At 31.7% G+C, this 57671-nt stretch carries 55 protein-coding genes and 2 tRNA genes (1 of these 57 running past the window's edge); 31 read left to right on the top strand and 26 right to left on the bottom strand.

The features are described 5' to 3' along the window. From WA340_RS00285 to WA340_RS00265, 5 genes are all read right to left on the bottom strand, one after another. A protein-coding gene (locus WA340_RS00285; RefSeq protein ID WP_027880513.1) for an App1 family protein crosses the window boundary here: on the bottom strand, positions 1 to 323 show its start. 679 nt of this gene lie to the left of the window's left edge; the window shows 323 of its 1002 coding nt (coding positions 1-323); its start codon is at positions 321 to 323; its stop codon lies off the left edge, out of view. A gap of 75 nt (positions 324 to 398) precedes the next feature. Beyond that, entirely contained in the window at positions 399 to 2852 is a 2454-nt protein-coding gene (locus WA340_RS00280) for a sodium-translocating pyrophosphatase (RefSeq protein ID WP_336126809.1), read from the bottom strand. Between the two features lie 145 nt (positions 2853 to 2997). Beyond that, complete coding sequence (locus WA340_RS00275; protein ID WP_027880511.1) at positions 2998 to 3525, bottom strand: inorganic diphosphatase; 528 nt, start codon at positions 3523 to 3525, stop codon at positions 2998 to 3000. Between the two features lie 151 nt (positions 3526 to 3676). Next, positions 3677 to 6178, bottom strand: a complete 2502-nt coding sequence (locus WA340_RS00270) for a DUF5686 and carboxypeptidase-like regulatory domain-containing protein (protein WP_336126806.1) — start codon at positions 6176 to 6178, stop codon at positions 3677 to 3679. A 78-nt stretch (positions 6179 to 6256) separates the two neighbouring features. After that, positions 6257 to 7234: a pyruvate dehydrogenase complex E1 component subunit beta gene (locus WA340_RS00265; protein WP_336126804.1), complete on the bottom strand. Its 978-nt coding sequence runs from the start codon at positions 7232 to 7234 to the stop codon at positions 6257 to 6259. Between the two features lie 241 nt (positions 7235 to 7475). On the opposite strand from WA340_RS00265, the gene WA340_RS00260 reads away from it, so the two are divergent. From WA340_RS00260 to lspA, 12 genes are all read left to right on the top strand, one after another. Next, positions 7476 to 8222, top strand: a complete 747-nt coding sequence (locus WA340_RS00260; RefSeq protein ID WP_336126802.1) for an electron transfer flavoprotein subunit beta/FixA family protein — start codon at positions 7476 to 7478, stop codon at positions 8220 to 8222. Between the two features lie 47 nt (positions 8223 to 8269). Then, complete coding sequence (locus WA340_RS00255; protein WP_336126800.1) at positions 8270 to 9232, top strand: electron transfer flavoprotein subunit alpha/FixB family protein; 963 nt, start codon at positions 8270 to 8272, stop codon at positions 9230 to 9232. Between the two features lie 114 nt (positions 9233 to 9346). Then, positions 9347 to 9964 (top strand): bifunctional nuclease family protein, encoded by a 618-nt coding sequence (locus WA340_RS00250; RefSeq protein ID WP_336126798.1) that lies wholly within the window; start codon positions 9347 to 9349, stop codon positions 9962 to 9964. Between the two features lie 16 nt (positions 9965 to 9980). Further along, the gene (locus WA340_RS00245; protein ID WP_336126796.1) at positions 9981 to 11672 is read left to right on the top strand and encodes a NupC/NupG family nucleoside CNT transporter; all 1692 of its coding nucleotides are present in this window, start codon (positions 9981 to 9983) and stop codon (positions 11670 to 11672) included. Positions 11673 to 11882: 210 nt separating this feature from the next. Then, positions 11883 to 12707, top strand: coding sequence for a thymidylate synthase (locus WA340_RS00240; protein ID WP_336065454.1), 825 nt, complete (start codon positions 11883 to 11885; stop codon positions 12705 to 12707). A gap of 11 nt (positions 12708 to 12718) precedes the next feature. Further along, positions 12719 to 13630 (top strand): dihydrofolate reductase, encoded by a 912-nt coding sequence (locus WA340_RS00235; protein WP_336126794.1) that lies wholly within the window; start codon positions 12719 to 12721, stop codon positions 13628 to 13630. A gap of 20 nt (positions 13631 to 13650) precedes the next feature. Next, complete coding sequence (locus WA340_RS00230) at positions 13651 to 14235, top strand: Crp/Fnr family transcriptional regulator (RefSeq protein ID WP_336126792.1); 585 nt, start codon at positions 13651 to 13653, stop codon at positions 14233 to 14235. Positions 14236 to 14331: 96 nt separating this feature from the next. Further along, positions 14332 to 14685: a nuclear transport factor 2 family protein gene (locus WA340_RS00225; RefSeq protein WP_336126790.1), complete on the top strand. Its 354-nt coding sequence runs from the start codon at positions 14332 to 14334 to the stop codon at positions 14683 to 14685. Between the two features lie 28 nt (positions 14686 to 14713). After that, entirely contained in the window at positions 14714 to 15277 is a 564-nt protein-coding gene (locus WA340_RS00220; protein ID WP_336126789.1) for a YceI family protein, read from the top strand. Between the two features lie 109 nt (positions 15278 to 15386). After that, positions 15387 to 16943 carry an NAD(P)/FAD-dependent oxidoreductase gene (locus WA340_RS00215; RefSeq protein WP_336126787.1) on the top strand — a complete coding sequence of 519 codons (1557 nt, stop codon included), beginning with the start codon at positions 15387 to 15389 and terminating at the stop codon, positions 16941 to 16943. 261 nt (positions 16944 to 17204) lie between these two features. Then, a complete protein-coding gene (gene fabD / locus WA340_RS00210) occupies positions 17205 to 18098 on the top strand; it encodes an ACP S-malonyltransferase (protein ID WP_336126786.1) in 894 nt (297 codons plus the stop codon). Continuing rightward, positions 18098 to 18583 carry a signal peptidase II gene (gene lspA, locus WA340_RS00205; RefSeq protein ID WP_336126784.1) on the top strand — a complete coding sequence of 162 codons (486 nt, stop codon included), beginning with the start codon at positions 18098 to 18100 and terminating at the stop codon, positions 18581 to 18583. The genes fabD and lspA overlap by 1 nt, the downstream gene beginning before the upstream one ends. Before the next feature lie 43 nt (positions 18584 to 18626). Here lspA and WA340_RS00200 read toward each other — a convergent pair whose 3' ends face one another. The 3 genes from WA340_RS00200 to WA340_RS00190 form a co-directional block, all read right to left on the bottom strand. Continuing rightward, positions 18627 to 18818 (bottom strand): hypothetical protein, encoded by a 192-nt coding sequence (locus WA340_RS00200; protein WP_336065479.1) that lies wholly within the window; start codon positions 18816 to 18818, stop codon positions 18627 to 18629. A 162-nt stretch (positions 18819 to 18980) separates the two neighbouring features. Further along, positions 18981 to 20000: a UDP-glucose 4-epimerase GalE gene (gene galE / locus WA340_RS00195; RefSeq protein ID WP_336126782.1), complete on the bottom strand. Its 1020-nt coding sequence runs from the start codon at positions 19998 to 20000 to the stop codon at positions 18981 to 18983. 89 nt (positions 20001 to 20089) lie between these two features. After that, a complete protein-coding gene (locus WA340_RS00190; protein WP_336126950.1) occupies positions 20090 to 21232 on the bottom strand; it encodes a DegT/DnrJ/EryC1/StrS family aminotransferase in 1143 nt (380 codons plus the stop codon). A gap of 107 nt (positions 21233 to 21339) precedes the next feature. On the opposite strand from WA340_RS00190, the gene WA340_RS00185 reads away from it, so the two are divergent. Continuing rightward, positions 21340 to 22572: a 3-deoxy-D-manno-octulosonic acid transferase gene (locus WA340_RS00185; RefSeq protein WP_336126780.1), complete on the top strand. Its 1233-nt coding sequence runs from the start codon at positions 21340 to 21342 to the stop codon at positions 22570 to 22572. A gap of 101 nt (positions 22573 to 22673) precedes the next feature. Then, positions 22674 to 22949, top strand: coding sequence for a hypothetical protein (locus WA340_RS00180; RefSeq protein WP_027880495.1), 276 nt, complete (start codon positions 22674 to 22676; stop codon positions 22947 to 22949). 106 nt (positions 22950 to 23055) lie between these two features. Here WA340_RS00180 and WA340_RS00175 read toward each other — a convergent pair. The 3 genes from WA340_RS00175 to mutS form a co-directional block, all read right to left on the bottom strand. Then, positions 23056 to 23140 (bottom strand) — tRNA-Leu (locus WA340_RS00175). Positions 23141 to 23169: 29 nt separating this feature from the next. Beyond that, positions 23170 to 23241, bottom strand: a tRNA-Gly gene (locus tag WA340_RS00170). Between the two features lie 104 nt (positions 23242 to 23345). Further along, positions 23346 to 25919: a DNA mismatch repair protein MutS gene (mutS, locus tag WA340_RS00165; RefSeq protein ID WP_336126949.1), complete on the bottom strand. Its 2574-nt coding sequence runs from the start codon at positions 25917 to 25919 to the stop codon at positions 23346 to 23348. Positions 25920 to 26102: 183 nt separating this feature from the next. On the opposite strand from mutS, the gene WA340_RS00160 reads away from it, so the two are divergent. Together WA340_RS00160 and WA340_RS00155 are read left to right on the top strand one after the other, a co-directional pair. Continuing rightward, the gene (locus tag WA340_RS00160; protein ID WP_336126779.1) at positions 26103 to 26552 is read left to right on the top strand and encodes a DUF1573 domain-containing protein; all 450 of its coding nucleotides are present in this window, start codon (positions 26103 to 26105) and stop codon (positions 26550 to 26552) included. A gap of 69 nt (positions 26553 to 26621) precedes the next feature. Next, a complete protein-coding gene (locus WA340_RS00155) occupies positions 26622 to 27167 on the top strand; it encodes an RNA methyltransferase (RefSeq protein WP_336126777.1) in 546 nt (181 codons plus the stop codon). 21 nt (positions 27168 to 27188) lie between these two features. Here the strand turns inward: WA340_RS00155 and WA340_RS00150 are convergent, their stop codons facing one another. Both WA340_RS00150 and folK read right to left on the bottom strand, forming a co-directional pair. Continuing rightward, positions 27189 to 27668 (bottom strand): GyrI-like domain-containing protein, encoded by a 480-nt coding sequence (locus WA340_RS00150; protein WP_336126775.1) that lies wholly within the window; start codon positions 27666 to 27668, stop codon positions 27189 to 27191. Continuing rightward, on the bottom strand, positions 27640 to 28791 hold the full coding sequence (gene folK / locus WA340_RS00145) for a 2-amino-4-hydroxy-6-hydroxymethyldihydropteridine diphosphokinase (protein ID WP_336126773.1): 1152 nt from the start codon (positions 28789 to 28791) through the stop codon (positions 27640 to 27642). Before folK ends, WA340_RS00150 begins: the two co-directional genes overlap by 29 nt. Before the next feature lie 71 nt (positions 28792 to 28862). Here folK and WA340_RS00140 point away from each other — a divergent pair, with 71 nt between their 5' ends. The 4 genes from WA340_RS00140 to rpsU all read left to right on the top strand — a co-directional run bounded on the left by WA340_RS00140 (position 28863) and on the right by rpsU (position 33573). Further along, entirely contained in the window at positions 28863 to 29567 is a 705-nt protein-coding gene (locus tag WA340_RS00140) for a queuosine precursor transporter (protein ID WP_336126771.1), read from the top strand. A gap of 94 nt (positions 29568 to 29661) precedes the next feature. Further along, positions 29662 to 32334, top strand: coding sequence for an AsmA family protein (locus WA340_RS00135; protein WP_336126769.1), 2673 nt, complete (start codon positions 29662 to 29664; stop codon positions 32332 to 32334). Between the two features lie 103 nt (positions 32335 to 32437). Next, positions 32438 to 33301, top strand: coding sequence for a sigma-70 family RNA polymerase sigma factor (locus WA340_RS00130; protein ID WP_027880487.1), 864 nt, complete (start codon positions 32438 to 32440; stop codon positions 33299 to 33301). Between the two features lie 77 nt (positions 33302 to 33378). Beyond that, positions 33379 to 33573: a 30S ribosomal protein S21 gene (gene rpsU, locus WA340_RS00125; RefSeq protein WP_027880486.1), complete on the top strand. Its 195-nt coding sequence runs from the start codon at positions 33379 to 33381 to the stop codon at positions 33571 to 33573. A 54-nt stretch (positions 33574 to 33627) separates the two neighbouring features. On the opposite strand, the gene murI is transcribed toward rpsU, so the two are convergent. The 8 genes from murI to WA340_RS00085 all read right to left on the bottom strand — a co-directional run bounded on the left by murI (position 33628) and on the right by WA340_RS00085 (position 41757). Further along, the gene (gene murI, locus WA340_RS00120; protein ID WP_336126767.1) at positions 33628 to 34407 is read right to left on the bottom strand and encodes a glutamate racemase; all 780 of its coding nucleotides are present in this window, start codon (positions 34405 to 34407) and stop codon (positions 33628 to 33630) included. A 69-nt stretch (positions 34408 to 34476) separates the two neighbouring features. Beyond that, complete coding sequence (locus tag WA340_RS00115; protein WP_027880484.1) at positions 34477 to 34986, bottom strand: OmpH family outer membrane protein; 510 nt, start codon at positions 34984 to 34986, stop codon at positions 34477 to 34479. Between the two features lie 72 nt (positions 34987 to 35058). Beyond that, on the bottom strand, positions 35059 to 35901 hold the full coding sequence (locus WA340_RS00110; protein WP_336126766.1) for an OmpH family outer membrane protein: 843 nt from the start codon (positions 35899 to 35901) through the stop codon (positions 35059 to 35061). Positions 35902 to 36113: 212 nt separating this feature from the next. Then, complete coding sequence (locus tag WA340_RS00105; protein ID WP_442920762.1) at positions 36114 to 38729, bottom strand: BamA/OMP85 family outer membrane protein; 2616 nt, start codon at positions 38727 to 38729, stop codon at positions 36114 to 36116. Then, positions 38701 to 39384 carry an isoprenyl transferase gene (locus tag WA340_RS00100; RefSeq protein ID WP_336126948.1) on the bottom strand — a complete coding sequence of 228 codons (684 nt, stop codon included), beginning with the start codon at positions 39382 to 39384 and terminating at the stop codon, positions 38701 to 38703. Before WA340_RS00100 ends, WA340_RS00105 begins: the two co-directional genes overlap by 29 nt. 54 nt (positions 39385 to 39438) lie before the next feature. Then, a complete protein-coding gene (gene porG / locus WA340_RS00095) occupies positions 39439 to 40128 on the bottom strand; it encodes a type IX secretion system protein PorG (protein WP_336126762.1) in 690 nt (229 codons plus the stop codon). A gap of 98 nt (positions 40129 to 40226) precedes the next feature. Next, positions 40227 to 41096, bottom strand: coding sequence for an NAD kinase (locus WA340_RS00090; protein WP_336126760.1), 870 nt, complete (start codon positions 41094 to 41096; stop codon positions 40227 to 40229). A 1-nt stretch (position 41097) separates the two neighbouring features. After that, entirely contained in the window at positions 41098 to 41757 is a 660-nt protein-coding gene (locus WA340_RS00085) for a CBS domain-containing protein (RefSeq protein WP_336126758.1), read from the bottom strand. A 94-nt stretch (positions 41758 to 41851) separates the two neighbouring features. Between WA340_RS00085 and WA340_RS00080 the strand changes: the two genes are divergently transcribed. From WA340_RS00080 to clpX, 6 genes are all read left to right on the top strand, one after another. Beyond that, positions 41852 to 42565, top strand: a complete 714-nt coding sequence (locus WA340_RS00080; RefSeq protein ID WP_336126756.1) for a pyridoxine 5'-phosphate synthase — start codon at positions 41852 to 41854, stop codon at positions 42563 to 42565. Next, positions 42566 to 43327, top strand: a complete 762-nt coding sequence (locus WA340_RS00075) for an alpha/beta fold hydrolase (protein ID WP_336126754.1) — start codon at positions 42566 to 42568, stop codon at positions 43325 to 43327. 22 nt (positions 43328 to 43349) lie between these two features. Further along, positions 43350 to 43703 (top strand): phage holin family protein, encoded by a 354-nt coding sequence (locus tag WA340_RS00070; RefSeq protein ID WP_027880476.1) that lies wholly within the window; start codon positions 43350 to 43352, stop codon positions 43701 to 43703. Between the two features lie 127 nt (positions 43704 to 43830). After that, the gene (gene tig / locus WA340_RS00065; protein WP_336126751.1) at positions 43831 to 45159 is read left to right on the top strand and encodes a trigger factor; all 1329 of its coding nucleotides are present in this window, start codon (positions 43831 to 43833) and stop codon (positions 45157 to 45159) included. A gap of 130 nt (positions 45160 to 45289) precedes the next feature. Continuing rightward, on the top strand, positions 45290 to 45967 hold the full coding sequence (gene clpP, locus WA340_RS00060) for an ATP-dependent Clp endopeptidase proteolytic subunit ClpP (RefSeq protein ID WP_027880474.1): 678 nt from the start codon (positions 45290 to 45292) through the stop codon (positions 45965 to 45967). A gap of 15 nt (positions 45968 to 45982) precedes the next feature. After that, the gene (gene clpX / locus WA340_RS00055; protein WP_027880473.1) at positions 45983 to 47215 is read left to right on the top strand and encodes an ATP-dependent Clp protease ATP-binding subunit ClpX; all 1233 of its coding nucleotides are present in this window, start codon (positions 45983 to 45985) and stop codon (positions 47213 to 47215) included. 229 nt (positions 47216 to 47444) lie between these two features. Here the strand turns inward: clpX and WA340_RS00050 are convergent, their stop codons facing one another. Beyond that, entirely contained in the window at positions 47445 to 48959 is a 1515-nt protein-coding gene (locus WA340_RS00050; RefSeq protein ID WP_336126747.1) for a GH3 auxin-responsive promoter family protein, read from the bottom strand. Between the two features lie 43 nt (positions 48960 to 49002). Here WA340_RS00050 and WA340_RS00045 point away from each other — a divergent pair, with 43 nt between their 5' ends. Beyond that, on the top strand, positions 49003 to 49797 hold the full coding sequence (locus WA340_RS00045; protein WP_336126745.1) for a DUF2797 domain-containing protein: 795 nt from the start codon (positions 49003 to 49005) through the stop codon (positions 49795 to 49797). 56 nt (positions 49798 to 49853) lie between these two features. After that, positions 49854 to 50075, top strand: a complete 222-nt coding sequence (locus WA340_RS00040) for a hypothetical protein (RefSeq protein WP_336126744.1) — start codon at positions 49854 to 49856, stop codon at positions 50073 to 50075. 207 nt (positions 50076 to 50282) lie between these two features. On the opposite strand, the gene WA340_RS00035 is transcribed toward WA340_RS00040, so the two are convergent. The 3 genes from WA340_RS00035 to WA340_RS00025 form a co-directional block, all read right to left on the bottom strand. Further along, complete coding sequence (locus tag WA340_RS00035) at positions 50283 to 50798, bottom strand: gamma carbonic anhydrase family protein (protein ID WP_336126742.1); 516 nt, start codon at positions 50796 to 50798, stop codon at positions 50283 to 50285. A 221-nt stretch (positions 50799 to 51019) separates the two neighbouring features. Continuing rightward, the gene (locus WA340_RS00030) at positions 51020 to 51754 is read right to left on the bottom strand and encodes a LytR/AlgR family response regulator transcription factor (protein ID WP_336126740.1); all 735 of its coding nucleotides are present in this window, start codon (positions 51752 to 51754) and stop codon (positions 51020 to 51022) included. A 38-nt stretch (positions 51755 to 51792) separates the two neighbouring features. Continuing rightward, complete coding sequence (locus WA340_RS00025; protein ID WP_336126739.1) at positions 51793 to 53958, bottom strand: tetratricopeptide repeat-containing sensor histidine kinase; 2166 nt, start codon at positions 53956 to 53958, stop codon at positions 51793 to 51795. Positions 53959 to 54167: 209 nt separating this feature from the next. Here WA340_RS00025 and WA340_RS00020 point away from each other — a divergent pair, with 209 nt between their 5' ends. Beyond that, the gene (locus WA340_RS00020; RefSeq protein WP_336126738.1) at positions 54168 to 55172 is read left to right on the top strand and encodes an SIMPL domain-containing protein; all 1005 of its coding nucleotides are present in this window, start codon (positions 54168 to 54170) and stop codon (positions 55170 to 55172) included. Between the two features lie 56 nt (positions 55173 to 55228). Here the strand turns inward: WA340_RS00020 and WA340_RS00015 are convergent, their stop codons facing one another. Beyond that, positions 55229 to 56245 (bottom strand): PorP/SprF family type IX secretion system membrane protein, encoded by a 1017-nt coding sequence (locus WA340_RS00015; RefSeq protein WP_027880465.1) that lies wholly within the window; start codon positions 56243 to 56245, stop codon positions 55229 to 55231. 259 nt (positions 56246 to 56504) lie between these two features. On the opposite strand from WA340_RS00015, the gene WA340_RS00010 reads away from it, so the two are divergent. Both WA340_RS00010 and WA340_RS00005 read left to right on the top strand, forming a co-directional pair. Beyond that, on the top strand, positions 56505 to 57407 hold the full coding sequence (locus WA340_RS00010) for a NifU family protein (protein ID WP_336126736.1): 903 nt from the start codon (positions 56505 to 56507) through the stop codon (positions 57405 to 57407). A gap of 115 nt (positions 57408 to 57522) precedes the next feature. Continuing rightward, the coding region (locus WA340_RS00005) for a dodecin family protein (RefSeq protein WP_336126947.1) at positions 57523 to 57671 on the top strand (149 nt) is incomplete at its 3' end.

Here is a 57671-nt window from a genome sequence, read left to right as displayed (position 1 = left end):
TAAGAAAGCTCAAAATTTAACCAACCTTCTTCATTAACTAGATGTTTTAAATCTTCATTACTAACATCTATTTTATAGTATCCATCTTTATCGGTTTTTGTATAATAAACCCTGTTGTCTGGTAAGGTTATCTTTAGTTTGGTATTTTTAATTTCGTCGGTTTCAAAACGCTTCCAAGTATTAAGGATAAGATTCCACAAGCTTTTTTCTTCTAAATTAATAGTTTCGTCTTCTAAAGCGCGACCACGTATATAGAAATGGTTTTGTGTACCATAACTTAAAAATGAAATTATTTGTAACGGATCTTTTTTAAACCAGCTCATATTAGATTCAAATATAACACAAAAAAAACCTGCTAAAAACAATAGCAGGTCTTTAATTTTATAATACTTAAAGTATTAAGCTTGAGGTAATTTTTTAATCTCTTCTTTTGTAACTTCTATTTGCTTATTCACTTTTTTGTTATTGCTGTCTTTAGCATTTTCTAAAGCATTAATTTTTGCATTAACTTCTTCTTCTGTTCCTGTAAAAACGTGCTTTTTCACAAAAGATTCTCCGTCACTAACTGTTGTTGATGTTACGTTTGCAGTTACAGTTCCGTCATTATTTTTTTCCATAATAACCTTTACTTTAACTTCTTTTTTATTACTATTATTTACTATAACCTCAACATCTTTATTCATTGCCATACCTTCTTCCGCATCGTGATTCCCTAGGATTGGAGCTATTACTAATCCTACTAGACAGGTTAACTTAATTAAAATATTCATAGATGGTCCTGATGTATCTTTAAATGGGTCTCCGACAGTATCTCCGGTAACTGCTGCTTTATGCGCTTCACTACCTTTATACTCCATTTTTCCATCTATTTCAACACCTGCTTCAAAAGATTTTTTAGCATTATCCCATGCGCCACCAGCATTGTTTTGGAAAATTGCCCACATAACACCAGACACACATACACCAGCCATATAACCTCCTAAAGGTTCGGCTCCAAAAATTAACCCTATAATTATCGGAGTGATAATTGTGATTAATCCTGGTAAAATCATTTCTTTTAATGCTGCTTTAGTAGAAATATCTACACATTTTGCATATTCTGGCGTACCAGTTCCTTCCATAATTCCAGGAATTTCTTTAAACTGACGACGTACTTCTTGCACCATTTCCATTGCTGCTTTACCTACAGATTGCATAGCTAATGCAGAGAAAATGACAGGAATCATACCTCCAACAAATAACATTGCTAACACATCTGCCTTAAAAATGTTAATACCATCAATACCTGTAAAAGTTACATAAGCAGCAAATAATGCTAACGCTGTTAAGGCTGCAGATGCTATTGCAAACCCTTTACCTACTGCTGCAGTTGTATTACCAACTGAATCTAAAATATCTGTACGTTCTCTTACGTGTGGCTCTAGTTCGCTCATTTCTGCTACTCCACCAGCGTTATCTGCAATTGGTCCAAACGCATCTATTGCTAATTGCATTGCTGTTGTTGCCATCATTGCAGAAGCTGCTAATGCAACACCATAAAATCCTGCTAATGCATACGACCCATAAATTGCTGCTGCAAATAAAATTACAGATAAGAAAGTAGATTTCATTCCTACCGCTAAACCTGCAATAATATTTGTTGCCGCTCCTGTAGAACTATTTTTTACGATATCTAAAACTGGTTTTTTACCTAAACTTGTGTAATGTGCTGTTACCATAGAGATTAATGCGCCTACTGCTAATCCAATCATAGCTGCATAAAAGACATGTCTTGACGGAATAGCTTTTACACCTTCCCCAAAGAAGCTCATTTGTATTGTTTCTGGTAACATCCAACGAATTAAGAACCAACTTGCAGCAAGTGTAATACCTATCGATACCCAGTTTCCTACATCTAGTGCTTTTTGAACTTGAGACTCTTTAGCTTCATTTGAAGAAATTCTAACTAAAAACGTCCCTATTATTGAAGCTAAAATACCAACACCAGCTATGACTATTGGTAGTAAGATTGGTCCCATACCATTAAAAGATTCTAATACTGTACCAGCATCTGCCATATCTTTTATGATATAGTTACCTAATACCATTGCAGCTAATACTGTTGCGACGTAGCTACCGAATAAATCTGCTCCCATACCGGCAACATCACCAACATTATCTCCTACGTTATCTGCAATTGTTGCTGGATTACGCGGATCGTCTTCTGGTATACCTGCTTCTACTTTTCCAACTAAATCGGCACCAACATCTGCAGCTTTAGTATAGATACCACCACCAACACGAGCAAAAAGTGCGATAGATTCTGCTCCTAAAGAAAAACCAGCTAAGGTTTCTAAAACGATAGTCATATTTTTATAAAAAGAACCTTCATTACCCATAAATTGTCCTAAGAACAATAAGAATAACAAACTAAGCCCTAAAACTGCTAAACTAGCAACTCCTAATCCCATTACTGTTCCACCACCAAAAGACACTTTTAACGCTTGTGGTAAACTTGTTTTTGCAGCTTCGGCAGTACGTGCGTTAGCGTCTGTAGCAATTCTCATTCCTATATTTCCTGCTAAAGCAGAAAAAACAGCTCCGATAATAAATGCAGGAATAATCATCCAACTAGTTGTTGATACAACTTGAGATATTCCAAATAATGCAATTGAAGCAATGACTACAAATATTGCTAATAATCTGTATTCTGCATTTAGAAATGCTAAAGCTCCTTCTTTTATAGCTTTAGAGATACCTTGCATTTTCTCGTTTCCAGCAGCTTGTTTTTTTACCCAAGCCATTTTAACGAACATAAAAACAAGTCCGAGAATTGCCAATGCTATTGGCAAATAAATCATGTTTGATTCCATATTTATTTTGATTTGTTAGTGTTAATTATCGTAAATGTAACAAAATGGAATCTAATACAAAAACCCTTACAATCAATATGTAAGGGTTTTGAATATTTAAAATGTTTATAAAATCTCCGTTTTAAGCGGGTATAATTTTCTTAGCTTAGATTAAGAAATCGCCGTTTGCTTTATGCTCGCTGTTTTCGTATCTATCTACGCATTTGCTTACAATTTCGTAAGCTTCTTTTGCATCTCCCCAACTTCCTACATCTACTTTCTTTTTTTCTAAATCTTTGTATACTTGGAAAAAGTGAGTAATTTCATCTAAACGGTGAGGATTAATATCTGATATATCATTTTTAGAATTCCAAATTGGATCAGATACTGGTACACAAACTATTTTTTCGTCTGGACCTTTTTCATCTGCCATATGGAATACTCCGATTGGTTTTACCTCTACAACACACATTGGAAACGTAGGCTCATGACCTAAAATTAATACGTCTAATGGGTCACCATCTAAAGCTAATGTTTGTGGTATAAATCCGTAATCTCCTGGATACATCATCGAAGAGAATAGCATACGGTCAAAACGTATTTTTTTTAAATCAAAGTCATATTCATATTTGTTTCTGCTTCCTTTAGGAATTTCTACTAAAGCATCAAATGTTGTTTCTCCTTTTGGGCTCATCTTAATTATTTTATACGCTAATAGCGTTATTTATTTATTAACTATCTAAAAATAAGGGATGCAAAAGTAAGTGATTATTTAGGTTTAGGCAAGAGAAAAGAGTTTGACTTTGGAAAATTGGTATAGTAACTTACATATAGCTTGCACTTTTTTAAAAATAAAAGCCAAAACTACCAGTTACACCAAATTTTCTGGCATCTGGATATAAAACAGGATCTGTGTAGTTACCTCTAAAGTTAAAATCTATTCTAAAGACTTTAAAAATGTTTCCTACACCAAAACTATACTCATAGTAAGGTTTTCTGTTTGGAGCTTCATAAATTAATCCTGAAGCGTTAATATTTCTGTTGTCTTGAGATATATTACCAATAACACCTCTTGCTCCTAGAATAGCTCTTAAATTATATTTTTTTAAGAATGGGATACGCGAAAATAATCTTCCGTTAAAGTTATGTTCTATATGAAGTGTTGCATATTCATCGGTAACAAACTCATAAAAATCAAGGTTTGAAAAAGTGTTATATATTGAAAAATAACTTTGGTTACCTGGTACAACACTTAACAAACCTAAAGGAACTTCTCCAAAAGTCTTACCTGCTTCTACGGTTGTGTACAGTCTACCAAAACCACCAATAGCCCAAGGTTGTGTATATGAAAATTGAACTTTAGTATAATCAAAATCACTATTTAAAATACTTTGATCGCCTATAGAAATCTGCGCAAAAAGCCTTGCAAAATCATCGTTTTTTGTTCTTCGTTCTACACCAAAACCTGTCATTTCTCTTTTTGGAAAATAAGATAAAGAGATTGCGGTTTCATATTGTTTTACTTCAGATTTTGTCGTTGTTTGAGTTGCGTCTGTATAATAATCTAAACTAAATGTGTTTGAAGCAGACTCTAAGGTTCGGTAACTTCCGCTTAAACGAGTTACAAAGTTTCTTAATGGTTCTGCTTCTATTGCTAAAGTACTTAGGTTAATATTGGTTAATTTATCATTTATTCCTGTTCCAACAACGGATGAACTTGCCAAACTTCGTCCTAAAACATCTGTGCTATTAGTTAGACTTGCACCTATTTGTTCTACATCACGACGGTTTCCTCCAGAAATTATCAATCTGCTTTTTTTATCTAATAGCCATTTTCCTGAAATACCATATTTAAACTTATTGTCTCTAAAACCGTACGCTGTAAATCCTTCTATACGCCATAAATCATTTTGCCCAAAATAAGTACGTCCGCCAGCTCTTAATCTAACACCTTCAACTTCATTATAACCAAAGGTTGAAAATATAGGTCCGTAGTCTAAATTTAAATCATCAAACTCTATATAACCAGATGCCAAAATGCTTCCTAAGTTGTAAAGTCTTTTAAATTTTTTAGTCTTTTTTAAAGAATCTAACATGACGTAAACACCTTTTTCGTCTTTACTTAAGGACTCCATACGGTTTTTATCCCAAAAACTATCATCTTGATTATAGATATCTTCATCAAAGCTGTAAACTTTTTGCTTGTAAAACTTAGGATCTTTTTCTTTATCAAACTTGTAATTATCGTAAAGTGTGGTACGTTTTCCGTAAATTCCTCTAGATTTTTCCTTCTTATTAAAGGCAAAATCTGACATAAAATAATCTCTTTTTATTAAAAAGACTGAATCGTTTAACACTTCAAAATCTTGCTCTATATAAATTTCTTTCACCCAATTTATATTGGCGCTTTTAGAGGCTTGCATGTTGATGTTTTTTAATGCAAATGTGGTATCTGCCACCCAAAAATCGCCTTTAAAAGTAAGTTCGTTTTTACGTCTAGGATAATAAATAATATTATAACACCATTTGTTATCAATATATGCACTATCTGAAAGGACATAATTATACGTTTGTATTCCGGTACGAGAGATTGGACTAACAAAACTTTTATCAAAAAACTTTAAATAGTTATCGTATACATCATAGTCTGAATACAAATCGTCTACAAAGTCAATAATTACCTGGTTATTACTAAATCCTGAGTTTTTATTTCCTTTTAAAATTTCTCGTTTTTCATTAATTACATTATCACCGTAAACCTCACTAGCAGCTTCGTTAATAAACATTGGTAAATACGTTTTACCTGTAACTTTAGAAGTATCTACTTGATCAAATACAAACTCCATACCTTTAAACAACTTACTATCTATTAGCGAACTATCTATGGTGTTAAGGTCAAATTCTACCTTTTCGTATTTATCATATTGGTATTGTTTGTACTGTTTAAGTCCATTACTACGTTTATTTGCCCAAATTTTTCTTAGAATATCAATCGCAGGATTATTTTTTTTAGGTTGTTTACCAGAGACAATAACAACTTCATCTAATGCAGCAGCTTCTTCTTTAAGCGTCACCTTTAACTTATAAGTTACTCTTTTTTCAAGTTGAATTTCTTGAGTTTCAAAACCAATAAAAGATATTTTTAATACGTCCCAATTGTTTTCATCTTCAATATAGAATGTGCCTTCTTCATTAGTTATTACTCCTATTGAAGAACCTTTAAAAATTACATTTGCAAAAGGCACCGGATTATTTGATGCGTCAAAAACTTGACCACTAACTTTGGTTTGTGCTAACGCAGAAATGATGCTAAAAAGAAAAAAAAGGGCAGAAAAAAGTTTATTCATTAATTTGGATTTATAAACAAAAAAACTTCATCAACAATCGTGCTAATGAAGTTTTGATATAACGAAAATAATAATTTTTTATTTGTACATCACTTTTTTAACAGCCTTTATCACATCGTTATGGTTTGGTAACCACTCTTCTAACAATACTGGACTGTAAGGTGCTGGTGTATCTGCAGTGTTTATTTTTACAATTGGTGCATCTAAAAAGTCAAATGCTTCGCTTTGTACAAGGTAAGTAATTTCAGTTGCTACGTTACCAAATGGCCAAGCTTCTTCTAAAACTACTAAACGGTTTGTTTTCTTTACAGATTCTAAAATAGCTTTTCTGTCCATTGGTCTAACTGTACGAAGATCTATAATTTCAACAGAGATTCCTTCTTTTTCAAGTTCGTCTGCAGCTTTGTAAGCTTCTTTTATAATTTTTCCAAAAGAAACGATGGTTACATCTGTTCCTTCACGCTTAATATCTGCCACACCTAATGGTATAGTGTATTCTCCTTCTGGCACTTCACCTTTATCACCATACATTTGTTCAGACTCCATAAAAATAACTGGATCGTCATCACGTATTGCAGATTTTAATAAACCTTTTGCATCATATGGGTTAGAAGGCACTACCACTTTTAAACCTGGTGTATTAGCAAACCAGCTTTCAAAAGCTTGACTATGTGTAGCTGCTAATTGTCCTGCAGAAGCTGTTGGACCTCTAAAAACAATTGGACATTTAAATTGTCCACCGGACATTTGTCTAATTTTTGCAGCGTTATTTATAATTTGGTCAATACCAACTAAAGAGAAGTTAAAGGTCATATATTCTACTATCGGTCTATTACCAGTCATGGTAGACCCAATAGCCACACCAGCAAAACCAAGCTCTGCAATTGGTGTATCAATAACACGTTTTGGACCAAACTCGTCCAACATACCTTTAGATGCTTTATAAGCACCATTATATTCTGCTACTTCTTCACCCATAAGGTAGATGCTTTCGTCACGACGCATTTCTTCGCTCATGGCTTCTGCAATAGCTTCTCTAAACTGTATTGTTTTCATTAAAATATCTATTTGAATTGCAAAAATAAGAATTAATAAAAAACTTACAGTAAAAGAATTCTTTAAAATTTATTATGCATGCATAGTAAATTTTAAAAATATTTCCATATCTTCGTAACCACAAGATTTTAGAGCGTTTTTTGCTTTAAAATTTCATAAAAAATTGCTGATTAACCCATGTTACTATAACGATTTAGTAGGTCTAAAGGCATAAATTTAAAAACTAAAAAAATTAAAAAATATGAAAATTTTAGTGTGTATTAGTCACGTACCAGACACTACTTCAAAAATTAATTTTACAGATGGAGACACAAAATTTGACACTAACGGTGTTCAATTTGTAATTAATCCTAATGACGAATTTGGTTTAACCAGAGCTATGTGGTTTAAAGAAAAACAAGGTGCTTCTGTAGACGTTGTTAACGTTGGAGGTCCAGAAACAGAACCTACACTAAGAAAAGCATTAGCTATAGGTGCAGATACTGCTATTAGAGTAAATGCAGAAGCTAAAGACGGCTATCAAGTTGCTAAAGAGTTAGCTAAAGTTGTAAAAGATGGCGGTTACGATTTAGTAATTGCAGGTAGAGAGTCTATTGATTATAACGGTGCAATGGTACCTGGTATGTTAGCAGAAATGGTTGACGCTAACTTTGTTACTAACTGCATTAGTCTTGAGGTAGATGGTACAAACGCTAAAGCTGTTAGAGAGATTGATGGTGGTAAAGAAAGTGTTTCTACTACATTACCTTTAGTAATCGGAGGACAAAAAGGTTTAGTTGAAGAGAGCGACTTACGTATACCAAATATGAGAGGTATTATGATGGCTAGAAAAAAACCTTTAAATGTAGTTGAACCTAGCGGTGCAAATACAGAAACTGGAACTGTAAAATTTGAAAAACCAGCTCCAAAAGGTGATGTAACTTTAGTTGCACCAGATAACTTAGACGAATTAGTTAACCTTTTACACAACGAAGCTAAAGTAATCTAATCTTTAGATTACGAAAATTAGTTTCAGAAATTAAAAATTTAAAAAACATGTCAATTTTAGTATATACAGAATCAGAAAACGGAACTTTTAAAAAAGCTGCTTTTGAGGTTGCATCATACGCTAAAGCGGTTGCAGACCAAATGGGCACAAGCGTTACTGCTGTTGCAGTTAATGTAAATGACACTTCAGAGTTAGGTAAATACGGTGTAGATAAAGTACTTAATGTATCTAACGATGGTTTAGCAAAGTTTAACGCAAAATCTTATGCTTCAGTTTTATCTCAAGCATCAAAGCAAGAAGGCTCAAAAGTTGTTGTGCTTTCTCAAAGTGCAGACAGTAAATATTTAGCACCATTATTATCTGTAGGATTAGACGCAGGATATGCATCTAATGTAGTAGCTGTTCCTACATCTACGTCTCCTTTTACAGTAAAACGTACTGCTTTTACAAATAAAGCATTCAACTTTACAACTATAGATACAGATGTAAAAATTGTTGGTGTATCAAACAACTCTTTTGGTTTAGTTGAAAACAGTGCAAGTGCTTCTTCTGAAGATTTTTCTCCGGAAATCGCTTCGTCTGGAGTTACTGTAGAGTCTGTAGATAAGGTAACAGACAAAGTAACTATTGCAGATGCAGAAATTGTAGTATCTGCTGGTCGTGGCTTAAAGGGTCCAGAAAACTGGGGAATGGTTGAAGAATTAGCAGACGTTTTAGGCGCAGCAACCGCATGCTCTAAACCAGTTTCTGACTTAGGCTGGAGACCTCATAGCGAACACGTTGGACAAACAGGAAAACCTGTTGCTTCTAACCTTTACATTGCTATTGGTATTAGTGGTGCCATCCAACATTTAGCTGGTATTAACGCCTCTAAAGTAAAAGTAGTAATCAACACAGATCCAGAAGCACCTTTCTTTAAAGCTGCAGATTATGGAGTTGTTGGTGACGCTTTTGAAGTCGTACCTCAACTTATAGAAAAATTAAAAGCTTTTAAAGCAGCAAACGCTTAATTTTTTTTAACTTTAAGTCTGATATAACAAGGACTGTTTAAATTTTGCACAAAAATCTAACCCTTACGGTTTGGTAAAGTCCTAATTTAAACAGTTCTTTGTGTTTTTGATTGCATGAGTTTAGTAAGACTAAATATTAAAGGAATTTCGTATAGCCAAACCCAAAATGGCGCCTATGCGCTTATCTTAAACGAGGTAGACGGCGACCGTAAATTACCTATCGTTATTGGTGCTTTTGAAGCACAATCTATAGCTATTGCTTTAGAAAAAGAAATTAAACCGCCTAGACCACTTACCCACGATTTATTTAAAAATTTTGCTGACCGTTTTGATATTGTGGTCAAACAAGTCATTATACACAAGTTGGTAGATGGTGTTTTCTACTCTTCATTAATCTGCGAGCGTGATAAAATTGAAGAAATTATAGACGCAAGAACCAGTGATGCCATTGCATTGGCACTTCGTTTTCAAGCTCCAATTTTTACTTACAAAAACATTTTAGACAAAGCCGGAATCTACTTAAAAGTAGACCCTAAGGACGAAAATGAAGACGAAGATGATGTATTAGTTAATGAAATAATTAACGAAGAATTAGAATTAGAAACCTCTTCTTCTGAAGACGAATTAAAGTCGAAAAGCTTAGAAGAACTTCATAAACTTTTAGATGAAGCTGTTAACAACGAAGACTACGAAAAGGCAGCAAAATTAAGAGACGAAATATCTAAAAGATAACTTACCCTTTTTACAAATGAAAAATTTTTTACTAGTTACAGCGACCATCATACTTGCATTAACCTCTAGTTTTGGACAAGACATTAGCAAAGATTGGTTGTTAAACTCAAGTAATACTTTTGCTTCAGATAGTACTGCAACAAAAATTTTAAAAGACGACATTTTATCACTAAACAAAGGTGCTTTTAAGCTAAATACAACTTCAGGAGATTACCTTTTTCAAAACAATCTTTTGGTATTTTATTATGACCAGCCTTACGAAGTTGTAAAAAAGTTTAAAGTAAAAACCTTAACCGATTCAACATTAGTACTATCTCAAAAAGAGAATATTTACAATTTTGTTGTAAAACCACAAACTGAAGCTCAAACCGCAGTTGCAGAAGCAGATCAAATCATTCCAAATCAAGGATTTTCTTTTACTAGCTTATGGCGTGGTGCTTTGGGCATGATTTCTTTAATCATTATTGCATTTCTATTTAGTAGTAACCGCAAGGCAATTGACTGGAAAATTGTTGGTATCGGACTCGCTTTTCAATTACTAATTGCAATTGGCGTTTTAAAAGTTGATTTTATCAAAAATGCTTTTGAATTTATTGGTGGACTTTTCGTCAGCGTTTTAGATTTTACTAGAGCTGGAAGTAAATTTTTATTTGAAGGTTTAGTAGTAGATATGGATACTTTCGGTTTTATCTTTGCCTTTCAAGTGTTACCAACTATTATTTTCTTTTCAGCATTAACATCTGTTCTTTTTTACCTAGGAATTATTCAAAAGGTAGTTAAAGGAATGGCTTGGTTATTATCAAAAGCCTTAAAAATTTCTGGAGCAGAAAGTCTATCTGTTGCTGGTAACATCTTTTTAGGACAAACCGAAGCACCTCTATTAATTAAGGCATACTTAGAAAAAATGAATAAGTCTGAGATGCTTCTTGTTATGATTGGTGGTATGGCTACTGTTGCTGGCGCTGTACTTGCCGCTTATATTGGTTTTTTAGGAGGTGAAGATGAAGCTTTACGCCTTTTCTATGCTAAACACTTATTAGCAGCATCCGTTATGGCTGCTCCAGGTGCTATTGTTATTTCAAAAATACTATATCCTCAAACCGAAAAAGTAAATACAGACGTTGAAGTGTCGCAAGAAAAAATTGGATCTAACATTTTAGATGCTATTGCCAACGGTACTACAGAAGGTTTAAGACTTGCTGTTAATGTTGGTGCTATGCTTTTAGTTTTTGTTGCTTTTATTGCAATGATTAATGGTATTTTAGGCTGGGTTGGAGATGTTACTACTTTTAACTCTTGGATTGCAGATAATACACCGTATCAAAATTTATCATTAGAACTTATTCTCGGTTATATCTTCTCTCCTCTTATGTGGTTAATTGGTGTTGCTAAAGAAGATATGGCTTTAATGGGACAACTTTTAGGAATTAAATTAGCTGCATCAGAATTTATTGGATACATTCAATTAGCAGACTTAAAAAACATAGCAAATCCTACACATTTAAAGTATGAAAAGTCAATTATTATGGCTACATATATGCTTTGTGGTTTTGCAAATTTTGCTTCTATCGGAATTCAAATTGGTGGTATTGGTTCTTTAGCACCTGGACAACGTAAAACATTATCGCAATTTGGTATAAAAGCTTTAATTGGAGGTACAATTGCTTCTCTAATATCAGCTACAATTGCAGGAATGATTATTGGTTAAAACAATTTCTGCGAAAGCAGAAATTTTTAAATCCAAGACGTAACTTTTTCATTTAAAATAGTAGTTAATAACTTTTAATATCTTAAAATCAATTAACTAATTAACTACATTGAATTTTGTTTATTTTCGTTTTTAGCTATTCCTTATTTCAAAATAACTAGCTATTTTTATAACTAAAAATGAGATTTCTGCTTTCGCAGAAATAGTATTATGAAGCAATATCACGACCTTGTAAAGCACGTTTTAGAACACGGCAACGCAAAAGAAGACCGTACAGGAACAGGTACCAAAAGTGTTTTTGGTTACCAAATGAGATTTGATTTAAGTGAAGGTTTCCCAATGGTAACCACAAAAAAACTTCACTTAAAATCTATTATCTATGAATTACTTTGGTTTTTAAAAGGCGATACCAACATTAACTATTTACAAGAAAATGGTGTAAGAATCTGGAACGAATGGGCTGACGAAAACGGAGACCTTGGTCCTGTTTACGGGCATCAATGGAGAAACTGGAATAGTGACGAGATTGACCAAATAAAAGAAGTTATAGATACACTAAAAAACAATCCAGATAGTAGACGTATGTTGGTTTCTGCTTGGAATCCTTCTGTAATGCCAGATACATCAAAAAGCTTTAGCGACAATGTAGCTAATGGCAAAGCAGCGTTACCACCATGTCATGCGTTTTTTCAGTTTTATGTGGCTAACGGTAAATTATCTTGCCAATTATATCAACGTAGTGCAGACATCTTTTTAGGTGTTCCTTTTAACATCGCGTCTTATGCTTTATTTACAATGATGATGGCACAAGTTTGTGGTTATGAAGCTGGTGAATTTATCCACACTTTCGGAGATGCCCATATTTACAATAACCATTTAGAGCAATTGGAACTGCAATTATCTAGAGACTGCAGACCATTACCAACAATGAAACTAAACCCTGACGTTAAAGATATTTTCGATTTTAAATTTGAAGATTTTACATTAGAAAATTACAATCCACATCCGCACATTAAAGGAGCTGTTGCTGTTTAATCACAAATTATATGTTCGGCAAAAAAAAACAAAAACCACAGATTGATAAAGAGCAATTAGAATTAATAAAAAATGCTCAACAACGTGTTAAACAAAAAAAACGTTTATACTATCACTTTGTTATTTTTTTAATTGGTGCTTTATTTTTAATCTTAGCTAATACTGTTTTAGGTATTGGTCAAGACCTTAAAATATTTGGTCAAGATTGGTTTGTCATTGCCATTATAGTTTGGTTATTCTTATTTGTTTTTCACTTATTTAATGTGTTTGTTACTCATAAATTTATGGGTAAAGACTGGGAAGAACAACAATTAGCAAAGCTAGTTGAAAAACAAAAAGCACGTATAGAAAAACTAAAATCGCAATTAGAAAAAGAAGATTTAACTATTGCCGAAAGCCAGTTATACAATCAAAAAAACAGCAAAGTAGTTAATAACCTAACCATGATTGTTGCTGCTGGAGAAAATAACGAAATAGGAAAAGACAACGACCTCATTTGGCATCTTCGTGATGATCTTAAACGTTTTAAAACATTAACCTCTGGTCACCATATTATCATGGGACGTAAAACTTTTGAAAGTTTTCCTAAACCATTACCAAACCGTACTCACGTTGTTATTACAAGACAAACACATTACAAAGTTCCGGAAGGTGTAATTGTAGTTAATAGTCTTGAAGATGTTATAAATATTGCTAAAAAAGATACGCAACCTTTTATTATTGGTGGCGGCGAAATCTATAAACAAGCCATGCCTTACGCTAGTAAAATTGAAATTACGCGTGTACATGCAAAGTTTCCTGAAGCCGATACGTTTTTTCCTGAAATTAATACATCTGAATTTAAAGAAACAGCTAATACATTTCATAAAAAAGACGAGCATCACGACTATGAATTTTCGTTTTTAACTTTTGAGAGAATTTAATTCTTGTAAAAATTACAAAAATGGAAAACAGCGCATTCCTTCAGTACACAAAAAAATATATCAAGCTTACTACTGAAGAAGAAGCTATCTTACTTTCTAATGTTGTTGTTCGCACCTATTTAAAAGACCAATACATAGTACAACAAGGCGATATTTGTAACAGTTCTAATTTTATTATTTCTGGATGCACAAAAACATTTTATATGGGTGCAGATGGACAAGAACATGTAGTGATGTTTTCTATTGAAGACTGGTGGACATCTGACCTTGGAAGTTTTATTGCTCAAAAACCAGCAGATTTTAATGTACAGTGTATAGAGAATACTACGGTAGTTCAATTTACTTATGAAAACTTAGAAAAACTCTATACACAAATCCCAAAATTAGAGCGCCTTTTTAGAAAAATTGTAGAACGTGCTCTTGTAGCTTCACAAAAAAGAGTGATTAGAAACTTTAGTCTTACCGCAAAAGAACGCTATGCTATTTTTAAAAAAACATATCCTAAAATAGACCAACGTGTACCGCAATATATGATTGCTTCTTACCTAGGAATTACCAAAGAGTTTTTAAGCAAAATTAAAAGTCAACTTATCAACGAGCAATAAAAGTTAATCTAGTTTAACTTCATTTAATAAACTACTTCATTTTTCACCTCTTATCTGTTTTAGACCTTTGTATCAACAAATTTAAAAACAGAAAAAATGAATACACTTTTAGAAAAAATCAGCTGTATAAATGATATGATTCTTCAAGGAAAAGCTATGGAAGCTTTTGAAGAATACTACCATGACGATGTTGTAATGCAAGAAAATGAAAACCCAGAAGTAGTTGGAAAAGACGCTAACCGTAAACGCGAAGAAGAGTTTTTTGGAGCAATTACAGACTTTAGAGGTGCAAAACCTTTAAAAGTAACTGTTGGAGAAAACACAACTATGGTCGAGTGGCATTTTGATTACACACACAAAGATTGGGGAATTAGAAACTACACTCAAGTAGCAGTACAAGACTGGAAAGACGGTAAAATTGTAAAAGAAAAATTTTACTACGCAGGATAAACAATAATAAACTTAAAAAACAAAACACATGAAAAAATTAACAGGAATTGTGCTTATAGCATTAGTATTATTATCATTCACCACAATTGATGGTAAAAAAGAAATCAAAACAGGAGACAGTAAAGTAGTATGGAAAGGTTACAAAGTAACTGGATCTCATGAAGGAACAATAGACATCAAATCAGGTTTCTTAAACTTTAGTGAAGATGTATTAACAGGTGGCGAGTTTACAATAGATATGACAACGCTTTCTAACACAGACTTAGAAGGAGAATATAAAGGAAAATTAGAAGGTCACTTAAAATCTGACGACTTTTTTGGAGTAGAAAAATACCCAACTGCAACTTTAAAATTTACTAAAGTAAAATCTGTAAGTAAAAACGCTTACAAAGTAACAGGAGATATAACTATTAAAGGAAAAACAGAATCTATCACTTTTGACCTTTCTGTTTATGGTAACAAAGCTAACGCTGCTTTAAAAATTGACAGAACTAAATTTGATGTTAGATATGGTTCTACTAGCTTCTTTGATGGTTTAAAAGACAAAGCTATTTATGACGAATTTGATATCGTTGCAGATTTAGAGTTTTAATTAAAACTTTAAATACACATTAAAAAAAGCATAAGGTTTCTTATGCTTTTTTTATTTAAAACGAAAAGTAAAAAATCACTTTCAACTAAATTTTACCTAATTTCGCAGTATGGTAAAAGACATTCAACTTCGTGTTTCTCTTAAAGAAGAGGAAATCCCAGATATATTATTAATTAAATCTGCGGAATGGTTGTCTATACCGCGTGAAGACATTTCAGGCATTAAAATACTACGTAAATCTATCGATGCACGTAAACCTAAAATTATCTTCAACTATAAAGTGTCTGTCTTTATAAAAGAACCAGTTCCAGAAACTTCCGACTATCACTTTGAATACAAAGACGTTTCTAATTCCAAACCTGTTCATATTATTGGTTTTGGTCCTGCTGGTATGTATGCAGCGTTGCGCTGTGTAGAACTAGGTTATAAACCTATAGTTTTAGAACGTGGTGCTAATGTGCAAGACAGACGTCGCGATCTAAAAGCCATAAATCAAGATCATTTTGTAAATGAAGATTCTAATTACTGTTTTGGCGAAGGTGGCGCAGGTACATATTCTGACGGAAAACTATACACACGTAGTTTAAAACGTGGTGATGTACGTCGTATTTTTGAAAATCTTGTTTTTCATGGTGCTACGGATCAGATTCTGGTCGATGCTCATCCACATATTGGGACTAATAAACTACCAAAAGTCGTTCAAAATATTAGACAAACTATTTTAGATTTTGGTGGCGAAATTCATTTTAATACTCGCGTTACCGATTTCATTATAAAAAACGAAAAAATAGTTGCTCTTCAACTTAACAATGGTAACGAATTAACTACCGAAAAAGTAATTCTAGCAACAGGTCATTCTGCGAGAGATATTTTTTATTTATTAGACAGAAAAAATATAGCAATTGAAGCTAAAAGTTTTGCAATGGGTGTACGTGCAGAACATCCGCAGCAGATTATTGATAACATTCAATATCACTGTTCTGGCGAAAGACATCCATTATTACCAGCTGCTTCATACAGTTTAGTGCAGCAAGTAAATGGACGAGGCGTATACAGTTTTTGTATGTGTCCTGGCGGATTTATTGTACCCGCAGCAACAGCAAATGGCGAAGTTGTAGTAAACGGCATGTCGCCTTCTAGACGAAATAATAAATTTGCAAATTCTGGTATTGTTGTTGAAATTAATGCGGATAAAGATTTACATAAATACGAACAATTTGGCGCTTTAAAAGCACTAGAATTTCAAAAAGATTTTGAAAAATTAGCCTTTACTTCTGGTAATCGTGATCAAACTGCGCCAGCACAACGTATGACCGATTTTGTAGAAGGTAGATTATCTTCAACTTTAAATGAAACATCATACCAACCAGGTATAAAAAGTGCGCCTTTACACAGTTTATTTCCTAAAATTATAGGAAGTACTTTACGTAAAGGATTTAAAGCTTTTGGTGATAAAATGAAAGGCTATTACACCGAAGAAGCTAATATTATTGGTGTAGAATCGCGTACCTCATCACCAGTTAGTATTCCAAGAACAGACCAATTACATCATCCAGAAATCACCAATTTATACCCTTGCGGTGAAGGTGCTGGTTATGCTGGCGGAATTATTAGCGCAGCTATGGATGGCGAACGCTGTGCAGAAGCTGCTACTGGGAATTTGTGAATTATAGAATCAAGAACATAGACAAAAGAGCATAGAGACAAGAACCTAGATTTGTTCTAATATTTTAAATCAATTTAACATAATTCTCGATACAACGCTTCTATCGTCGCGCCACTCGAACTGACGTCATGTAGTTATTAATTTTCATCACTTCTAGTGATTTATGAAGTATGAACAAATTGTATCGAGAAGCTTTAAAATCAATAGTTTTCTTTAATATTTTATTCCTATTTTTGCTCAATAATTAAGAAACTAAATTTAATGAAAGCATATATTTTTCCTGGTCAAGGTGCTCAGTTTACTGGTATGGGACTTGATTTATACGAAAACACTCCAGAAGCTCAACATTTATTTGAAGATGCCAACTCAATTTTAGGGTTTAACATCACAGATATTATGTTTGAAGGTACTGCAGACCAATTAAAAGAAACTAAAGTAACTCAACCAGCTATCTTTTTACATTCGGTAATTTTAGCAAAAACTTTAGGTGATAGCTTTAAACCAGATATGGTCGCTGGTCACTCTTTAGGTGAATTTTCTGCATTAGTAGCAAACGGAGCATTAAGCTTTGAAGATGGTTTAAAATTAGTATCACAACGTGCTATGGCTATGCAAAAAGCTTGCGAAATCCAGCCAAGTACTATGGCGGCTGTTTTAGGTTTAGAAGACAAATTAGTTGAAGATATTTGTGCAAAAACCGAAGGTGTTGTTGTTGCTGCTAACTACAACTGTCCAGGTCAATTAGTGATCTCTGGAGAAGTAGAAGCAATTAATCGTGCATGTGAAGCTATGAAAGAAGCTGGCGCAAGACGTGCTTTAGTACTACCTGTTGGTGGCGCATTTCACTCTCCAATGATGGAACCAGCTAGAGAAGAATTAGCTGCAGCAATAGAAAACACAACGTTTAGCAAACCTAATTGCCCAATATACCAAAACGTAACAGCTAGCGCTATTATAGATGAAACAGAAATTAAGGCTAATTTAATTTCGCAATTAACAGCGCCTGTACGTTGGACACAATCTGTACAACAAATGATTGCTGATGGTGCTACACTTTTTACTGAAGTTGGTCCTGGAAAAGTTTTACAAGGCTTAGTAAAAAAGATTGATAGATCTGCTGAAACTGAATCTGCAACAATTAGTACAGAGCAATAATGAGCGCAAGAAACATACTTATTACTGCATTAATTTTTCTTAACATTGCTATTGACCAAATCTCTAAGTTTATTGTTAGAGCTGAAGTCGGAAAAGGTAGTGTTAGTGAAATTTTTGGTGATGTATTTACACTACATAATGTTGAAAATAAAGGTGCTTTTTTAGGTATGGGTAGCGACTTTAGTCCTGCTTTACGTATTACACTTCTATTAATTTTACCAATATTAGTGTTAGCTTTTGTGCTTAGGCACATTATTAAAGACAAAACCATGAACATGTTTACATTAGTTGGTTTTTGTTGTATAATTGGTGGCGGTATAGCAAATGTTTACGACCGTATTGTTTATGGATCTGTTACCGACTTCTTACATTTAGATTTTGGTGGTTTTTTAAGAACCGGAATATTTAACCTTGCAGATGTTTCTGTAATGGTAGGAATGGGTTGTTTGATTGTAGGTAGCTTTAAAAAGAAAAAAGAAGCTTAAAATTATATAAAAAAGCCTCGAAAATTTCGAGGCTTTTTTTATGCTATCTAGCTAAGTTGCAATCTGCGCAATCTTTAACTTCTCCGTAGTACGTTTCGCGATATTTGTGTAATGTTTTAAAAGGAATACCTAATAAGTGTTTTTTAATATAGGTTACTTTTGCAGTTAATTTACCCATTTTTGGTGTAAATCTATCTTCGTGTTTTGTTTGTCTTTTGACAGTAATCAGTTTCATTGTTGTATCATTTGCATTAGCTACAAAGAAAGCAAGAATATTGACCAATCACGAATTTTAAACATTAAAATATTGTTAATCAGGTAATTAATAAAATATATTTAACGATTTAGTGTAATACTTACGTATTTGACAATTTAACACCGAATAATTTATAATATTTTAATCTGAATTTAGGCTTTTTTGCCACTTCCAAGCAGATGTCATAGCATCATCAAGAGTTGATTCTGCTTTCCAACCTAGAATTTGGTTGGCTTTTTTAGTATCTGCATACGCAGAAATCACATCTCCTTCTCTTCTATTAGCAATCTTATAATTCAATTTTTCACCTGAAACACGCTCAAAAGACTGAATGACTTCTAACACGCTACTTCCTTTACCTGTTCCTAAATTAAAATACTCGTAATTACTTGTATTATTAGATTCTAACAAGCGTTGCAAAGCAACAACGTGTGCTTTAGCAATGTCTACCACATGAATATAATCTCTTATACACGTCCCATCTGGTGTTGGATAGTCGTCACCAAAAACAGATAGTTGTTCGCGTATTCCAACACCTGTTTGTGTTATAAATGGCACTAAGTTTTGCGGCACACCAATTGGTAACTCTCCTATTTTTGCTGTTGGATGCGCGCCAATAGGATTAAAATAACGTAAAGCTATTGCGTTTAAATTTGGTGTGACTTTACAGGTGTCTTTAATAATTTCTTCTCCTATTTGTTTGGTATTACCGTAAGGTGATTCAGCTGGTTTTATTGGTGCGTTTTCTGAAATTGGTAACTCATCTGCTTGACCATAAACGGTACAAGACGAACTAAAGATGAAATTAGATTGCTCTAATTTTGTTAATTCTTGCAACACATAAACCAAAGTGTTTATATTATTTTCATAATACATTAACGGTTGTTCTACACTTTCTCCAACTGCTTTACTTGCTGCAAAATGTATAACACCAACTATATCTTGATGGTTTAAAAAGAATTCTTGGACTTTAGATTTTTCTTTTAAATCTAGATTTTCAAATTGTGGCGCTTTACCTGTAATACTTACAATACCGTCTAATACTTTTATTGATGAATTTGATAAATTATCAATTATAACGACTTCAAAACCTTTGTTTTGAAGCTCGACTACAGTATGAGATCCGATAAATCCTAATCCTCCTGTTACTAGTACCTTCATTGGCTGGAATGTGCGTTAGGGATTGAGCAATTGTTGGAGCACATCTTTGATTACGACTTGCGAAAGCCCGACCCTTTATGGGTAACGCCCTAATTATTTGCTATAAATTCTTTAATCTTTGTTGTAATAAATTCAATTTGATCGTCTTCTAATTCGGTATGCATTGGTAAAGAAATAACTTGTTTTACCAACTGGTTAGTGACTGTAAAATCTGCTTCGTTGTACCTGCTATCTTGATACGCTTTTTGTTTGTGTAAAGGTATTGGATAGTAGACACCGCAAGGGATATCGTGACTATTTAGATATTTTACCAACGCATCTCTATCTACATTTTCTAATTTTAATGTGTATTGATGAAACACGTGACAATCGCAAGTATCACAAATACCTTCGCAATTATTTACGGTTTTAGGCAATGTAATTTGTGGTACGTCTTTTAAGGCTGCATTGTACTTTCTTGCTGCGTCACGACGTGCTTGATTATAATTATCTAAATGTGGTAATTTGGCATCTAAAACTGCTGCTTGGATTGAGTCTAAACGCGAATTTACACCGACTACATCATGGTGATAACGCTCGTACATTCCGTGATTTACAATACCTCTAATGGTATGTGCTAAATCGTCATCGTTTGTAAAAATAGCGCCGCCATCTCCGTAACAACCTAAATTTTTAGATGGGAAAAATGATGTTGACGCCACATGACCTATCGTACCTGCTTTTGCTTTTGTACCATCTTGGTATGTGTAGTTAGCTCCTATAGCTTGCGCATTATCTTCTATAACATAAAGGTTATGCTCTTTAGCTATTTGCATTATCGCTTCCATGTTAGCACATTGACCAAACAAATGTACTGGCACAATTGCTTTTGTTTTAGGCGTAATTGCCTTTTTAATAGCTTCGATATCGATATTAAAATTATCTGGATCTACATCTACTAAAACTGGTGTTAATTTTAAAAGCGCAATAACTTCTACGGTTGCAGCGAAGGTGAAATCGGCTGTAATGACCTCATCACCTTGCTCTAAACCTAATCCCATCATTGCTATTTGTAACGCATCTGTACCATTTGCACATGGTATAACATGCTTTACACCTAAATAATTTTCTAAGTTTTTTTGAAATTGATGTACTTTAGGACCATTAATAAAAGCTGTATTATCAATAATCTCTTGTATAGAAGTATCTACTTCTTGTTTTATATCTGCGTATTGACCTTTAAGGTCAACCATTTGTATTTTTTTCACTCGATTTTAATTTATAATCGTTTATGTAACGAATTTACAAAATTAGCCAACGCAAACCAATGAATTACGTATTTTAGCACAAACAATTTAATTTGAATATTATCTACAACATCCTTATTTATTTGACTTCATTGGTATTAAAAGTAATTGCGCTTTTTAACCAAAAAATAAAATTAGGCGTAAAAGGTCGTGCTAACACGTTTGATATTCTTAAAAATGAAATTAAAAAAGGAGATAAAACACTTTGGTTTCATTGTGCGTCTTTGGGTGAATACGAACAGGGTTTGCCTATTTTTGACATACTAAGAAAAGACTATCCTAAACACAAAATTGTTTTAACATTTTTCTCTCCATCTGGTTATGAGATTAGAAAAAATGCACCATTTGCAGATGTTGTTGTGTATTTGCCATTAGACACAAAATCTAATGCAAAACAATTTATCAAACTTGTAAATCCTGAGTTAACTGTTTTTGTGAAGTACGAAATCTGGCCAAATTATTTAAATGAAATTAAAAAGAAGGGTTTGCGCGCCGTATTAATTTCGGCTGTATTTAGAAAAGATCAATCCTTTTTTAAATGGTATGGTACACAAACTAAAGAAGCACTTTTTGCTTTTGAACATATTTTTACTCAAAACGAAGAGTCTAAAAATCTACTTGAAAGCATAGGTTATGAAAATGCTACTGTTTCTGGCGACACAAGGTTTGACCGTGTTTTAAATCAGTTGCAAATTGATAATACTCTTGATTTTATTGAAACTTTTAAACAAGATAAATTATGCATTGTTATTGGTAGTTCTTGGCCAGAAGATGAAGCTATTTTAGTACCATACATTAATCAATGCAAACATGATGTAAAGTTTATCATTGCGCCTCATAATATAAAAGCTAAGCAAATTGAAGGCTTAAAAAATTCAATAAAAAAGGACACTGTTTTATTCTCAAATAAAGAGAATTCAAACCTTAAAAATGCAAACGTCTTTATCGTTGATACTATTGGTATTTTAAGTAAAATATATAGCTATGCAGATATAGCTTATGTTGGTGGCGCAATGGGAAAAACAGGTTTGCATAATATACTAGAACCAGCTGTTTTTGGAGTACCAATTATAATTGGTGCTAACTACAAAAAATTTCCTGAAGCGCAAGAAATGATTGATAATGGCAATGTCTTTTCTGTTAATGGTTATTCTTCACTTAAAAACAAATTAGACTTACTTATTGAAAATAAGATATTTAGAAAAGAAACCAGTAAAAAAAGTTTCAACTTTGTAAAAGAAAAAGAAGGTACTATCATCCAAATAATAGGTTTTCTTCGTAAATAGTATATGTAACAAGGTTATAAATTAAAAAAGTAAGAGAAATATTCATTTCTTTTAAAATTCATTCATAACTTTAAAGAATTACTAATCAAAAACAATTAAAAATGAAAAAACTATTATTAAGTGCTGTTTTAGTATCTGCAATAGCCTTTACATCTTGTAGAGACGAAAAAAAAGCAGAAGAAGTTGAAGATACCATTGAAAATGCTGCAGAAGCAACAGGTGATGCTGTAGAGAATGCTGCAGAAGAAACTGAAGAGGCTGCAAAAGATGGTTTTGAAGCTACAGGAAAAGCAATTGATGAAGCTGTTGAAGAGACTAAAGAAGCAGGAGAATCTGTTAAGGATGCAGTAAAAGAAGCTACTGATGACGATAATTAAGAGAATTACTCTTTAAATTGAAAAGCTCACTTAAATTTAAGTGAGCTTTTTTATGTCTATAACTTATTGTAAATAAAAAAAGCCTTATCATTTGATAAGGCTTTTGTACTGAAGGCGGGACTTGAACCCGCACGACCAAAACGGTCATTGGATTTTAAGTCCAACGTGTCTACCAATTCCACCACTTCAGCATCTTGGTATATTTTTAAGAAAGTATCAGAGCGAAAGACGGGATTTGAACCCGCGACCCTCACCTTGGCAAGGTGATGCTCTACCCCTGAGCTACTTTCGCAGTCTTTTTTAATGAACGAGCAATATTGCTATTGCGGATGCAAATTTAAAATATATTTACGATTTACAAAGCCTTTTTTTAAAAAAAATAAAAATAATTTTTACTTACTTCTTTTTCAACAACATACGTTTAATCTCATTTAGCTTCATTAATGCTTCCACTGGTGTTAAGGTATCAATATCTGTTTCTAAAATTTCTTCTTTAATATTTTCTAGTAGTGGATCGTCTAGGTTAAAAAAGCTTAATTGCATTTCATCTTGCATAGATTTAACCTTGTCTGTTAGCTCTTCGCTAGAATGGCTTTTCTCTAATTTCTTTAAAATTTTATTAGCTCTGTGTAATACTTGTTGTGGCATTCCTGCCATCTTTGCAACATGTATCCCAAAACTATGTTCGCTACCTCCTTCTACTAATTTACGTAAGAATAATACATTATCTTTAAGCTCTTTAACCGAAACATTAAAGTTTTTAATACGGTTAAAAGTCTCTGACATTTCATTTAACTCGTGATAATGCGTTGCAAAAAGAGTTTTAGGTTTTGCTGGATGTTCATGTAAATATTCGCTAATTGCCCAAGCTATTGAAATACCATCGTAAGTACTTGTACCGCGACCAATTTCGTCTAACAAGACTAAACTTCTATTTGAAATATTGTTAAGAATAGACGCTGTTTCATTCATTTCTACCATAAACGTAGATTCTCCCATAGAAATATTATCACTTGCGCCAACACGCGTAAAAATCTTGTCTACAACACCAATTCTAGCTTCTTTTGCTGGCACAAAACTTCCTATTTGAGCTAGTAAAACAATTAATGCCGTTTGACGTAAAATTGCCGATTTACCAGACATATTTGGTCCAGTAATCATTATGATTTGTTGTGTTTCTCTATCTAAAAATACTGAATTTGCAATATATGGTTCATCAATTGGTAGTTGTTTTTCTATTACTGGATGACGACCATCTTTAATCTCTAAGTCAAAAGAATCATCTAATTGTGGATACACATAATTATTTTGTGTCGCCAATTGTGCAAAACCACACAAACAGTCTAACTGTCCAATTAAATAGGCATTTTGCTGTACTGGTTTTATGTATTGGTTCATCCATTGTACCAAATCTGCAAATAACTTTTGCTCTATTGCAAGAATACGCTCTTCTGCTCCTAAAATTTTAGCTTCGTATTCTTTTAATTCTTCTGTAATGTAACGTTCTGCGCTTACTAAAGTTTGCTTACGTATCCATTCTTCTGGCACTTTATCCTTATGTGTATTTCTTACTTCAATATAGTAACCAAATACGTTGTTAGATGCTATTTTTAGAGAAGTAATACCTGTACGTTCACTCTCTCGCTCTAACATCTTGTCTAAATAATCTTTCCCGGATGTAGATAGTGCTCTAAGTTCATCTAATTCAGAAGAAAATCCGTTTGCAATAGTATTTCCTTTTAAAACATTAACCGGCGCATCTTCATTTAAAGTTTCTTTAATTTTTTCACGAAGCACATTACAGCTTTGCAAATTATCACCGATAATCTTTAAAGATTCGTTATCACAATTGGTTGCCAATGCTTTGATTGGTACTATTGCTTCAAGTGAGTTTTTTAGTTGAATAACTTCACGAGGACTTACCTTTTGCGTAGCAATTTTAGAAATTAAACGTTCTAAATCGCCTATGTTTTTTATATAATTTTGAATTTTATGTAAAACCGTATCATTGTCTTTTAAATAAGAAACTACCTCATGACGTTGCTTAATTTTATCTGCATGTTTTAAAGGTAATGCTAACCAACGTTTAAGCATACGTCCGCCCATAGCAGATATGGTTTTATCGATAACATTTAAAAGTGTAACTGCATTATTGTTTGTAGAGTTATACAGCTCTAAGTTTCTAATGGTAAACTTATCCATCCAGACATAATCGTCTTCGGCAATTCTTGCTATTGAAGTAATATGCTCTAGCTTATGATGTTGCGTTTCGGCTAAATAATGTAAGATAGAACCTGCTGCAATAATACCTTCATTTAAATCTTCTACACCAAAACCTTTTAATGATTTTGTATCAAAATGTTTAAGTAAAGTTTCATTAGCAAAATCGGTTTGATATACCCAATCTTCAAGATTAAAGGTATGAAAATCGTTACCAAAAACCTCAACAAATTTGTTGCGTTTTGGTTTAGAAACTAGGACTTCACTTGGGCTAAAATTTTGAAGTAACTTATCTATATATTCTGCATTACCTTGCGCGGTTAAAAACTCACCCGTAGAGATGTCTAAAAATGAAATTCCTATGGATAATTTTCCAAAATAAACCGAACATAAAAAGTTGTTTGTTTTAGATTGAAGCACCTCATCATTTAAAGCTACACCAGGAGTTACCAACTCGGTCACACCACGTTTAACAATGGTTTTTGTTTGTTTAGGATCTTCTAACTGGTCGCAAATTGCAACACGCTCGCCAGCCTTTACCAGCTTAGGTAAATAGGTGTTTAATGAGTGATGCGGAAAACCTGCTAATTCTGTTTCGCTATCACTTCCTGCGCCTCTTTTGGTTAAAATGATACCTAAAATTTCGGCAGTTTTTACAGCATCTTCTCCAAAAGTTTCATAAAAATCTCCAACTCTAAACAGTAATAAAGCATCAGGGTATTTCGCTTTTATAGCGTTGTACTGCTTCATTAATGGTGTTACTTTTTTGGTTTTAGATTTTGCTGCCAAAGGGAATATATTTTGATTTTGGTTTGATTGCGAATTTAATCAATTTACCAGATGCTATAAAACGATGTTTAAATTATTATTTAATTAACCAAAGAAGTATATCTATTTTTCTAAATTTGTCCAATAATCCTATAAATATTTACCATGAAAAAATTAATATTGTTAAGCTTTGCTTTAATCGGAATGATTACATTTAGCGTTGCTCAAACAGCAGAAAAAACAGAAGCTGTTAAAGCAGCAACCAATACTAAAGGCGCCAAAATTGAATTTGAATCTAAAACAATAGACTATGGTACAATTGAAAATGGTGCAGATGGAAATAGAGAATTTAAATTTACAAATACAGGTGACACTCCATTAGTAATCACAAACGCTAAAGGATCTTGTGGTTGTACAGTACCAACTTGGCCAAGAACACCAATTGCTCCAGGAGCATCTGATGTTATTAAAGTACGTTACGCAACTAACAGAACTGGTGGTTTTTCTAAAACAGTTACATTAACTACAAATGCTGTTAACTCGCCTTCTGTCAGATTAAGAATTAAAGGAACGGTTAAGCCAAAAGTTGAAGAGGCTAAAGAAGAGGTACACTAAATCTTATTTAAATACTTTTTATTAAAACTTCCTTTGAAAAAAGGGAGTTTTTTTTTGAATATTTGCATTATGAGAAAACTAAAAAACAGCGAGCTAGACCGACTAAGTGTTGAAGATTTTAAACACTCTAAAAAAACACCTATTATCATCATATTAGACAATATTAGAAGTTTAAACAATATTGGTAGTGTGTTTAGAACAAGTGATGCGTTTTTAGTTGAAAAAATTTATCTCTGCGGAATTACAGCTACGCCACCACATAAAGACATACATAAAACTGCATTGGGCAGTACAGAGACTGTCGATTGGGAATATGTAGAAAACACTATTGAATTAGTTGAAAAACTTAAAGCCGAAAATTGCAAAGTTTTAAGTATTGAGCAAGCCGAAAATGCGGTTATGTTAGACCAGTTTACACCAGAAGTAAACACTAAATACGCTTTAGTTTTTGGCAACGAAGTAAAAGGTGTCTCTCAAAAAGTAGTTAATGCTAGTGATAATGTTATTGAAATACCGCAATATGGCACTAAACACTCTTTAAATATTAGCGTAAGTTGTGGCGTTGTAGTTTGGGATGTATTTAGTAAGTTGAAAGGTTTGAATATTGAAAATTAAAGGTTTTCGACAACCTAACTTCTACTTAATGGGAATCCAAATTTCTTCCTTATTTACAGCTTGATTTGGGTTATAATCTGGACCAAGTCTTTCAAAATGTGGTCTGTTATCTATTTCGAATTCTGAATTTGGTAACCAATTAAAATGAAGGTCTTGCCAAAAGCTTACAAATGCTGCTATAGTTCCTTCAAAATTTACTACTAAATATCTGCCAGGATCTATAGTTAAAGTTTCCATATGTTCTGGTACAGATTGCAAGTTATCTACCTCTACACCTATCCATTTTTGAAACGTTTGATTAGGATTAAATTCTGAAATATTAAAACTTGAGTATTTATGAAGTGACAATTTAAAGTTGTCTTTTCTATGTGTTACCTCTTCAACTCTTGGCATAAATTGTCTTGCTAACTGACCAGTTATTTGATTAGTATTTAAAAAATTAGCAGTTGCACTTAAACCAACAATTAAAATTTTATCGGTCTTGACTATCTTGTACTCCATTATTTATTTCGTTTAAAAGCCATAAATAGTCTGCTCTATTTTTTACAAAATCTTTATCAGAAATATCAATAATTTTTACATTAAAATCTGACTGACTTTTTAGGAAATCTAAATAACCTGCATTAATTTTTTCTAAATAATCGTCTGCTATTTCGCTTTCGTATTTTCTACCTCTTTTTTTAATGTTAGCTTGTAAACGCTCAGTATTTTGATATAAATACACATACAAATCTGGCTTTGCAATATCTTTATACATCAAATAAAATAGCTTTCGGTATAATTTAAACTCGTCTGGTTGCAGCGTAATTTTTGAGAAAATTAAAGATTTAAACACGTCGTAATCGCTAACAATAAAATCTTTAAACAAATCTAGCTGACTTAAATCGTCGCTAATTTGCTGGTAGCGATCTGCCAAAAAAGACATCTCTAAAGTAAACGCGTAGCGATTTGGCTCTTTATAAAACTTTGGTAAAAACGGATTGTCTGCAAAACGTTCTAAAATTAATTTTGCATTAAAATCTGATGCAATTTGTGTTGATAAACTTGTCTTACCAGCTCCAATATTACCTTCAATAGCTATATAGTTATTTTTAGATAATTTATACTGCTTAATTGGGTTTTTTAGCCAGATATTATAAGGTTCTAAAGTCGTTTGATCTTCGCAAGCGTCATAAAGTTGATCAACTGTTTTTTCTAAAACAGGATGTTCTGTTTTAGCTGCAATTAGTTTTAAGGGTTCTAAAACAAATTTACGTTTATGAGCTTCTGGATGAGGAATTACCAAGTTACTTTCATCTAAAATTTCATCTTCAAAAAAGATTATATCTAGATCAATTTCTCTAGACTCGTAACTTTCACTTTTTTTAGGTGTTCTACCTAATTTCACTTCAATATCTTGAAGCGTTTTAAGTACTTTTTTAGGTGTTAGTTTTGTATTTACAGCTATACATGTATTTAAAAAATCATCGCCTTCAAAGCCCATTGCTTGACTTTGATAGACTTTTGAAATACTAATTATTGTGCCAATTTTTTCAAAAATAGCATCTACAGCAAGTTGTAAGTTTTTAAACTTATCGCCTTTATTACTACCTAATGCTATGTATATGGTTTTAGAATCCTTCATAAATCTTTGACAAAATAACTAAAAGAAATTCACTTAGTCCTTATCTTTACACAAACTGTTAATAAGTTTTTATGATCTTAAAAGACAAACTAGCTGCTCAAAAAATCTACCTGTTTTTAGGTGCCTTATTTATAACCTCTTTGGTGGTTTCTAACCTAATTTTTCAGAAGTTTTTTTATTGGCATCCTTTTGATATTGAAATTTTTGGAGCTAAGTTATTTGAGATTTCTGTTGGTATTCTTCCTTACCCGATTACCTTTTTAATCACCGATTTAATAAGTGAGATTTATGGTAAAAAACGTGCAAACCAAATTGTAATTGCAGGTATTTTTGCTTCTATTTTTTCTTTATTAATAGTTTACACCGCCAATCTTGTTCCTGCTACAAATTGGTCGCCTGTTAACAATTCTCTTTTTACCACAGTATTTGGCAACACTATTATTGCTGTATTTGCCAGTATGATGGCCTATTTATTAGCGCAACTTGTAGATATTCAAATTTATCACTTTTGGAAACGATTAACCAATGGAAAAATGCTTTGGCTGCGTAATAATTGCTCTACTTTTTTATCTCAGTTTGTAGACACCTTTTCAGTTTTATTTTTACTGTGTTCTTTTGGTGAAATTGATTGGGATAAATTTGCTGGATTATTGATTAGCGGTTTTTTATTTAAGGTTTTTATAGCCATCATCGACACACCATTTTTGTACTTAGGTGTATATCTTTTTAGAAAGCGTTTTAAGCTTAAAGTTAACGAAGAGATAAATCTACTTTAAAAATGCTAAACTTATATTAAATCTAAGCTTATCAAGATCTTTTTACCTATTTTAATACGTAAATTCGTATGAAAATTCAACTTAAAAAGTTCTCATGAAGAAAAAGCTTAAAATTATCGGAATTTCATTTTTAATTCTACTTCTACTTTTAATAGCTAGTCCGTTTATTTTTCAAAGTCAAATAAAGGATATGGTTAAAAATTTCATTAACAACAATGTAAATGCAAAAGTTGAATTTAATGATGTAGACTTAAGTTTTATTAGAAGCTTCCCACAAGCTAATGTTACCTTAGACAATTTGGTAATTACCAATTTTGAGCCTTTTAAAAATGATACTTTAGCTAGAGTAAAACAGCTATCCTTAGACATGTCTGTTAAAGAACTTTTTAAAACCGCTAGTGAAGATCCAATTATTGTAAACAGCATAAATGTTGATGACGCCTTAATTAATTTAAAAACAAACAAAGATGGACAAGTAAATTGGGACATTGCAAAAGAAAATACCAACAATACATCACCTGACACTTCAAATAATGATGGTTTTGCTTTTGATATTGAAAATTACAGCATAAATAATAGTGCTTTTAATTATATAGATGAAAGCGCTAATACACTAATAAAAGTTACCAACATTAATCATACAGGTAACGGAATTTTTTCTGGAGACACTTCCCAATTAGATACAAAAACCGAAGCCAACGTAACTTTCAGCATTGATAGCACAGAATATTTAAGTAACAACCTAATTAAACTTGATGCTTTAATAGATTTAGACATACCTAATCAAACTTACACATTTAAAGATAATGAAGGTTTTGTAAACGATTTACCTTTACAATTTAAAGGTTACGTAAAACAACTTGAAGACGGACAAGAGATTGATATTTCTTTTGAAAATCCTGGTTCTTCATTTAAAGAGTTTTTAGCAGTTATCCCAAAGACCTATGCTAAAAACTTAGACAACGTAAATACGACAGGAAACTTTAAAGTAAACGGAGTTATTAAAGGAAAAGTAACTGAAGAAACCATACCTACTTTAGATATTAATATTCTATCTGATAATGCATCTTTTAAATTTGCAGATCTACCAAAACGAGTAGAAAACATCAATATTAACGCACAAATAAAAAACGAAACTGGTTTAGTAGACGATACTTACGTTAACTTAAATGCGCTTAATTTTAAAATAGACCAAGATGTTTTTAAGAGTTCGGCTACTATAAAAAATCTAACGACTAACATGTTAGTAAACGCTAATATTGATGGTGTTTTAAATTTAGCCAATATCACAAAAGCGTACCCAATTGAACTTGAGAATGAATTAAAAGGTATTTTAAAAGCTAAATTAAATACTAGTTTTGATATGAATGCTATCGAAACTAATGCTTACGAACGCATCAAAAACAACGGTATGGTTAGCGTTAGTGGATTTGAGTTTTCTTCAGCAGATATAGTAAACCCAATTAATATAAGTAATGCAGAAGTTAACTTTAATCCAGGCACTATAAAACTTGATAAGTTTAATGCAACAACAGGACAGTCTGATTTAAACGCAACTGGTACAATAAATAATTTACTTGGCTTTTTATTAAGTGATAAAAAGCTAAAAGGAGATTTTAATGTCAACTCAAACAAATTTGTAGTTAGCGACTTTATGATAGAAGGCGGTAGCGAAGCACCAGTAAACCAAAGCACAGAACCAGATACGGCTTTAAAAATACCAGAATTTTTAGATTGTAATGTAACAGCAAATGCAACCACTGTAGTTTATGACAATCTTACTTTAAAAGATGTAAAAGGAAGCTTAAAAATTGCAGATGGTAAAGCGCAGTTAAACAATATGACTTCAAGTATTTTTGATGGTAATTTAAGCTTAAACGGTTTAGTGGACACCACAAAAGAGCAGTCTACATTTAAGATGCAACTTGGTGCTTCTAACTTTAATATTTCAGAATCATTTAATGGCTTGGATATGTTACAAGCGTTAGCGCCTATCGCTAAAGCTTTAGAAGGAAAACTTAACAGCTCTATTGATATTTCTGGTACATTAGGTCAAGATTTTACACCTATTTTAAATACAATTTCTGGTGACGCTTTCGCGGAATTATTAACTGGAGAATTTAAGCCTAAAAACGAACAGCTATTTACAGCTTTAGAAAGTAAATTAAACTTTTTAGACTTTAGTAAACTTAATTTAAAAGATCTTACCGCAAAATTATCTTTTAATAATGGTCAAGTCAATGTCCAACCGTTTGATATAAAATATAAGGACATAAAAATGACAATTGGCGGATCGCATTCTTTTAGCAACACAATGAACTATCAAGTAGTTATTGATGTACCTGCAAAGTATTTAGGAAGCGATGTAAACGCACTAATAAATAAAATTAACGATCCTGCAGTAAACAATATTACAATACCTGTAACCGCATCTGTTTCTGGCAACACAACAAAACCACAAGTGTCTACAGACTTAACTAGCGGTGTAAAAACATTAACACAGCAGTTAGTCGAAATTCAAAAACAAAAATTAATAAACCAAGGTAAAGGCAAGCTTAATGATGCTATAGGTAACATTTTAAACAACAACAATCAAAGCAGTGACAGTACATCAACCACTACTAATAATCCAGTAAAAGATGTTATTGGCGGACTTCTAGGCGGAAACAAACCAAAAGACTCGACAAAAACAGATTCTACAAAAACAAAAAATAATGTAAAAGACGTGTTAGGAGGACTTTTTGGAAAAAAGAAGGAATCTGATTAATTCTTTTAAAAACTTCGCAACAAAACATCTAAAAAACTGTTAAATATTAGGAATTGTCGAATATTCTGTTAGATTGAGAATGTTAAACATTAAACTACATTGAATGCGACAATTAAAAATCACGAAACAAGTTACCAATCGCGAATCTAAATCACTTGACAAATACCTACAAGACATAAGTAAACTTCCTATGGTTACTGCTGAAGAAGAAGTAGAATTAGCCAAGAAAATTAGAGAAGGATGTCAAAAATCTTTAGATAAATTAACCACTGCTAACTTACGTTTTGTTGTTTCTGTTGCCAAACAATATCAAAATCAAGGCTTAAAACTTCCAGATCTAATTAACGAAGGAAATGCAGGTTTAGTAAAAGCAGCTAAACGTTTTGACGAAACTAGAGGTTTTAAATTTATTTCTTATGCTGTTTGGTGGATTAGACAAGCTATTCTTTCTGCTTTAGCAGAACAATCAAGAATTGTTAGATTACCACTTAACAAAATTGGAAGCATTAATAAAATAAGAAAAGTTACATCTCATTTAGAGCAAGCTAATCAAAGACCGCCAAGCGCAGCAGAAATTGCTAAAGAGTTAGACCTAACCATAAGTGATGTAAAACAATCTATGCGTATCTCTAGCAGACACGTATCTATGGATGCACCGCTAAAAGAAGGCGAAGATTATAGCCTTTATGATCTAGTAAAATCTGGAGAATCTCCAAACCCTGATAATCAACTAATGCATGAGTCTTTAAATATTGAAATTGAACGTGCATTAGAAACTTTAACACCAAGAGAAAGTGATGTAATTAGATTAAATTTTGGTTTAGGTAATCAACCAGCAATGACATTAGATGAGATTGGAAGAACCTTTGATCTTACAAGAGAACGCGTTAGGCAAATTAGAGAAAAAGGTATAAGACGATTACGTCAAACATCAAAAAGTAAGATTTTAAAGACCTATTTAGGTTAAAAAACTAAAATAAAACATTAATAATTTGAATAATCCTAATATTTGAGGGATATTCGCAAAAGATTTAAAATACTGATATGTTAAGAATAGAAATTAAAGAAGGCGAAAACATAGAACGCGCCTTAAAACGTTACAAGCGTAAACACAGAAATATTAAAGTAATGCAAAACTTAAGAGACAAGCAATACTTTACAAAACCTTCTGTAACAAGAAGAAAACAAGTTCAAAAAGCAGCTTACATTCAAAGCTTAAGAGATGCTGAAGAAGTATAGAACTGAACATATATAATAAAAAAGCCAAGTGTAACACTTGGCTTTTTTTTATGACTAAAAATCTTTTTGATATACCTCAAAATTATTATTTAAAAGTTGAGACATGACTTTTGGATTAGAATTGATATAAAATTTTAAATCTGGTTTAACATCCGTTATATTAAGTAATTTTAACTGTTTTAAAATAGCTTTTGTCTGTCTAGCAACAGCTTCACCAGAGTCTATTATTTTTATATGCTTAGGAAGCATTTTTAAAAGTTGTGGTATTAAATATGGATAATGTGTACAACCTAACACCAAATAATCGATATTAGCATTTAGCATTGGCTTTAAATAAATTTTTAAAAGCGCTTTCATCTCTTCCGAATTAATATTACCACTTTCAATTAATTGCACAATACCTTCTCCTTCTTGTTCTATCACTTCTATTCCATTAGAGTATAATTGTGAGGTGTTAAAAAAAAGCTCACTACTTAAAGTGCCTTTTGTTGCTAGAATACCAATAGCTTTTGTTTGTGTTTGTAATGCTGCAGGTTTAATTGCTGGCTCTATACCTATAAAAGGCACATCATATTTTTTTCTTAAATGTTTAATGGCATTGGTTGTTGCTGTATTACATGCCACAACAATTATTTTGGAGTTTTGATTTAATAAATACTCGGTGTTTTTTTCTGATAATGCTATAATAGCATCTTTTCCTTTAGGCCCATAAGGTGCATTTGCACTATCTGCAAGGTAAATAGTGTTTTCGTAGGGTAATAAAGAGTGTATTTCTTTCCAAATAGAAGTACCACCAACTCCAGAATCAAAAATACCAATAGGCTGTTTACTCATAAAAAATCATCGTATAAAAAAAGCTGTCTAAATTTAGACAGCTTTATTGTATTTTAAAAGAGATTTTAATTAAAATCCTAATTCTTTTTGAACGTCTTGTAATAAGTTTTTACCTTCTGCCATAATTACTCCTGAACCTTGAGAAGAATCTAATACATAATCAAAACCTTGTGCTTTTGCTACTTTTAAAATAGCTGCTTTAGCCTTTTTTGTAATTGGCTCTAAAAGATCTAATTCTTTTTGTTGTAATTGTTGTTGCGCATTAGCTTGAAATTGTCTAATGTTTTGTTGCATACCTGCTAACTCTTCACCTCTTTTTTGGTTATCTTCATTAGTTTTTGTTGCAGCTTCTGCTTCGTATTGTTGAGCTTTTGTTTTATACTCATTCATCATTTCTTGAATGTCAGTTTCAAACGTTTTACCCATTTGTTCCATTTCTGCTTGAGCAGTTTTCATCTCTGGCATTGAAGTTACAAGCTCTCCAACATTAATATGCGCTACTTTTGATTGAGCATTAGTAAAACTTGTTGCTCCTATAAATAATGCTGCAGCGAATAAAAGTGATTTAATTTGTTTCATTTTTAATAGTATTTGTGTTATAAATTATTAGTGTTAATCTAAGAGTTTGTTGTTAACTAAACTCTTTTTTTATTAATTTTCTTCTTTATTATTTTCGTCTCCATCAAAAGATGGGTTTTCTTCGTCTTTAGTTTCTTGTCTAGCTTTTAATTTTTCTTCTCTTGCTTTTGCACGTTCTTCTATAAGTTTTTGTCTCTTCTCTTGTGCTGCTTTTTTCTTTGCTTCTCTTGCTTCAAATATTTCTTGTCTACGTTTTTCTGCAGCAGCTTCTCTTGCTGCTCTTTTTTCGTCTAACGCTTTTTGTCTAGCTTCTTGAGAGTCATTAACCTCTTCTACAACTTCTTCTTCTTTTGCTTCTTTACGCTCTTTTCTGTTTGTTGCTTGTTTACGTTTTGATGCTCTAGTTATTGTTCTTATTACTAAGTCGCTAATATCAAAACGTTCTGCTGAATATAGCATAACAACATCTGCTGATTTATCAAAAATAAAATCATATTTTTTGTTTGCTGCTATGTCTTGTACTGCTTGAAAAATTTGGTCTTGTACTGGTTGCATTAACTGCTTTTTTTGAATCATCAAATCACCATTAGGACCAAAGCGTTTTTGTTGATAATCTAATATTTCTTTTTCTTCAAATAAAATATCTTCTTCACGCTCTTCTATTAACTCTTTTGTTAATAATGCTTTTTCGTTATTAAGTGCCTCGCGTTTTTGCTTTACAGTATTTAATCGACCTTCTATTTCAGTTTTCCATTTTTGTACTTTAGACTCTAATTGCTTAGTAGCTTCGGTATATTCTGGAACGTTTTCTAAAATATATTCAGTATCTATATAACCTATTCTTACGCCACGTTGTGCATTTGCTTGAAAGGACACACTTAATATGAACAATACTAAAAGAACTTTAAATTTCATGTTGGATTTATTTAGTTTTTAATTTAAACTTAGCCGCCAAATTATTTGTGTTTAAGCTGCTATTTTCAAAATAACGAATTTTAATTATAAAAATTTTAATTCTTTAATTAAATCCTCAACTTGTTATTAGAAAATATCGTGCCAAAAATAAAAAAATTAGTAAACTATCAATCTTATTAACCTATTTTATTGGGTTTTAGCATTGTTTTTTTTTAAAACTGTTGTCCTATGATAAAGTGAGTTTCCCAACCGTTTTTTGAAGTTTCGCCTGGTTGTGGATCAAATCCATGACCAAAGTCTATACCTAATAATCCAAATGCTGGCATAAAAATTCTTACACCAAATCCTGCAGATCTTTTTAACTCAAAAGGATCATAGCTCCTAAAATCATTATAAGAATTACCTGCTTCTAAGAATGTTAAAGCATAGATTTTTGCAGATTGTTTTAAGGTTATTGGATAACGTAATTCTAAAGAAAACTTATTATAAATTGTTCCTCCATCTTGAGTTGATAAGGATTGGTTTTGGTAACCTCTTAAGGCTATTGCTTCCCTTCCGTCTAAGCTATAATTTCCTAAACCATCACCACCAACAAAGAAACGTTCAAAAGGTATAATTCCTCTATCTTGATTATAAGCTCCTAAGAAACCAAATTCTACACTTGGACGTAATACTAATTTATCTACTAATCTAGTGTACCAATCTCCTTTAAACTTAACCTTATAAAACTCTAACCACTTAAAACGTTCTTGGTCAATTTCGCTAACTCTACTTGATGCTGCGTTAGACTCGCTTACTGTGCTGTTAGAATCGTTAATTATAGCTATATTATCTTCTCTTTCTTGCTTTAATGCTTCATAATCTACATTATTAAACACAGAGTATGGTAATGACATTTTTGCTGTAATAGAGAAGTTAGATCCACCCATTGGGAAAATAGGATCATTAAAAGTGTTGTTTCTTGTTAAACCTATCGTATAAGATAAGTTGTTTGAGTAACCATCACCAAATGTAAATAATCCTGTGTTATAATTTTTTAAGTTATAATGCTGAAAACTTACTGCTTGAGATAAGGTAAAATAGTCATCTGGGACTGATAAACGTTTAGCTAAACCGAAAGTAATACCTGTTATGTTAAAACGTTTATCCTTATCTGCGTTTTGTGTTAAAGGATTATATAAAAACTGTTTTGTTTGTGATATAGAGGTAGAGAATTGTACTGGCTTTTTACCTCCTAACCAAGGTTCTGAAAATTGAAAACTATAGGTTTGAAAAAATCTACTAGCTTGTAATCTTAAAGCTAATCTTTGTCCATCACCCATTGGAATTGGCGTATAAGCATCTTTTTTGAATATATCTTTTAAAGAAAAGTTATTGAAAGATAAACCTAAGGTCCCAATAAATCCTCCTCCACCGTAACCACCTTGCAATTCTATTTGGCTAGATCCAGATTCTACGACAGAGTATTCCATATCTACAGTTCCTTCATCTGGATTTACATTTTTAAAATTTGGTGTTAATTGTTCTGCGTCAAAGAAACCTAATTGACTTAACTCTCTTATTGTTCTTACTACATTTTCTTTACTGTATAATTCTCCTGGACGTGTTCTTATTTCTCTATAAATAACATGGTCATTTGTTTTGTTGTTACCAACAACTGTTACTTTGTTAAAATAAGCAGGTTTACCTTCGCTTATTCTAATTTCCATATCGATAACGTTACCATCTGCATTAACCTCTACTGGGTTTATTGTTGAGAATAAGTATCCATTATTTTGATATAAGTTTGTAAGGTCATCTGCATCTGGACTAGATGCATCTGCTATTCTTTTTTGTAGTTCTATACCATTATATGTGTCTCCTTTTTCAATTCTTAGCTTTCTTTTTAAGAACTCATCAGAATATACTGTATTACCTATAAATGTAATGTCTCCAAAAGTATACTTTTCTCCTTCTTCTACTTTTATGTCTAAAGACACGGTTTCTTCTCCATTGTATGTTAAAGTGTCTGAAATAATACGTGCATCTCTATAACCTATCTCTTTATATTTGTCTACAATCGAAGATAAATCTTCTTTGTAGTCTGCTTCAATAAACTTTGATCGTTTAAAAATACGAATTGGATTTTTCTGCTTCGTATTTTTCATTGCTTTTCTTAGCTTTTTGTCCGATAAGACTTCGTTACCTTCAAAGTTGATCTTTTTAACTTTAACTTTTTCTCCTTTATCTACAGCAACAAACATATTTACTTGTGGCTTAAATGTAGAGTCACTAACAACTTCTGTAGTATTTACTTTTACATCTGCATTTAAAAAACCATCTTTTCTATACTTATTTTCAAGGTAGTTTCTTGTCGTTGTTACTAGGTTTTCTGTAACCTTTGTCCCTTTAAGTAACTTATTTTCTTTGATTATAGTTTCTTTCTTATTCTTTTTAACACCTGTGATGTTAATTTCATTTAATTCTGGAAGATCTGATAATCTTATTTCTAAAAAGGCATCTTTACCTTCTGTTTTGACTAAGTAAACTTCTATATCACTAAATAAATTAGAACTCCAAAGCTTTTTTATAGCATTACTTATTTGTTCTCCTGGTATTTGTATTTCGGTATCTTTTCTTAATCCCGAGTAGGTTATTATGGTTTGTTCACTAAAGGTTGTGTTTCCTTTTACTGATATACCGGCAAGGTTATATTTTTCTCCGCCTTCGTAGTCTAATTCTTGCGCGTTACCTAATGCTGAAATGGCAAATATGAAGGTAATTAAAACGTATTGTAATGCTGTTTTCAATGGTAATTGTTTAGCTAATTTGTTCACTTGTTTTCCCAAATCGTCGTTCTCTTTTTTGATATTCTATAATAGCTTCACTTAAGTGTTGCTCTGTAAAGTCTGGCCAAAGTACTGGAGTAAAATACAACTCTGCATAGGCTATTTGCCATAACAAAAAGTTACTTATACGTTGTTCTCCACTTGTTCGTATAAGCAAGTCTACATCTGGTAAATTGTTCGTGTAAAGATGCTTATTTATAACTGACTGGTCAATACTTTCTTCAGAAATTATATTATTTTTAACTTTATTACTGATTTCTTTAACAGCTGTAACTAACTCTTCTCTAGACCCATAACTAAGTGCTAAAGTAAGATTCATATGCGTGTTTTTGCTAGTTAAATTAATAACTTCTTGTAATTCTTTGGACACTTTTTTTGGTAATAATGATAAGTTACCAATAGCGTTTAGCTTAATATTATTATCTAAAAGTGTGTTAATTTCTTTTTTTAGTGAAGACACTAAAAGCTTCATTAGTGTATCTACTTCTAATTTTGGTCTGTTCCAGTTTTCTGTAGAAAACGCATAAAGTGTTAAGTTTTCTATACCCAATTTTGCACAAGACTCAACTGTTGTTCTAACTGCTTTTGTTCCGTTTTCATGACCAATAGCACGTAGCATGCCTTTTTGTTTTGCCCAACGCCCATTTCCATCCATTATAATAGCTAGATGTTTGGGTAAATAGTCTTTATTTATTTTATCAATACTCACTTAAAATGCGCAATAACAAGGGTTTTTACCAAATGTATAGGTTAATGTTACACCTGTAAAGGTATACCAATCATTATTATTTAAATTACCAAAGCTTCTACTTTGAAGTTCTTCTGCATCTGGTACACTTCCATCAATTTCATCTGAAAATGTATAACGTGCACCGATTTCAAAAGCAAGCACAAAATGTTGTGCTATTGCTGCTTTATAACCAACTACCATTGGTATACCGTAAGCAAAACTCTCGGTTCCTTCTGGTTCTAATTGTCCTGAATTTGCTAAGAAGAAGTTATCGTGTTTTGTTACTGTAACACCTGTATATAAATATGGTGTTGAAACAAAACCTCCTTTGTGAAGATTAAAATCTAAAAAGGTAAACTCCATTCCGGCTGATAATTCTATTATTTGACTATTAAATTCTAATCCTCTGATTTGACGACTTGGGTCATCAGAGTTTTTATCAATTCCTTCTAGCTCGCTAAACAGTAATGAAATTCTGTACGAATGTCTTGGACTTCTATTCCATTTATAAATTCCACCTATAGTTAAGTTTTTTGGCGCAATATAATCTGTTGCTCCAACATCCCCTATAAAATTAGAACCGCCTAAATACAAGCCAAATTCATGTATTTGAGCAGCGCTAAACTGTATACTAAATAGTGTTATTATGATTACTGTTAATTGCCTCATAAACCTTCAAAGTTTGCAAATATAATAAATAAGATTAGCCTATAACAATTCTATTGAAATAGTTACTCATTTAAACAGATTTAGGCAAATTTTATTGTTTAATTACGCTTATCTTCTCCCCAAAGTAATTTTTTACGTAAGGTATCTAGGAAGGTTTCGTTATGAAGCGCTATCATTTTAATTGAAAATGGAGCTTTTTTTATGGTAATTTCTGTTTTATTCGAAAGTGTTGCTATACGAGAGTCTAAAGATACTAGATGTTGCTTCTCTCTACCATCTACTTTAAGTTTAATTGTAATAGAGTCTTCTATCACTAAAGGTCTTGCACTTAAATTATGTGGTGCAATTGGTGTTAGCACAAAACTTGCTGCTTTTGGTGTTATTACTGGTCCGCCACAACTTAAAGAATATCCTGTTGATCCTGTTGGTGTAGATATAATTAATCCATCACTCCAATAAGAGGTTAAATATTCACCATCTAATTCGGTTTCAACAGTAATCATAGATGTGGTGTTTTTACGACTAACAGCTATTTCGTTTAAAGCGAAATTACAAGATTCAATTTCTTCATTAGGTTCAGAAACTGAAATACTTAACAAGGTACGTTCAGAAATTTTATAATCTTTTTCTATTATAGATTTAATAGCATCTTCAATTTCGTCATGTTGAATAGTTGCTAAAAAACCTAATCTACCAGTATTAATTCCAACCATTGGTATATCTAAATCTCTTACCAAAGTAACAGCTCGTAAAATTGTACCGTCACCACCAATGCTTATTAAAAAATCGTAAGAACTATCTAAACTAGAAAAAGTGTTTAATGTCTTTTTTATTTTGGATGAAATGTTTTTAAAAAAGGTTTCTTCAATAAAAACATCAAAATTCTCTTTCTCTAAAACCTCTAGTAATACTTCTAAAGATGCTAAAGGTTTTTTCTTTTGAAATTGACTGTAAATAGCAACCTTCATCTTAAATATCTAGATATTTTTTTAAATAATCAGATCGTTCTTTCAAGCCTTCCAAATAGGTATCTTCTTCATGACCTGAAACTATATTATAGCTATATCTCCTAAAGCTTTGCATAATATCATTTAAGCCTGTATTACCTATTTTTAAGGTAATTTGCGCTAAATCATTTTCATGTTTAGAGACAAAAGCGCCTAATAACCTTCCGTTATTACTTTCTACAATTTGACTAATTTCACTAAAAGAATAATCCTGAATACCTTTTTCTACAATTAAAACTCCTCCGTTTGCCGAGAAAAATGGAGTTTCATTAAACAATCCAATGACATCATTAAGCTCATAATACCCTAAGTATTTATTATTTTTATTTAAAACAGGCATTATGTTAGTGTGGTTTTGAGCAAAAGCCTCTAAAACATCTAACCAGTTAGTTTCTTCTCTTACAAAAAAACCTTCTACAGAATACGCTATATCGCTTATCACTTCAGAGCCTTTAAAACAATGTGCATCATTTTCAGAAACACAACCTATATATACATCATTTTGATCCTTAATTGGTATATGCGAGAAGGTTAACTGATTAAACAGCAATTGCAAATCGCTTATTTTATCAGCACTTGATAAAGGTTTAATATCGTTTAAAATGTATTCTGAAAGATTCATTTAGTTTAACTTTTTGTTTATGCAAATTAATTAAATTTTAGCACAAAAAGCCTTTAAGAGTTCGTATTTTTGTGTTAAAATAAACTTTAAGTTAATGACAAAATTAAGCGTTAATATTAATAAAATTGCCACTTTACGTAATTCTCGTGGTGGCGATGTACCAAATGTTGTTCAATTTGCAAAAGACGCACAACGTTTTGGTGCAGAAGGAATCACTATCCATCCCAGACCTGACGAAAGACATATTAGATATCAAGATGCTCACGATTTAAAACCTGTTGTTTATACAGAATATAATATAGAAGGTAATCCAATACCTAAATTTATAGATTTAGTATTAGCAACAAAACCTACACAAGTTACTTTAGTACCTGATAGCATAGACGCAATTACTAGTAATGCTGGTTGGGACACTATTAAACACAAAGACTTTTTAGTTGAAGTTATAAAAGAATTTAAAACTAACGGAATTAGAACATCCATTTTTGTTGATCCTGTTTTAAAACAAATTGAAGGCGCTAAAGAAACCGGAACTGATAGAATTGAATTATACACCGAAACTTTTGCACACCAATACAGCTTAGGCAACAAAGATGCTGTAATACCATATGTAGATTGCGCAAAACTTGCAGATAGTTTAGATTTAGGTGTTAATGCTGGTCATGATTTATCATTAGATAATATAGAATTTTTCAAACAAAGTATCCCTAACTTATTAGAAGTATCTATTGGTCATGCTTTAATTGCAGAAAGCCTATACTTAGGTGTAGAAAATGTAATAAACATGTATAAAAACAAACTAAAATAAATGATTTTACATTCACAAATACTAGGTCAAGGCAAACCATTTGTGATCCTTCATGGCTTTTTGGGTATGAGTGACAACTGGAAAACTTTAGGGAATCAATTTGCAGAAAGTTTTGAAGTCCACCTGATAGACCAACGTAATCACGGTAGGAGTTTTCATGATCCAGACCATCATTACGAAGCATTATCTGAAGATTTAAGGCAGTATTTTGATCATCATAATATTAAAGAAGCTATTGTATTAGGACATTCTATGGGCGGCAAAACCGCTATGTTTTTTGCTAGCAAATATCCAGAACTAGTTAGCCACTTGATAGTTGCAGATATTTCACCAAGATTTTATCCAATTCATCATGACACTATCCTAGCAGGATTAAATAGTTTTGATTTTAAAGAAATTAAAAGTCGTGGTGCTGCAGATAAGCAATTAGCAAATTATATCCCACAGGTTAGTGTTAGACAATTTTTACTTAAAAATTTATATTGGAAAGAAAAAGGAAAACTTGCCTTTAGGATGAATCTTGAAGCACTTACTGAAAATGTTAGTGAAGTTGGCGAGGCGCTTCCACTTCATTTTAAATTCGACAAAAACACCTTATTCTTAAAAGGAGATAAAAGCGAATATATTGGCACACAAGATGAAGCTATTATAAAAAGACAATTCCCTAAAGCCAATATAATAACAATTACAAACGCTGGGCATTGGCTACATGCAGAAAACCCAGGACAATTCTACGAAGCTGTAATTAATTTTGTAAATTAGAACAACTCTTAATACTTAATTTATGAATCAAATTCTTAGACTTTTACTTAACGCTGTTGCTGTTTTTGTCCTAGCACACATCTTAAATGGCGTAAGTGTAGACAGTTATATTACAGCTATTATTGTAGCATTGGTATTAGCTGTTTTAAATCTATTAGTAAAACCCATCTTAGTTTTATTAACATTACCTGCTACTATTTTAACGTTAGGATTATTCCTTTTTGTAATAAATGGACTTATAATTTTATTGGCAGATAAATTTATAGATGGTTTTGCAGTTTCAAGCATTTGGACAGCCATTTTATTTAGTGTTTTACTCTCAATTTTACAGTGGTTTTTACAATCTTTATTAAAATCAGACATGAAATCTGAGTAAACTCAAAAAACTCTGAAATACAACAGCTTAAAAAATTGGTTGGAGTGTAAAAAAGTAGTACTTTTGCACTCCTTTTTAAATTAAAACAAGTGTTAAATGCCTTTAAAAAGGCTTTATACCATTTATAATGAATATTACAAGAGAAAACATTGATGCATTAAATGCTGTAGTAAAAGTAGATATCGCTAAAGAAGACTATAGTGATAAAGTAGAAAAAATCTTATCAGATTACCGTAAAACAGCTAACATTCCTGGATTTAGAAAAGGTCATGTACCAATGGGAATGGTAAAAAAACAATACGGTAAAGCTGTATTAGTAGACGAAGTAAATAAATTACTTCAAGATGCATTAAATAAATACTTAACAGAAGAAAAACTTGATGTTTTAGGACAACCTTTACCAAAACAACAAGATGATATTGATTGGGATGGAGATAATTTTTCTTTTGAATTTGAATTAGGTTTAGCTCCAGAATTTTCTGTAGATATTAAAAGCAAAAAAGCAATTACGCACTACAATATCGTTGCAGATGATAAAATGATAGAAGAGCAAATAGAGCGTATCCAAAAACAATACGGTAAAATAGTATCTCAAGACACTGTTGAAAAAGATAGCGAAATTACCGGTACTTTCAAAAACGAAGACAAAGACATTGACAACACTGTAACTTTAACTTTAGACAAGTTTAAAGGAAAAACTACCGAGAAGAAATTTATCGGAGCTAAAGTTGGTGATGTAATCACTTTAAAGACTAAAGGTCTTTACGAAGATGATCACGAGTTAATGCATGCTTTAAAAGTATCTCATGATAATGCTCATGGTTTAGACATTGAAGTAACGTTTACAATTACTGAAATTAACAAACGTGAATTAGCAGATTTAGATCAAGAGTTATTTGATAAGTTATTTGGAAAAGACACCGTAAAATCTGTAACCGAATTAAAAGAAAAGATTAAAGAAGATGCAGAAAAGCAATTCGTTCAACAATCTGATCAAAAATTATTAAACGACGTTACTGAGTATTTAGTAGACAATACAAAATTTGATTTACCAGCAGAATTCTTAACAAAATGGATGCAAGTTTCTGGTGAAAAAGAAATGGATGAAGCTACTGCTAAAGAAGAGTACGAAAAGTCAGAAAAAAGCCTACGTTACCAATTAATCGAAGCAAAAATCATGGAAAAACATGGTTTAAAAGTAGATTTTGAAGACGTAAAAAGCAACGCCAAAAACATGATTAAAATGCAAATGGCACAGTTTGGACAATTAAACCCTTCAGAAAAAGAATTAGATGATATTGCAGCACGCGTATTATCTAATCAAGATGAAGTAAGACGAATTTCTGAACAAGTTGTTAGCCAAAAACTTTTAGAGTTATATAAAGAAGAAGCCAACATCAAAACTAAAGAATTATCTTACGATAAGTTTGTAAAAGAAGTTTACGGAGATAAGTAAACCTCTTTTTAAACCTTAAAAAGCAATAGTTTCTTTAGTATAGGTTTAACAAAATAATCATTATCTTTAGGCGTTGTTTAATCACTATAAACAACGCCTAATTTTATTTAAAAAAATATTATTTACAACTATGGATTTCGGAAAAGAATTTGAAAAGTTTGCAATAAAAGACCAAGGGATAAACAGTAATTACTACAACAAAATTGTTAGTAGTATGTATCCAACTAATTTAACACCTAATATTATTGAAGAGCGCCAGATGAATATTGCTATCTTCGATGTGTTTTCTCGTTTAATGATGGATCGTATTATCTTTTTAGGAACAGGCATAAATGACCAAGTTGCAAACATTATACAAGCACAATTATTATTCTTAGAAAGCACAGACGCTAATAAAGATATTCAAATATATATTAACTCTCCAGGTGGTAGTGTTTATGCTGGATTAGGTATTTATGATACTATGCAATTTATAAAACCAGACGTAGCTACTATTTGTACAGGTATGGCAGCATCTATGGGAGCTGTATTATTATGTGCAGGAGAAAAAGGAAAACGTAGTGGTTTACCACATTCACGTGTTATGATTCACCAACCATTAGGAGGTGCACAAGGACAGGCTAGTGATATTGAGATTACTGCAAGAGAAATTCTTACTTTAAAAGAAGAATTATATAAAATAATAAGTAAACATTCTGGACAAGATTACGACAAAGTTTACAATGATAGTGACCGTGATTATTGGATGAAAGCTGATAAAGCTAAAGAGTACGGAATGATTGACGAAATCTTAACAAGAGGCGAGTAAAAATTAAAATTAATAATGGCAAAAGAAGAATTAGAGTGTTCATTTTGTGGTAGGAAAAAGCCAGAAACAAATTTATTAATTGCTGGTTTAGATGCTCATATATGCGATAGATGTATAGAACAAGCACATGGCATTGTTATAGAAGAATCTAAACAAAACGAAGACAATGGTTTATCTGCAGAGTTAATGCTAAAAAAACCATTACAGATTAAAACGTTTCTTGATCAATACATTATTGGACAAGAATACACAAAAAAAGTAATGTCTGTAGCTGTATACAACCATTACAAACGTTTGTTACAACCAGCAAGCAATGACGATATTGATATACAAAAATCAAATATTGTTATGGTAGGACAAACCGGTACAGGAAAAACATTAATGGCAAAAACAGTTGCCAGAATGTTAAATGTACCATTAGCTATAGTAGACGCTACTGTTCTTACAGAAGCTGGTTACGTTGGTGAAGATGTAGAAAGTATTTTAACTAGACTATTACAAGCAGCAGATTACAATCTTGACAAAGCAGAAAAAGGTATTGTTTTTATAGACGAAATTGACAAAATAGCACGTAAAAGTGATAACCCTTCAATTACAAGAGATGTATCTGGTGAAGGCGTACAACAAGCATTATTAAAGCTTTTAGAAGGAACAGTAGTTAACGTACCACCAAAAGGCGGACGTAAGCATCCTGATCAAAAATTTATAGAAGTTAATACAGAAAACATCTTGTTTATAGCTGGTGGAGCTTTTGATGGTATAGAACGTGTTATTTCTAAACGTTTAAACATGCAAGCTGTAGGTTATAGCGCTTCTATTAAAGAAGAAGTTGTAGACCAAAATAACTTGTTACAATACATCATTCCTAAAGATTTAAAAGACTTTGGTTTAATACCAGAAATTATTGGTAGATTACCTGTCTTAACTTACATGGATCCTTTAGACGAAAAGACCTTAAGAGCTATTTTAACAGAGCCAAAAAATGCCATTATCAAACAATACAAAAAACTGTTTGAAATGGACGAAATAGAGCTTAACATTACAGATGGCGCTTTAGATTATATTGTAGAAAAAGCAATAGAATACAAGTTAGGAGCTAGAGGTTTACGTAGTTTATGTGAAGAGATTTTAACAGACGCAATGTTTGAGCTACCAGGAAGTGAGACTAAAAAGTTTAGTGTAACCAAATCTTACGCTGAAGAAAAATTAAGTAAAACAAAACTTAAAAAACTTAAAGCAGTTTCTTAATAAGTAAACGCTTTTTGAAATAAAATTAAACCACTCATTTTTTTGAGTGGTTTTTTTATAAATACCATTAATAAAAAAACCACTTTATACATTTACAAATATAAAGTGGTTTTCAAATTAAATGTTAATTTGACGTTTCCCCTAAGTCAGATTAATAGCTTTCTAAATGTAGTTAATTTTTTGTTAATATCCAAATTAGATAACACTAATTAACTGATTTAAAACATGTTTAATTATTAATAGATAATAATTCGTCTATATACTGGCGTGTATTAGACAATCTTGGTACTTTATGTTGTCCTCCTAATTTATTATTTTTCTTAAGCCAATCGTAAAATAAATTTTCTCTAGCCACATTAATTTTAGGCTTGTTCAACGTCATATTATTATAACGCTTAGCTTCGTAGTCTGAATTTAAGCTTTTTAATGCATTATCAAATAACTCACTAAAATAATTAATATCTTTTGGAGGAGTTTTAAACTCTATTAACCATTCGTGCGCACCTTTTTCCTTACCTTCCATAAATATTGGTGCAGCTGTATAATCTTTAATTTCTGACTGAGTTTTTTTACACACCTTTTTTAGTGCATCTTCTGCATTTTCTATAATTAACTCTTCACCAAACACATTAATATGATGTTTTGTGCGTCCAGACACTTTTATTCTATAAGGATTAATAGATACAAACCTTACGGTATCACCTATCTTATAGCGCCATAAACCTGCATTTGTAGTAATTATAACTGCATAGTTTTTATTTAGCTCTACCTCGCTTAACGGTATTACTTTTTCATCTTTTGTACCATAAGTATCCATTGGGATAAACTCGTAAAAAATCCCATAATCTAGCATTAATAATAAATCGCCAGAATAATTTTGATCTTGAATAGCAAAAAACCCTTCAGAAGCATTATAAATCTCGTAATACTTAAATTCTTTCTTCGGAAGAATAGCTCGATACTGTTCTATATAAGGATTAAAACTTACACCTCCATGAAAGTAAACTTCTAGGTTTGGCCAAACATCAAAAATGCTATTTTTTCCTGTTTTATCTAAAATATTGTTGAGCAAAACCAACATCCAACTTGGCACACCAGCAAGACTTGTTACGTTATCCTCTATCGTTTCATCAACTATTGCTGCCATTTTAGTTTCCCACTCGCTTAACAAACTTACTTTATTGCTTGGTGTACTACTAAATTCTGCCCAAAATGGCATATTATCTATTAAAATAGCACTTAAATCTCCAAACGCTGTACCATTTTCTTTGTATAATTCTTTACTTCCTCCTAACCTTAAACTTTTACCTGTAAAAAGCTGAGACTCTTCATTATTATTAAGATACATGCATAGCAAATCTTTACTAGCAGCATAATGACAGTCTTCTAAGCTATCCATACTTACGGGTATAAATTTACTTTTAGAATTAGTAGTACCACTAGATTTTGCAAACCATTTAATAGGTTTTGGCCAAAAAATATTAGACTCGCCTTTACGTGCGCGCTCTATATCATCTTGTATATCTTCATAGGAAGAAATCGGAACACGATCTGCAAAAGTTTTATAACTTTTTATAGAAGAAAAGTCATACTTCTTACCAACTTCTGTGTCTTTTGAAATATCTATAAGGCTAGATAACAACTCTTGTTGTACTTCGTTTGGATACTTTAAAAACAACTCTATTTGATGAAAACGTTTCTTTAAAAACCAAGATGCAATAGAATTAACAAGAGGAATTGGCATAGTAATTTGTATCTTTAAAGTTTTAAAAATAATACTTTTTTTTATGACCTACCAAGGTGTTTTAACAAAAATGCAAACCGAGTTTTTAGACCCAATAGCCTACTATCTGGTTTTTAAAAACGACTTTATAAATTTTAATCAACTATTAGATAAAACCATATCGTTTGAATTTGTTGGTTATGAGTGTTTAAACTGTCATTTAAATAAACCCATTTACCGCCAAGGATTTTGTAAAAGTTGTTTTTTTGACATTCCTCAAGCTGCAGATTGGATCATGAAACCCGAATTAAGTCAAGCTCATCTAGATATTGAAGATCGAGATTTAGAGTATGAAAAAAAAGTACAATTACAACCACATATTGTTTACTTAGCTAATTCTAGTAACGTTAAAGTTGGTGTTACCAGAAAAACACAAGTCCCAACAAGATGGATTGATCAAGGTGCACACGAAGCTATTGAAATTGTAGAAGTCCCAAACCGTTATCTTGCTGGTATTACAGAAATAGCATTAAAAGACCATATTAGCGATAAAACCAATTGGCGCACCATGCTTAAAAATGATATTAAAGATGAAAATTTAGTAGAATGGAGAGATCGTTTGAAAGCTTATATACCAGATGAAGCTAAAGACTATTTTATTGAAAATAATAGCGAAACCGAAATACACTTCCCAGTTTTGCAATACCCTAAAAAACCAAAATCGTTGAATTTTGAAAAAACCAAAACATATACTGGTGTTTTAAAAGGTATTAAAGGTCAATATTTAATTTTTGAAGATGATACCGTTTGTAACATTAGAAGTAACGAAGGTTACGTAGTAAACATCTCTATTTTATAATTACATTAACGCATTAAAATACTGGATTTTAGTAATTTGTAAATAAAAATACAATTATGAAAATTCCAGTATTATTTTGGATAGCAATTACTACCATGCTTTTAGTTACCGTAACTATAATGGTATCTATGAATATGCCTTTTAATTGGGTATTTTATTTAACCTGTATTGGTCAAGTTTTAGTTGGCGTTATGGTTTATAAGGTTTTAACCGATAACTATACAACCGATAAAGCATTTAAGCATTTTTATGAAGACCGACCTATAAATTATCGTTAGTAATTTTGCTTTAAATAAATAACCATTAGTTATATCCGCACTTCGACTACGCTCAGTATGACACGTTAGGGATTATTCATTACTACTTATTTTCAAATTTATGTATTCATGATTACTTCGTAGTTGAGGCATTGTTGGAGCACATCTTTGATTACGACTGCCGAAAGACCGACCCGATAAGGTAACGCCCAAAAAATTAAAATTACACTATTCTTTAAACCAACTTGAATATTTAACGTAGTTATTTGCTATTCGGTTGATTTCGCCATTAATTAATTCTTCACTAATGTCTTTTACTTTTTTGGCTGGTACGCCTGCGTAAATGCTACCAGACTCGACTATTGTATTTTGTGTAACAACTGCACCTGCTGCAATAATACTATTGCTTTCTACCACGCAATTATCCATTACAATACTTCCCATACCTATTAAAACATTGTCTTTTATGGTGCATCCGTGCACTATAGCATTGTGACCAATAGACACATTATTACCAATGTTGGTTGGATGTTTTTGATACGTACAATGGATAACTGCGCCATCTTGCACGTTAACTTTATCGCCCATTTTTATGTAATGTACATCGCCGCGTATTACGGCATTAAACCAAATACTACATTGGTTACCTGCTTGTACATCTCCTACTATGGTTGCGTTTTCGGCAATGTAGCGGTCTTCTGGAAGTTGTGGTGATTTACCGTTTACTGGTTTTATTATTGGCATTTTGATTTACGGTTTTTGATTTATGAATTACTATTTGTTCTCGATACATTTTGCTTATACTTCGCAAAACACTCGAACTTACGTATGTTAAGTTTTATGTTTTGATCATGCGTTTCAATACATATGAACTGAATTTATTAAATAATTTAGTTTTGGACTGCGCTCAGCCTGACAACATATATTATTATTTTTTTTCTTAGAGATTCCTGCTTACGCAGGAATTAGTTAAAATACGATAATAATCCTGATTTTTTGGAGGCTGAAACCATAATTTCTTTTCCGTTGCTTAAAATAACGCTTCCGCCTTTTCCTTTAACGTACTTAACTACTTCTGAGACATTTATTAAGTAACTTTTATGTACTCTTGCAAAACCAGATTCTGATAAAATATCTTCAAAATATTTAAGCGTTTTACTTACTAATTTTTTCTTGTTATTATTTAAAAATATTTGCGTGTAATTATCATCTGCCTTGCAATACAAAATGTCTTTGGTGTTTAGTACTTCAAAACCATCTTGTTGGGGAATGGTTATTTTACCTTCTACACTATTGGTTTTTGGCATTAATACTTGATCCTGTAAAGCGTCTTCTTTGGTTTTTATTTCGGCAACGTAATCTACTGCTTTTATCAGCTCGTCTATATCTATCGGTTTCATTAAATAATAAGACGCGTGCGCATTTAACGCATCCATCGCATAGTGATTATATGCGGTTACAAAAATGGTCTCAAAATTACGATCGCCAACTTTATCTAATAAATCAAATGCGTTTCCGTAAGGCATTTCTACATCTAAAAACACGAGGTCTAAATCTAGTTTTCTTATGAGTTCTAAACCTTCGTTTATGTTAGAAGCTTCTCCTAAAATATTAACTTTTGGACAGTATTTGGTCAAGTAGTTTTTTAAAATTGTTCTACTTTGTTCTTCGTCTTCTACTAGTATGGCGTTTAGTTTCATTGTTTGTTTATGGTTTGAAAACTGCTAAATAATGGCTTTTAGTCTTTCTTCAAAGTTACTGTTACTTTCGTACCAATATCTTCTATATTAGTTTGATTATCTTCTATGCTGATATCTACTTTGTCTTTGTACATTTCGTTTAAAATAGTAACACGTTTTTTGATGTTTCCTAATCCTTTAGAGTTGTGTTTTTTCTGATTCTCGGTCTTTAATGCTTTAGATTTTTTACGACCAATACCATTATCTGCAATAGTGATTTCTATTTGGTCTTTTTGTTTTTTACAGATTTTAATATCTAAAATTCCTTTGTCTTCTTTATAACGTAATCCGTGCCAAACCGCATTTTCTATATAGGGTTGCAATAGCATTGGTGGTATTTTGTAGGCTTCTATATCTATCGTCTCTTCCACAGAAATTTTATAATCAAATTTATCTTTAAACCTAAAATGTTCTAGCTTGGTGTATAATTCTATAAGTTGAATTTCTTTTTGTAATGGAATAAAATCTTCTTCTGAATTTTCTAAAACTGCTCGCATTAATTTTGAAAAATCTGACAAGTATTTATTAGCTGTACGCTCGTCGTTAGTAGCAATAAAACTGTTAACCGAGTTTAATGCGTTGAAGATAAAGTGCGGATTCATCTGACTTCTTAAAGATTTTAAAGCCAGTAAATTGTTAGCTAATTTTTGTTGTTTGATGTATTTATACATTAAATACGCCAAGACAACTAATAAAAATAAGCCGCCAATTAATGAGTAAATGATAAGTTGTTGGCGTTTGTTTTTCTCGTCAGACAATTGCATTTGGCTAAGTGTAAGTTGTCTGTCATTTTCTAGTGAAAGAATACGATTTTGCTTTTCGGCAATGCTTTTTGATATTCTTGCTGCTTGAGATATTTCTTGTTCTTTCTTTATGTAAAGCTGGTCTACAGCTTCGGTATAGGCGTTAAAGGCTTCTTTAGCTTTTTCAAAATTACCAGAAGCTACAAAGACATCGGCTAACTTTTTGGTAGCGTCTTTTTTAACTATTAAATCTTCTTTTTTATCGGCTTCTTCAATACTTTCTTCTAGATACGGAATGGCTTCATCTAAATTATTTTTTAAAAAATAGGCATTACCAATTTTATAGTTTTGTTTTTGTTTGGTTAACGGACTTTCGTTAGTGATGACAGAGTCTTTTTCGATTGCATCTATATCTTTGATAATTTCTTTTCTTAATTGAATTTCTTTATCAAATGCTCTGTTTGTATTCTGAAAATCGGCTATTTTAATTTTTTGTTCTAGCGCTTTGGCTTTATTTTCTTTAGATGCTAAATTTATTGAATTTGTGAAATAGCTTTCTGCTTCAGTTTTATTTCCACTTTCGCTGTAAGAATCACCTAATTTTGAGTTTAAATCAGTGATTTTTGGTTTTATATTATTGGTCTCGGCTATTTTTAATCCTTGCTTAAAAGATTGTGTTGCTAGTTTTATTTTATTTTGTTCTAAAAAGACATCTCCTAAACCTTCTTGTTTTTCAATTTGCTGCCAGTTATTAAGTGTTTTATCTTCTAAGTCATTATAAATCTCTAGGCTTTTTTGATAATTTTTATTTAAAAAGTAGGCTTTTGCTAATTTTAATTTTACATCTATATTACTATCATTTTTAAGACTTATGCGGTAGTTAGTGGTTGCTAAATCATATTGTTTCCAATACATATTTACATCGCCCAAAACTTCAAATGCTTGGGCATTTTCTTTTACTGATGTACTTTTAGATATACTTTCGGTAATAAATTGAATACTTTTTTCTGCTGAAATTTTCTTGTAAAATATAGCTGAGTCTATTGTGCTTCTAAAAGTGTTTTCTTTAGTTTTTATTTTTTGCACGTAACCGTTTACGCCTATTGGCTGGACTTCAACAGTTATGTCATCATTGTCTTTAATAGTGTAATAAACGGTTTCAAAATCGTCGTGACTAATAACAATTTGATCTCCTTTTTTTACTTGAATTCTAAACGTACCGTCTAAAGACGATTTGGTGTAGCTACCACCATTTACCTGTATATCTGCGTTTTCTATTGGATTACGCGTATCGCTTTCTCTAATATTCCCTCTTACTGTAAAGGCTTCTGCATTATCAATTATTGTATTGGTTTGAGCCAATACAGATTGAAATCCGATTGTAAGAAAATAGATTAATATAAATTGTTTTAAAAGTTTCATTTTAAATTAAATATCGAGTATAAAGCTACACGTTTTAACTCATTTAATAAAATAGCATTTTAGGTATTTATCACTAAAAACTAACAAAATAACATCACTTACTCAGTGGTATTTCTTATTCACTAAACTAAAGCTAATGTTGCCTCATTGCTATTTTTATTATAAAAAAGTTGCGTTTAGGTTTATGCCTAATTTTAAAAAATTCAATTATGAAAAACCTTCACTTATTTTTATTTATCCTAACTATTTTAACAGCAAAAGCACAACACAAGGGTAATTTTAATCAAAAAATATCTAGAGCTAACATAGCCGGTAACGCTATTGCTTATGGTCATACTACTAAACAAAAACAACAAAACTTAAACCCTGACAGTACGTTGATAATAGATGTTAGAGCTTTACAAAATGTAAAAGCATCTAGTTATACTGCTATTTTTAACATTTCTCAAATTGCAGAAACTGCAGAAGCAACTAAAAATTTAATGAGTCTTAAAGTTGAAAATATTAAAAAGGAACTAACAAAGATCGGTTTAAAAGAAAGTGATATTGCTATAGATGTAATTTCTTTTATACCTGTTTATGAAGTTGAAGTTACTAAAAAACTGTTTAGCAAAACTTACACCGAAGTCCCTAAAGGTTTTGAGTTACAACAGAACATACATATGCAGTTTAAGAAGACTAATCAATTTGAAAAGATACTTTCTGCTTGTGCTAATAACGAAGTCTATAATCTTGTTAAGGTGGATTATTTTATCAAAAACATTGCTGAAGTATACAAAAATCTACAAACACAAGTTTTACAATTAATAAAAGACAAAAAAGAATATTACTCTGTTTTAGGTTTTGATTTAAAAGAATATAATGTACAAATGGCAGATCAAAAGTATTGCTACTTTCCAAAAGATTTTTACAATAATTATCAGGCATTTAATAGTATTTCTTTTGAAGCCTTAAAACAAAACAAAGGTGTTACTACTGCAAACAAGCAAACCTCTTATTACTACCAACCGCTAACCTATGAAAATTATGATATTGTTATTAACCCTTCTATTATAGAGCCTGTTGTACAAGTTGGTATGGAAATAAAACTACACTACAACCCTAAACCTAAAAACGACAAGCCAGAACCAATAGTAAATAAAGAAACAGAACGTAAGTATTATGTAATCTCTCCAAATGGTGATATTGATATTAAAGAACTAGACACTAAATAATACAAAAAAAGCCTTGAGAGAGATCTCAAGGCTTTTTTTAATATGTATTTTATATCTTAATTAACCGCTGGACAGTTACAGCTATAAGCAGCTCTACCACAATTAAAGTTAAAACCTAAAGTAATTTGATGAAAACCACCACTATTATACACAATATCATTTGTTTGATAATTGTAAGAATAGGCAAACATAAAGTCTTTTACATTAACCCCTAAAAGCGGTGTTAAATATTGTAATTTTTGACTACTTACAGATTGTCCATCTAAATACTCTGCTCCATCTAAAGAACGTCTGTAAGATAAACCTCCCCAAACTTTACCAAAGTCCATTTCTTTATAAACTTTAAGATTTACATCAAAAAGAGCTTCTTCAGTAGATTCTCTATATAAGAATAACGCAGATGGTTCAAAACTCCACTCGCTTCCGTAGCTACCAAAAGTATTACCTACAGTAAAGATGTATGTTCTTAAATTATTAAAGTTTAAATTACCAGGGTTATTATTATAGTTTACACCATCGTTGTTTAATAAATTCTTCACGGTTGCATGAGCATAAAAATCGTAAAGGTTATAAGAGAACCCAAAATCTACATTAAACTCTGTAGCAGACTGCTCTATACCAGCTATTAAAGGGTCAAATCCATCAGCTAAAAAAGTAGTCTCGTCTAATTTATATTGTATTGCACCAACACTTAAACCAAAAGATAATTGATTTAAATCTGCTGTACTACGAGAAAACATTAAATGATGAGCATAAGTTAAATAAGCTCCTGTTTGAGAATGATAACCATTTCTATCAGAATAAACTATTGCACCTATACCTGAAGGAGAATCTCCAATTCTACCATTTACACTTGCAGTAATTAATCTTGGTGCATCATCATCTCCAAACCATTGTTGTCTACCAGTAATCCTAACCTTTGCACAGTTAGCAGCACCAGCCATAGATGGATGAATTAAATAATAGTTATCAGTTAAATAATCTGAATAAATTGGAAGTCCTTCTTGAGCGTTAGCTAATTGCGACCCAAATAAAGTTGCAATTGCTATAAATAGAATATTTTTTAATCTCATAATCTCTTTTTTCCGAGGTCGTATGGTCTGTTATTTCAAATCAACTTATAATTTATAACTTAATTTTAAGCAAAAAATTATAACGTTTGTAAATATATAAATTTAGAACGTATAATTAAGTTGAAAATAGTTAAAGGTTTCAATTTAAAATTCTTTTAGTACAATTACTAAAGTTATATTAAAAATTTCAACATATATAAACATCAAATATATAGATATCTCTGCTATTGTTTTAGTATTTTTGCAAAAAAATTACAGCATGAGCACATATAAAATCTCTATACAAAACACAAGTAACCCTACTATTTTAAAATTTGATGTTAATCAGTTTATTACCAAGCATCAAAACTATGAGTATAATAATATTGATGAAGCTAAAGACTCGCCTTTAGCACAGCAATTATTCTATTTACCATTTGTTAAAAAAGTATACATATCTAGTAATTTTATAGCAATAGAACGTTATAACATTGTTGAATGGGATGATGTAAAAGATGAAGTTGCAAAACAAATTGAAAACTATTTAAATAATGATGGTGTCATTGTGACCGAAACTGCTACTACACAAAAAGTACCTGTAACAGTTTACACAGAAAGTACTCCTAATCCAGCCGCGTTAAAGTTTGTAGCTAATAAAAAATTAGTGACTGCGACTTATGATTATGATTCTATAGAAAAAGCAAAAACATCTCCTTTAGCAACCGCGTTATTTCATTTTCCGTTTGTAAAAAGCGTATTTTTTGATGAAAATTATATATCTATAACAAAATATGATATTGCCGAATGGAACGATATTACTGTAGAACTTAAAGATTTTATCAAAAAATATATAGAAGAAGGTAAAAATATAATAGACCCTAACGCGCCTGAAGTTATTGAAAAATCTACCGAAAAAGTAGAACAGCATTTTGAAAATTTAGATACTACTTCTCAAGAAATTATAAATATCTTAGAAGAATATGTTAAACCAGCAGTAGCAAGTGATGGAGGTAACATTCAATTTGAATCTTATGATGAACCTTCTAAAAGTGTAAAAGTTATATTACAAGGTGCTTGTAGTGGTTGTCCATCTTCTACTTTTACTTTAAAAAATGGTATTGAAAATATGCTAAAAGAAATGTTGCCTGGTAGAGTTAATACTGTTGTAGCTATTAATGGTTAATTAATCCTAAAAATTAAACCTTTCATCTATTTTCAGTTCATTTAACTATAAATCAAACTTTTAAACATCAATTATTTGTAAATTTAATAGTATTAACATTAAAAAAACAAATATTATGGCAGTATTAAAAGTTATTGAAGTTTTATCTAACTCTGAAAAAAGTTGGGAAGACGCAACAAAAAAAGCAGTAAAACACGCATCAAAAAGTGTAAAAAACATACGCTCTGTATATGTACAAGACCAAAGCGCTATTGTTAAAAGTGG

Origin of the sequence: Mesoflavibacter sp. CH_XMU1422-2 (assembly GCF_037029245.1) — a bacterium.
Classification (GTDB): domain Bacteria; phylum Bacteroidota; class Bacteroidia; order Flavobacteriales; family Flavobacteriaceae; genus Mesoflavibacter; species Mesoflavibacter zeaxanthinifaciens.
The sequence above is the reverse complement of the archived record's forward strand: the minus strand, read 5'-3'. Positions and strand labels throughout refer to the sequence as shown.

Excerpts from the sequence above, each read along its gene's own strand:
- WA340_RS00280 (WP_336126809.1), bottom strand. The coding sequence starts at position 2,852 with ATGGAATCAAACATGATTTATTTGCCAATAGCATTGGCAATTCTCGGA.
- WA340_RS00275 (WP_027880511.1), bottom strand. The coding sequence starts at position 3,525 with ATGAGCCCAAAAGGAGAAACAACATTTGATGCTTTAGTAGAAATTCCT.
- WA340_RS00270 (WP_336126806.1), bottom strand. The coding sequence starts at position 6,178 with ATGAATAAACTTTTTTCTGCCCTTTTTTTTCTTTTTAGCATCATTTCT.
- WA340_RS00265 (WP_336126804.1), bottom strand. The coding sequence starts at position 7,234 with ATGAAAACAATACAGTTTAGAGAAGCTATTGCAGAAGCCATGAGCGAA.
- WA340_RS00260 (WP_336126802.1), top strand. The coding sequence starts at position 7,476 with ATGAAAATTTTAGTGTGTATTAGTCACGTACCAGACACTACTTCAAAA.
- WA340_RS00255 (WP_336126800.1), top strand. The coding sequence starts at position 8,270 with ATGTCAATTTTAGTATATACAGAATCAGAAAACGGAACTTTTAAAAAA.
- WA340_RS00250 (WP_336126798.1), top strand. The coding sequence starts at position 9,347 with ATGAGTTTAGTAAGACTAAATATTAAAGGAATTTCGTATAGCCAAACC.
- WA340_RS00245 (WP_336126796.1), top strand. The coding sequence starts at position 9,981 with ATGAAAAATTTTTTACTAGTTACAGCGACCATCATACTTGCATTAACC.
- WA340_RS00240 (WP_336065454.1), top strand. The coding sequence starts at position 11,883 with ATGAAGCAATATCACGACCTTGTAAAGCACGTTTTAGAACACGGCAAC.
- WA340_RS00235 (WP_336126794.1), top strand. The coding sequence starts at position 12,719 with ATGTTCGGCAAAAAAAAACAAAAACCACAGATTGATAAAGAGCAATTA.
- WA340_RS00230 (WP_336126792.1), top strand. The coding sequence starts at position 13,651 with ATGGAAAACAGCGCATTCCTTCAGTACACAAAAAAATATATCAAGCTT.
- WA340_RS00225 (WP_336126790.1), top strand. The coding sequence starts at position 14,332 with ATGAATACACTTTTAGAAAAAATCAGCTGTATAAATGATATGATTCTT.
- WA340_RS00220 (WP_336126789.1), top strand. The coding sequence starts at position 14,714 with ATGAAAAAATTAACAGGAATTGTGCTTATAGCATTAGTATTATTATCA.
- WA340_RS00215 (WP_336126787.1), top strand. The coding sequence starts at position 15,387 with ATGGTAAAAGACATTCAACTTCGTGTTTCTCTTAAAGAAGAGGAAATC.
- fabD (WP_336126786.1), top strand. The coding sequence starts at position 17,205 with ATGAAAGCATATATTTTTCCTGGTCAAGGTGCTCAGTTTACTGGTATG.
- lspA (WP_336126784.1), top strand. The coding sequence starts at position 18,098 with ATGAGCGCAAGAAACATACTTATTACTGCATTAATTTTTCTTAACATT.
- WA340_RS00200 (WP_336065479.1), bottom strand. The coding sequence starts at position 18,818 with ATGAAACTGATTACTGTCAAAAGACAAACAAAACACGAAGATAGATTT.
- galE (WP_336126782.1), bottom strand. The coding sequence starts at position 20,000 with ATGAAGGTACTAGTAACAGGAGGATTAGGATTTATCGGATCTCATACT.
- WA340_RS00190 (WP_336126950.1), bottom strand. The coding sequence starts at position 21,232 with ATGGTTGACCTTAAAGGTCAATACGCAGATATAAAACAAGAAGTAGAT.
- WA340_RS00180 (WP_027880495.1), top strand. The coding sequence starts at position 22,674 with ATGAAAAAACTATTATTAAGTGCTGTTTTAGTATCTGCAATAGCCTTT.
- mutS (WP_336126949.1), bottom strand. The coding sequence starts at position 25,919 with ATGAAGCAGTACAACGCTATAAAAGCGAAATACCCTGATGCTTTATTA.
- WA340_RS00160 (WP_336126779.1), top strand. The coding sequence starts at position 26,103 with ATGAAAAAATTAATATTGTTAAGCTTTGCTTTAATCGGAATGATTACA.
- WA340_RS00155 (WP_336126777.1), top strand. The coding sequence starts at position 26,622 with ATGAGAAAACTAAAAAACAGCGAGCTAGACCGACTAAGTGTTGAAGAT.
- WA340_RS00150 (WP_336126775.1), bottom strand. The coding sequence starts at position 27,668 with ATGGAGTACAAGATAGTCAAGACCGATAAAATTTTAATTGTTGGTTTA.
- folK (WP_336126773.1), bottom strand. The coding sequence starts at position 28,791 with ATGAAGGATTCTAAAACCATATACATAGCATTAGGTAGTAATAAAGGC.
- WA340_RS00140 (WP_336126771.1), top strand. The coding sequence starts at position 28,863 with ATGATCTTAAAAGACAAACTAGCTGCTCAAAAAATCTACCTGTTTTTA.
- WA340_RS00135 (WP_336126769.1), top strand. The coding sequence starts at position 29,662 with ATGAAGAAAAAGCTTAAAATTATCGGAATTTCATTTTTAATTCTACTT.
- WA340_RS00130 (WP_027880487.1), top strand. The coding sequence starts at position 32,438 with ATGCGACAATTAAAAATCACGAAACAAGTTACCAATCGCGAATCTAAA.
- rpsU (WP_027880486.1), top strand. The coding sequence starts at position 33,379 with ATGTTAAGAATAGAAATTAAAGAAGGCGAAAACATAGAACGCGCCTTA.
- murI (WP_336126767.1), bottom strand. The coding sequence starts at position 34,407 with ATGAGTAAACAGCCTATTGGTATTTTTGATTCTGGAGTTGGTGGTACT.
- WA340_RS00115 (WP_027880484.1), bottom strand. The coding sequence starts at position 34,986 with ATGAAACAAATTAAATCACTTTTATTCGCTGCAGCATTATTTATAGGA.
- WA340_RS00110 (WP_336126766.1), bottom strand. The coding sequence starts at position 35,901 with ATGAAATTTAAAGTTCTTTTAGTATTGTTCATATTAAGTGTGTCCTTT.
- WA340_RS00100 (WP_336126948.1), bottom strand. The coding sequence starts at position 39,384 with ATGGATGGAAATGGGCGTTGGGCAAAACAAAAAGGCATGCTACGTGCT.
- porG (WP_336126762.1), bottom strand. The coding sequence starts at position 40,128 with ATGAGGCAATTAACAGTAATCATAATAACACTATTTAGTATACAGTTT.
- WA340_RS00090 (WP_336126760.1), bottom strand. The coding sequence starts at position 41,096 with ATGAAGGTTGCTATTTACAGTCAATTTCAAAAGAAAAAACCTTTAGCA.
- WA340_RS00085 (WP_336126758.1), bottom strand. The coding sequence starts at position 41,757 with ATGAATCTTTCAGAATACATTTTAAACGATATTAAACCTTTATCAAGT.
- WA340_RS00080 (WP_336126756.1), top strand. The coding sequence starts at position 41,852 with ATGACAAAATTAAGCGTTAATATTAATAAAATTGCCACTTTACGTAAT.
- WA340_RS00075 (WP_336126754.1), top strand. The coding sequence starts at position 42,566 with ATGATTTTACATTCACAAATACTAGGTCAAGGCAAACCATTTGTGATC.
- WA340_RS00070 (WP_027880476.1), top strand. The coding sequence starts at position 43,350 with ATGAATCAAATTCTTAGACTTTTACTTAACGCTGTTGCTGTTTTTGTC.
- tig (WP_336126751.1), top strand. The coding sequence starts at position 43,831 with ATGAATATTACAAGAGAAAACATTGATGCATTAAATGCTGTAGTAAAA.
- clpP (WP_027880474.1), top strand. The coding sequence starts at position 45,290 with ATGGATTTCGGAAAAGAATTTGAAAAGTTTGCAATAAAAGACCAAGGG.
- clpX (WP_027880473.1), top strand. The coding sequence starts at position 45,983 with ATGGCAAAAGAAGAATTAGAGTGTTCATTTTGTGGTAGGAAAAAGCCA.
- WA340_RS00050 (WP_336126747.1), bottom strand. The coding sequence starts at position 48,959 with ATGCCAATTCCTCTTGTTAATTCTATTGCATCTTGGTTTTTAAAGAAA.
- WA340_RS00045 (WP_336126745.1), top strand. The coding sequence starts at position 49,003 with ATGACCTACCAAGGTGTTTTAACAAAAATGCAAACCGAGTTTTTAGAC.
- WA340_RS00040 (WP_336126744.1), top strand. The coding sequence starts at position 49,854 with ATGAAAATTCCAGTATTATTTTGGATAGCAATTACTACCATGCTTTTA.
- WA340_RS00035 (WP_336126742.1), bottom strand. The coding sequence starts at position 50,798 with ATGCCAATAATAAAACCAGTAAACGGTAAATCACCACAACTTCCAGAA.
- WA340_RS00030 (WP_336126740.1), bottom strand. The coding sequence starts at position 51,754 with ATGAAACTAAACGCCATACTAGTAGAAGACGAAGAACAAAGTAGAACA.
- WA340_RS00025 (WP_336126739.1), bottom strand. The coding sequence starts at position 53,958 with ATGAAACTTTTAAAACAATTTATATTAATCTATTTTCTTACAATCGGA.
- WA340_RS00020 (WP_336126738.1), top strand. The coding sequence starts at position 54,168 with ATGAAAAACCTTCACTTATTTTTATTTATCCTAACTATTTTAACAGCA.
- WA340_RS00015 (WP_027880465.1), bottom strand. The coding sequence starts at position 56,245 with ATGAGATTAAAAAATATTCTATTTATAGCAATTGCAACTTTATTTGGG.
- WA340_RS00010 (WP_336126736.1), top strand. The coding sequence starts at position 56,505 with ATGAGCACATATAAAATCTCTATACAAAACACAAGTAACCCTACTATT.